Below are 56,710 nucleotides of genomic sequence, written 5' to 3'. Positions count from 1 at the left end.
CCACTGCGAGATGTTGATGTTCACCATGGCCCGCCGCACATAGCCGTCGAGCGCCCCCCGGTCCTCGATGCGGTCCCAGGCCAGGTACGTCTTGGTCAGCGCGTTCTGCAGCAGATCCTCCGCGTCCAGCGGGTGTCCGGTGAGCTGGTGGGCCGCGCGCAGCAGAGCAGGACCGCGCGCCCTCACGTACTCGCGGAACTCGTCTTCCCAACCGGTGGTCTGCATCGTGGCCAGAATCGCAGCCTGATGCTCTATTGGGCCTGAACCAGAATTCAGGTTTCGGTCCGCCGACGATAAAGGTAGGTCAAGGTCGGTGGCGGTTTGTTCGACGCCGGGTGTCTTCTCACTTCCCCGGGGATGCGTATTTTGATCCCGTCTGCGCCGCTACGGTGTGAGCTACGCCCAAGTCGTGTGAATCTAGTACCGACGAGGGAGGGGCGATGGGGTATCCGAGCGTTGAGCGCCGCCGGGTGCTCGCCGCGGCCGCGCTCGGTCGCGAATCCGGCGTTCCCGGTTCTGACCCGGACAATGGGGAGCCTTTACGCGCCGTCGCCGGCGAGATCAGGGACGTCAGCCCGCATCTGATCATCATCGAGACCCCCGCCGGGGCCGAAGAGCGGCTGGTGATCGCCCCTTGGGCCACCGCTTGGCACGGGAAGGACGCCGCGCCCGCCGACCTCCCCGCGGGTTCCATGGTCATCATGCGTACACGCGACGGCCGCGTGGTGGAGCGCATCTGGGCGGACACCACCCGCATCACCGGGACGATCCTGTCGATCAGCGGGCGCCGGGACCTGACGGTCGAGCTCGACTGCGGGCCGCACCGGGGCCACCGTACGGTGGTCATCCCCTACCGGGCCTCGGGGCGGCTGCAGGTGCGGCATCCCAAGTTCGAGCCGGGTTACCTGTTCGACGCGATCGGGATCAGGCAAGCGGGGACGAGCCTGGCCATGTTGCCCGCCACCTCGCAGCCCCCTTATCCGGCCCGCGCGGTGCCGACCCCGCCGCCCGCGTACGCCGGGCTGCAGTCCCGCATCTCGGGCCCCGCCACCTGGTCGGACACGTTCGACGAGGAAGAGCGCGGCGCCGCGTACCCGATGCTCGAGCGCTCCGACACCGGCTGCCCCGACGCCGGGGTGTCGTGCACCGGGCTGCCGTACCTCGCCGTCGGGTCGCTGCTCCAGGTCAGGAACCTGTGCTCGCAGCGGAACGCCAACGTGCCCGTGGTGGCATGCGGATGCGTGGCGGGGCGCTTCTGCGACCGCTGCGTCGAATGCGACACCTCGCCGCGCGGGCGGGTCGTGGAGCTGTCGCCGTTCTCCTATGTGGAGCTCGGCGGCGACCTGGTCAAAGGCTGTTTCAACGCTCAGATCGGATTGGGGTGACGGGCACGTGCTCGAATCGCAGCTGCCGCTTCTGATCGGGCTGCTCCTCTTGGGCATGGTGGCCAAGTTGATCACCGTACGCACCGGAGGCGAACCCGGCTCGCTGTCCAGGCTGGGGCCCGCGGTCCTGGTTCCGGGGCGGATGCAGGCCATCGCGCTGCTGGTCTGCGCGGCGGGTGAGCTGTTCCTGGCCACGGGGCTGCTGGTCACGACGCATCCGTTCTTCCGGTGGGGTACGGTCGCCTTCTTCGCCCTGTCCACGTACGTGCTGCTGGAGCTGCGCAGACGCCGGCCGGACGCGGGCTGCGGCTGCTTCGGCGAGGTGAGCTCGGCGCCGGTCGGACTGCGTTCGGTCGGCCGGACGGTCGCGCTGACCGGGATGGCCGGATTGTCGGTGTGGGCACCGGTGCCGGGGTGGATGGCCGTGATCCACCCGTCGTGGCTGACGGTCGCGGGCGTGGCCGTGCTCGCGCTCCTCTCCCCGGAGATCGAGGAGCTGATCGACCGCGTACGGTTCCGCGCCCCCTGCGAGCAGCGCCGCGGCCCCGCCGAGTCGGTCACGCTGGCCAGGCTCAGGTCGAGCGGCACCTGGCGGGCCCACGCGGGCGAGCTGACCTCGTCCGAGCCGTACGACAGCTGGCGCGAGCTGTGCTGGCGCTTCTACGCCTTCCACAACCACGACGCGGACGACGTCGTCTTCGCCGTCTACCTCAGCGGCCGGCGCCCGGCGGTGCGGATGGCCGTGGTCAGCACGGCGGACAGCGGATCTCTCCCGGAATATACGCCAGTATCGGCCTGACGCTAGAAAGCGTTAGATTCCGCTCGACAGGCATGGCGATACAGCTCTATTGGGCTGTCTAGCTTCCCCACTAGACAGCCCAATAGAGGTCTAGGGGCGTCGCTCAGATGGGCTGAGCGCGCAGGAACTTCCCGAAGTGCGGCACCGTGAACGCGATCAGGCCGCGCTCGGCGCTGTAGATGAGCCCTTTCTTGATGAGACTGTCGCGGGCGGGTGAGAGGCTGGACGGCTTTCGCCCGAGGGCGTCGGCCACCTCCGCGGTGGCGACCGGCTCGTCGCCGATCTGCGCCATGGCGTGCATGTAGTCGCGCTCGGCCGGGGTGGCCCGCTCGTAGCGGCTGCCGAAGAACCCGACCGCGAGCTCCTCCTCGGCCTCCGGCGCGGAGACCTTGACGTCTTCGATGGTGATCGGGCTGCGCGGCGCCAGGTCCCAGGCGACCTTGCCGTACGCCTGCACGAAGTAGGGGTAGCCGTCGGCCGCCTCGTAAAGGGCGTCGAGGGCCTCCTGGGTGAACTCCACCTCTTCCTCCCGCGCCGGCAGGATCAGCGCGAGATCGGCCGCCTCGCGGTCGAGCTTGTCGATGCGCGCGTAGCGGAAGAGCCGCTCGGAGTAGCTCTTGCTGGCCGACAGCACGCTCGGCAGGTGCGGCAGCCCGGCCCCCACCACGATCAGCGGCCCGCCCGTCTGGGAGAGCTCGTGGCAGGCGGCGCAGAGCGCGGAGACGTCGGCGGCCGGGACGTCCTGCATCTCGTCGATGAAGAGCGCGATGCCCACGGCCAGGTCGGTGGCCACGCTCGCGGCGTCGACGAACAGCTCGGTGAGGTCGATCTCCAGGTCGCCGGAGTCGGCGCGCCCGCGGCTGGCAGGCACCTCGATGCCGGGCGACCAGTGGGAGGTGCCTTTGGCCGCCGCCGGATCGCGCATGGCGAACGCCTTGAGCACGCCGAGGAACTCCTCGATGCGCTCCGGGGCGCGGTGACGCGGCGCCAACTCCCGGATGGCCATGTGCAGCGCGGCCGCCACGGGGCGCCGGATCGACTGGTCGGGCCGGGCCTCGATCTTGCCCGTGCCCCACAGCCGCTGCATGGCCATGGACTTGAACGTGTTGAGCAGAACGGTCTTACCGACCCCACGCAGGCCGGTGACGACCATGCTGCGCTCGGGACGGCCGCGGGCCACCCGCTCCAGCACGACCTCGAACTGCTGCAGCTCTCGGTCGCGCCCGGCGAGCTCCGGGGGACGCTGGCCGGCACCGGGGGCGTAGGGGTTTCGCACAGGGTCCACGCTCTCGGACTTTATTGCCGGATATAGCGGCCGTCTTAGATTTGGGAAGAAAGTGCTACGGCGTGTCCGAGCAGGGGCGGTTGCGAGCACCGTCATCGGACACACCCCTTCTCACCAGGCCGAACCCTTGTTCGATTGCGGTACACAGAACTGTAGCGCGGACTCGAACACCTATGCGATGGTTTCGAGTAAAGATCTTCGTAACCCGTGGTGGGCCCGGCGAGTCCTGAACTTGGCAGGTGTCCCGCCCGCGCAATAGCGTTCGGATCCATGCGGACCTTCGCGAATGTTCAGGAGCTCAAGGCGGCCGTCGGCGAGAAGTTCGGCCCGACCGAGTGGCGCACCGTCACCCAGGACCAGGTCAACCTCTTCGCCGACGCCACCGACGACCACCAGTGGATCCACGTCGACGTGGAGCGGGCCAAGGAGGGGCCGTTCGGGGGCACGATCGCCCACGGCTACCTGAGCCTGTCGCTGCTGCCGTCGTTCATGTTCTCGATGGTCAAGGTCGAGGGCATCGCCATGGGCGTCAACTACGGCCTCAACAAGGTCCGTTTCCCCCGGCCGATCATGGTCGGCGCCCGGATCAGGGCCGTGGGCGAGCTGACGGACGTCAAGGGCACCCCGGCCGGCTACCTGTCCAACCTGAAGATGACGATCGAGATCGAGGGCGAGAAGCGGCCCGCCTGCATCGCCGAGACACTGAGCCTGTACGTTCCCGCCGAGTAGGTTTGCAACAGAAGCGCCTCCCGTGTGATCCCTGGGTTCGTGGAGGATTTCGACGAGTTCGTCCGAGCCCGGGGCGACGCGCTGCTCCGGTACGGCTTCGTGCTGGCCGGAAATTCCGAGGACGCGGCCGATCTCGTACAGGAGGCCCTGGCCCGGCTGGGTGACGCCTGGCCCCGCGTGCGCAAGAAGCACGACCCCGAGGGGTACGTCCGCACGACCATGGTCAGGCTCCACATCAGGTCGTGGCGCCGGCGGCGCCGGGAGGACCTGGTTGCCGTCGTCCCCGAGCGTGGCGAACTCGATCGGTACGGCGACGCCGACCTCTGGGCCGAGCTCCAGGAACTCCCCCGCAAGCAGCGAGCCGTACTCGTGCTCCGGTACTACGAGGACCTCTCGGACAAAGAGATCGCCGAGATTCTCGGTGTCTCCCGCGGCACCGTACGCAGCCAGGCGGCCCGCGCCCTGGACAAGCTCCGGATCAAGCGAGTGCTGCAGGAGGCGCGATGAGCGGGGCTTCGGGAAGGCGTGGTGACGCGGTGAGGGACGAGCGCGATCTGGTCCGGACCCTGCGTGCGGCGGCCGTCCAGGTCGAACACCGCGATCTCGCGGACGGCGTGGCCCACCGGCGCCGCGCCCGGCGTACCAAGCAGCGCGTGCGGGTGCTGCTCGCCGCCGCGGCGGTGGTGGCGGTCGTGGCGGGTACGGCCGCGGTCGTCTCACGCTCGGACGACCACCGCCGGGCCGAGCCCGCGACGGTCCTGCACGGCTGGGACTCGATCAAGTCGGCCGCCGAGTTGTGGCCGCAGGCCGTGGTCAAAGTGCCCGCCTACGACTCCGAGGGCTGGCGAACGCAGGTGGCGACCAGCATGGGCGCGACCGAGGTGCTGCTGCTGGCGAAGTCCAAGAAGGCCCGGCGGCTGGAGGTGTACGACTCGGCGCGCGGCACGATCCGGATCCTGGGCTCCGTCCCCGAGGCCCAGGACCTGCGGTACGTGGCGGTGGGAACGCAGTACATCGCCTGGTACACGGGGCCGGTCCTCGGCGGGCCGATAGCGTTCTGGATCATGCCCCGAGCGGGTGGCGCGGCCAGACGCGTCGGCGAGGCCGCGCACGACATCGAGTCGTTCGGGATCACGGAAGACGTCCTCGTGTGGTCGGTCAGAGAAGGAGGCGGCGTCTACCGCATGCCCGTGACCGGCGGGACCCCTCAGCTCCTGCCCGGCACCGCCGGGCTCCGGCTGACCTACTGGCCCTGGGCGGCGGGCATGAGCAGCCGCGGCGTCCAGAACCGGGTGGTCAACCTGGAGACCGGCGAGTCGATCGAGGTCTCCGTGCCCGACGGAGTAGGGGTGATGCAGTGCCATCCGGAGTGGTGCGCCGGAGGGCGGGGAGAGCGCGTGATCGTGCAGCGGGTGGACGGGTCCGAGCGGCACACCCTGCCTCAGGAACTGGGGCACATGGGATCCTCCAGGATGGGGCTGCTGGGTGACCGTTATGCGATCTTCCGCGCGTTGGATGAGCCGATGAAGCGGGGGGTGCCGCTGGCCATCGTGTACGACTTCGAGACCGGGGTAATTGCCAAGCTCGGGGAGAGGCCGTACGCCGCAGGGGACGGCATGGTGGGATACGGATACTCGACCTCGCCTTCGACCACGCGCTTCTGGTGGACCGGGGACAAGGTGGAGGATGCCAAGGAGTACATAGTCCTGAACGTGGCGGCCATGCCCCGGTGACTCCCCTCCAGAGCCGCCTCGGACGGGGACTCGGCCGCGAGATCCGGGTCCAGGCCCGCCTCGAACGGAGGTGCCCTCTACCTCCCTTCCCCCGAGTAGTAGATCGCGGCCTGCACCCGGCTCTTCAACCCCAGCTTGTTCAGCACCCGGCTGACATGCGTCTTCGTCGTGGCCTCCGCCATGTCCAGCTCTCTGGCGATTTCGGCGTTCGACAACCCTCGCCCGATGCAGGCCAGCACCTCCCGCTCCCGAGGCGTCAAACTCCCCGGACCGGTCACCGGCTCCCTCCGCGGCGCCTGCCCGGCGAACGCCGCGATCAGCTTCCGCGTGACCCCGGGCGAGATCAGCCCATCCCCGCGCGCCACCAGCCGAACGGCCTCGACCAGCGATTCGGCATCGGTGTTCTTCAGCAGGAACCCGGCGGCCCCCGCCCGCAGGGCCCCGAAGACGTACTCGTCAAGATCGAACGTCGTCAGGATCAGCACATCGCTGACCCCCGCCAGCTCCCGGGTAGCCGAAATGCCGTCGAGCCGCGGCATCCGCACATCCATCAACACGACGTCCGGACGCACCTCCCGGGCCATGGCCACGGCCTGCTCCCCGTCCGCCGCCTCACCCACGACCTCGATGTCCTCGACCCCGTCCAGAATCAGCACGATCCCCGCCCGGACCGCCGCATGATCGTCGGCCACAAGCACCTTGATCGTCACCGCGCCCCCTCCGGCCGCGCCTCGACCCCGAACTCCCTTTCCCGGGAACCGAAGCCCAGGACGGCCGCGTACGGCACCGTCTGCTCATCACCGGTGGGCAACTCAGCCGACACCCGCCACAGCTCACCGTCCCCCGAAGCCCCGGCCTCGAAAGAACCACCCACCAACAAGACCCGCTCCCGCATCCCGATCAGCCCCGCCCCAGCCCCAGGCAGCCGCGCCCCCCGCCCGCCGACCGCGTTCTCGACACTCATCAGAACCCGCCCCGCCTCGTACGTGATGACGACCCGGAGGGGCGGCTCCCCATGTTTGAGCGCGTTGGTGAGCGCCTCCTGCAGGATCCGGTATCCGGCGAGATCAACGGGCGCGGGCAGCTCCCGCGGCTCCCCCTCGACCCGCAGCTCGGCGGCCGACCCGGCCCGCGTGACCCGCTCCACCAACGTCTCCGCATCGGCCAGCCGAGGCCGCATGGCCTCAGCGGGATCGTCGCCCTCCTGCCGCAGCAGCCCGATCATCGTCCGCATCTCGGCCAGCCCTTTCACGCTGTTCTCCCGTACGGACTCCATGACCTTCCGAACGGTCGCCCGGTCGAGATCCTTTCGCGAAAGCGCGGCGGTGGACTGGATCGCGATGGCGCTGAAATGGTTCGCGATCATGTCGTGCAGCTCACGAGCCATCCGCGTACGCTCCGCCGCGACGGCCGCCTGCCGGTCGAGCTCGGCCAGATGGGCCACCTGCTCGGCCCGCTCCCGCTCCGCCGCCGCCCGATCCCGATGCTCCCGCAACACCAGCGCAGTGGTGACAGGCGTCACCAGCACCAGCCCCGCCTGCACCCCCATGACAGCGAGCAGCCTCCAGTCCTCGGCCAGGAACCCGGCCACGGCCCCGGCCGCGACCGCCAGCACGGCGGTGATCCCCAGCAGCCACCGAGCAAACCGAGCCGGCCCATAAAGCGCCGCGGCATAGAGGTTGTCAGTAAAAATCAGCACCGTCGCCAGCGAAGGCCCCACGAACGCGTCGATCGTGATCGCGACGACCCCCAGCCCCAGCGAGGCGAGGGGCGCCCGCTGCCGCACCAGCACCCCGGCACAGGTGATCGCCAACGGCACGCACAGCAGCCAGACGGGCACGCCACGCTGGAGCGCGGCCCCACCAGCGATGAGAACCACCCCCATCGCAAAGGCCACCCCGGCCCCCAACGCCACCCGTTTCATGCCCCCATCTCACCACCCCGCACGCCCAGTTCCCTCCTGCGCGGGACCCGCCTGTGGATACACCCTTCGATGTACCGCCACCCCCGGCCAACCAGCGAGATCACCCCGCCGGCCGGGGCCTGCGTGGCCGTGACAGCCGGGGAAGATGGAGGAGGTGGGCCGATGATTGCGATATCTGGTTCGAGGTACTCCTCAGAACCCGCTATGCTTGCTTACGCAGCGAGCGGCCGTAGCTCAATGGATAGAGCATCTGACTACGGATCAGAAGGTTACGGGTTCGACTCCTGTCGGCCGCGCACAGTAGAAAGGCCCGCCACCAGGGACAACCTGGAGCGGGCCTTCGTGTTTGTCGGGACGATCTCGGGATCTTGCTGCTGTTCGGTGTCTCTCCAGGCGGAGCGCCTGGCCCAGCATTCGCTCCGGGTCGCGAGAGCCGCGGTGCGGCACCGATCATGGACCGTCGGGTGGCGCCTCGGGAACAAGCGCTGAGCGGGCGGGGAGTGAGCATCTTCGGCACCTCGTCCGGTCCTACAGCATGGGCGAGTGATGCATGTCCGCGTGGATGGAGGATCTGGAGGTGTGGGGGGCCGCCCGGCGCCTGGGGGGTACCGGTGGCGGATGTGGATGACGCGATCCCGTGCACCTGGGCGGGTGCGGGGTTCGATTGCGACCGGGTTCTGCGGGATCTCTCGTACGGCGGGCGCTGCGGGTGGGTTGGGACCTGAACGGGCCGCGTGACCTGGAATACGCGGTCAACGGTGAGTACGTCACGGGCTTCAGCGTCACCGTCCCCGGAAAGCGCTGGGGTTGCAGTTCCAACTGGGAGAGCGATCCCGATTTGCCGCCGGGCTGGCTGGAGTACTGCGCGCGGGAGGAGGACATCCCCGAGGACTGGCAGGACTTCATCAGCCCTGTCTCACAGCGGATACAGCGCGACGCGAACGCGCCGGCCAGGCACGAGGCCCGGCCGGCGCGTCGCGAACAACGAGGCGCGGCCTTGATTGAGGTGCTGTGTGAAGAACCGTAGAGAGCTGCCGGTCTCCGCCTCACTCGCCCCCCGAAGTTCGACTTTCAGTCTGTCGCGGTGGCCGTGCGGACCGTTTTGCTCAGTGTCGCTGCGAGGGCGAGGAACGTGAGCCATCCGGCCAGGACGAAGGTCAGTGTCGGCGCCCCGAACAAGGCGATCAAGGCACCGCCGGCCATGGTCCCGATCGCGGCGGCTCCGCTGGTGAGGGTGTCGATCGCGCTGGTGACCCGGCCGCGGAGAGCATCGGGGGTGACGCTCAGCCGGTAGGTGTCCAGGGCGACGTTGTAGATCGGCGAGACCACCGACTCGGCGAACGCCACGATCAGAAGCAGCCACCACGTCGGTGCCAGCGCGTAGAAGGGGAAGGCCAGGGCCTCGGCCCACAACATGGTGATGGACAGCGCCCCGAGTGGAAATCGGCGGGTGAGCGCAGGCGCCAGTAGGCTCCCGAGAAGGGCGCCGATGGCGGCGCCGGTGAAGACGATGCCTACCTGCGTGGGGTTGGCGTGCAGGTGCTGGGCCAGCATGATGATCAGGAGGTAGCCGGCGCCGTAACGCAGGTTGTCTCCCGCATCGAGCAGGGCCAGCGTTCGAATCACAGGTTTGCGCCACAGCCAGGACAGGCCATGGCCGATGCCGGCCAGGAGGTCGCGCGGCGTTGCTGTGGCCGTGGTTCGTTCCTGCTGGAAGCCGGTGCGGATGGCGCGCAGGGCCGCGGCCGAGGCCAGGAACGAAACGGCGTTGAACGCGAACGGGACCATCCGGCCCAGGGCGTAGGCGAGGCCGGCCAGGGAGGCGCCGACGATCCGCAGGGTGCTGGACATCGCCCCGATCGCTGCGAGTGCGCTGGAGAGGTCGGTCCTGGTGACGATGTTCGGGAGCGCCGAGCTGTTCGCTGCCCCGAACAGGGTGCTGAGCACGCCGTTCAGGACCGCGATGGCGTACAACTGCGGCATGCCCAGCACCCCGAAGGCCGCGGCGATGGGGACGGTGGCGGTCAGGGTTCCGCGGCCGATCTCGCACCAGATCATCGTGGTCTTGCGGTCCCAGCGGTCGGCCAGGGCGCCAGCCACGAGTCCGAAGACGAGGTAGGCGATGGTCTGGAGGCCGAGCACGATGCCGGCCTGTGTTGAGGACCCGGTCAGGGCCACGATGAGGAGAGGCAGAGCGAGGGACTGAAGCTGGTCACCCAGCTGTGAGACCAGCCGCCCGCCGAGCAGCAGCCGGAAGTCGTGCTGCCGCCACAGGCTGCGAGGCGGCGTCGAGGTGAGGTCGTCCATGGTGAAGTCCTGTCGATGAATGCGCCGACACGGCGCGCCGTCACGGGCTCGACAGGCACGCGGGTACCACACGATGCGCAACATCGTGATTGACAGGGGAAGTGACCACCAGGAGCCGCCAGGAAAAGGGCAGACTCCACCCGCGTGCCGGAGCTGGACAGCTAGGACTTACGCGGTGAGGACATGGCCGCCACCGTATCGGGAGGCCGCGACGACCGCAAACACGCGCGCACTCTTCCGCAGCTCAACGAGCATGCGTAAGGCCATGGAACGCCTCAGAACCGCCGGCCATCACCGTCACCATGTCCAGACCGCCGCAGCAGCGCCTCGTCGACCTCGGGCAGCCAGGAGTGCGGCGGCCGGCGCAGCCAGCGCTCCACGCTTCGGATCTCCGTCACGGCCTGGACCAGCGCGTCCAGACCCGGATGCCGCAGGCCCTCGGGGAAGACGAGGTTCTCCAGGGTGAGCGGCACGGGATCGACCAGGGGCCGCACCACGGCGCCGGGGATCCCGCCGATCTTCGCCGTGGCCAGCACGGGCTCTCGGTGCCGTTGCAGGTAGAGGCCCATCTCGTGGGATCCGACCGGCGGCGCGTGTGGCGTGGCCAGGGTGAGCCCGAACTCCTCTGCCAGTCGCTCACCCAGGTCGGCCCACTCGGTGGTGGCGGGATTGCCTGCCATCGCGTCCAGCGGGAAGCCGGCCAGCACGCCGAGCGGCACCTCCTCCAGCGCGGCCAGCGGATGGTCCTCGGGCACCAGTACGGCGAGCGGATCCAGCCGCACGGGCACCTGGGCCAGCCCCTTGCGCATGTGAGCGGGCAGTCCGGCGAACCGGCCGAACGACACGTCGAGACGCCCCTCCCGCATGGCGGCGGCCCCCGAGGCCAGCCCGCCGTGGAAGCGGGCGAGTATCTCCACTCCGGGCGCCAGCTCCCTGGCCCTGACCAGCGGCTGCGGCGGCTCGTGCCCCTGCATGTTGACGTCGACGAGCAGCGGCCCCCGAGCGCCGGAGACCTCCGCGACCAGCTCGTCATGCAGCGCGAGCAGCCGCCTGGCCCCGGACAGCAGCCGCGCTCCCGCCGGAGTCAGCTCCACCCGCCGGGTGGACCTGATGAACAGCGCCTCTCCGAGCTGCTCCTCCAGCCGCCGCACGTCGCGGCTGAGCGCCTGCTGGGCCACGTACAGCCGGGTGGCGGCGCGGCCGAAGTGCAACTCCTCGGCAACGGTCACGAACACCCTGAGCAGCCGGGGATGCAGGTCCACGCGGCAACATTAACAACAGATCCGCGTTGATCCCGGCCTTTCCGGTGTTGGACCCCGCGTCGCGATCTCCATCAGGCTGAACCCATGATCCCCATGAAAGAGCTGCTCAGCAGCATGCCGCTATCGCCCACCCAGATCGGCGTCCTCCTGAGCCTGGTCCACCCGCCGGGGCTGACAGCTCAGAACGTCACAAGCGGGACGCCCACGGAGTGGACGAAGAAGAAGCCGAGGCACAGAAAGTGAACGACCAGACGATTCACGGCCGGGCATGGGCATCTGCGGCAGGCCACCGCTCACGTAGGCGATCGGGCCACCGGACGTGAATTGAGCGCCGCGTTCGGACTTCGAAGTCGAGCAGGTGGATGTGCGAGTTACCCAAAGGGGACAGATCCCGTTAGTCCGGGCGCGGGCCGACGAGGACCGCTCCAGGACGTGCCCGTCGGACCGGAGGTGAAATAGCACGCCGCCTTCGCCGGCCATCACGAACCCCTCGCGGCTTCGCCCCACCCCGTCGGCGAATGGCTGCCCGACATCCAACGTCCACAATGCCGATCCGTCTTCGGGGCGACGGCGATATAACCGCCCCGCCGCTCGCGGAACCACACCACGCCGCCGACGAACGCCGCAGCCGAGGCCACAAGAGTGGAGCTGCCGCTCCCACAGTGCCGTCCCGATCATCCACCCAGTGCACCAGGCAAGGGTTGGCTCCACCGACCGCATCGAGGGCCGAAATCCAGCCGATGCTCCGCACACTCCTCGACCTGGCCGCCGGCGCTGACCGGCTCCCGGCGGACCGCGTGTTCACGTCCCTGGTCAGCGACATTCTCGCGGCCGGGGACCGGTACGCCGCGCGGGAAGACCGGGCCCACGGGCGAGGCAGCGCGCGCGGATTGCCAGGAGTGGCCGGAGTCGTCGCCACAGTTCGGCACAATTACTGATGTGCGAGTCGAATTGCTCGGACCGTTCGAGGTCCGCAACCGTGATGGGGCCGTGGTGGAGGTTCCCGGAGTTCGGCTGCGCGCGCTGCTGGCCGCGCTCGCCCTCGAGCCCGGCCGGATCGTCACGCGTACGAGGCTGGTGGACTGGATCTGGGGGGAACAGCCGCCCGCGGACGAAGTGAACGCCTTGCAGGCGTTGGTGTCCAGGCTGCGCAGGGTGTTGCCGGACGGTGTGATCGAGGCGGATTCCGGCGGATACCGGCTGGCCGTGGCTCCTGATGCCGTGGACGTGTGCCGGTTCGAGCAACTGGTCGGTCAGGCCCGTGCCGCCGAGCCTGCGGCGCGGGCGGATCTGCTGCGCTCCGCCTTGGCGTTGTGGCGCGGTACGGCCATGGCGGACATCGCGCTGCAGGGCAGCGACGCGTTCGATGCCGTGGTCGCGCGTCTGAACGAACTCTACGTCGCCGCGCTCGGGGATCGGGTGGATGCGGACATCCGCCTCGGCCATGGCTCGGAGTTGCTCTCCGAGCTGACCGAGCTGGTTGCCACGTACCCGCTGCGGGAGGGGTTCGTGGCGGCCTTGATGCGGGCGCTCGCCGAGGCGGGGCGCGGGAACGAGGCGTTGACCCTGTACCAGCGGACGCGCGAGCGGCTCGCTGAGGAGTTGGGTGCCGATCCGTCGGCCGAGCTCTCCGCGCTGCACACCGCGTTGCTCCGTGGCGAGCTGGGCGAGCGGGCGGAGAACCGCAGGACGAACCTGCGGGCCGAGCTGACGAGTTTCGTCGGCAAGGACAATGACATCTCCGCGGTCGCCGTCTTGGCCATCGGGCACCGGCTGGTCACCTTGACGGGGGCGGGTGGCTCCGGCAAGACCAGGCTGGCCACGGAGACCGCGCGCACGATGCTCACCGAGCTGCCGGATGGGGCGTGGCTGGTCGAACTGGCCTCGGTGGGGGCAGGCGGTGAGCTGGCGCAGGCCGTCCTCACCGCGATCGGCCTGCGTGACCAGGCACTGCTCGGCGGTACGCGGGGCGGGGAACCGATGGATCGGCTCATCGCCGCGCTCCGGGAGCGCACGATGCTGCTGATCCTGGACAACTGCGAGCACGTGATCGAGGCGGCCGCGGCTTTCGCGGATCGGCTTCTGGGGGAGTGCCGGAGGCTGCGGATCCTGGCCACGAGCAGGGAACCGCTCGGTATCTTCGGGGAAGTGCTGTGGGGGGTCGAGCCACTCGCGCTGCCCGCGGAGGGAGCAGACCCCTCCGAGGTCGGGTCCTCGTCCGCGGTGCAGTTGCTGCGGGATCGCGCGGTTTTGGTGCGCAAGGACATCGGCTCCGACGCGCACACCTTGTCGACCATGGCGTGGATCTGCCGGGCGCTGGACGGGATGCCGCTGGCGATCGAACTGGCCGCGGCACGGCTGCGCACCATGTCCGTCGATCAGCTGGCACGCGGGCTCGATGACCGTTTTCGGCTGTTGACCGGCGGCAGCCGTACGGCGCTTCCCCGGCACAAGACGCTGCGCGCGGTCGTGGACTACAGCTGGGACCTGTTGACCGAGGCCGAACGTGGCGTGCTGCGGCGGCTCTCGGTGTTCTCCGGCGGGGCGAGCCTGGAAGCGGCCGAACGGGTGTGCGGGAGCGAGGCGTCCGCCGGGGAGCAGGTCTTCGACGTGCTCACCGCGTTGATTGACAAGTCGCTGCTGCTCGCCGACGGCGACGACACGCCGCGCTACCGGATGCTCAACACCATCAGGGAGTACGCGGCGCACCGGCTCGCCGAAGCCGGGGAAACCGAGTCGGCGCGCCGGGCGCACCTCGCGTACTTCACCGAGCTGGCCGAGACGGCCGATCAGAACCTGCGTCGGGCCGAGCAGCTGGAATGGTTGTCCAGGCTCGAGGCGGAGTACGACAACATCAGCGCGGCTCTGCGCGGGGCGATCGCCGAGGGATGGGCCGAGGAGGCGATGCGGCTGGTCGGGGCCGCGGGCTGGTACTACTTCAGCCGGCACAGGGCCGAGGGCACCGAGTTGAGCATCGCGGCAGCCTCGCTGCCCGGTGAGGTGTCCGATGAGGCGCGGGCGTTGGCGTCGTTCATCGTGGCGATCTTCTTGAGCTCCGGGGTCGGCGGCGATCAGTATCACGCGCGGGAGTGGATCGAGGAGGCGCACCGGTTGTCCCAGCGCAGTGGGTATCGTCACCCGCTGCTCGGGTTCGTCGCGCTGCTGGAGCGGATGCTGCAGGGCCCGATGGAGTTCCTGCCCGCGATCGAGCCGCTCATCGCCGACGACGATCCATGGGTACGCGCGCAGGCCAGGCTCACTCGTGGCCGATTCCGGCTCATGCTCGGCGGCGACGAGACCGACGTGGACATCGACGCCGAGAGCGCCCTTGCCGAGTTCCGCACGCTGGGTGACCGGTGGGGGATCTCGTTGGCGCTGACCTTCCTGGCCGATCGGCTCGCGATGCGCGGCGAGCTCGCACGCGCGTGTGAGCACTACGAAGAGGCGGCTGTGGCGCTGACCGAGATAGGCGCGACCGAGGACGTGATCGGCCTGCGGGCGCGGCAGTCTCGGCTGTACTGGCTGCTCGGCGATGAGCAGTCCAGCACGTCCGCCATGGCAGAAGCGCAGCGGTGCGCGGGCGGGATCGCGTGGCCGGACGCGCTGGCCGAGCTGGCGCTTTCGAGGGCGGAGCTGGCGCGCTGGCGCGGCGAGCCGGACCAGGTACACGAGCACCTGGCCACGGTGCGGGAGGTGCTGGGCGACGCGGAACGGGTCGGCTCCATCCGCGCCAAGACCTTGGACCTGTACGGCTACCTCACCGAGGATCTCGAGCAGGCCCGCGCGTATCGGACCGAAGCGTTCCACGTGGCCGTGGAGCACGCGTTTCCACCGGCGACCGCCGAGGTGTTGATCGGGATCGCGGATCTCGCGCTGCGCCAGGGGCAGTACGAGCAGGCCGTACGATTGCTCGCGGCAAGCGACGGCGTACGCGGCACGCCGGATCGTTCGCAGCCGGATGCTTCCAGGATCGCCGCGGAGACGCGGAATCGCCTCGGCGAAAGTGCCTTCACCGAGGCGACCCGCGACGGGCAGCGGCGGGATTGGCGGGAACTGGCCGAGATCACGCTCGCTTCGTGAACGACGCGCGCGCCCAAAAGTAGCCGATCAACATGGGACACCAGGCGATCGCCGTGATGGCCGAGCCCGTCGACGGCGCGCTGCCTTACGGGCCGAAAAGGCGTTGCGGGAGAAGGCGGAGACGCGGAACGCTTCCAGCGTGGATATGCACGCCAACCAGCTGACGGTGTCACCGGAGACGGTGCGCACGTTGGTGGACGAACAGTTCCCCGAGTGGCGGAGCCTGCCGGTCACGGGCATCGCGGCTCATGGGACGGTCAACGCCATCTTTCGCATCGGCGACCGCCTCGCAGCTCGGTTCCCTCTGCAGGCCGGGCACGTCGACTCGATTCGCGGCTGGCTGGAGTCCGAAGCGGAAGCTGCCCGCGAGCTGGCAGGTCGCACGCGGTTCCGCACGCCCGAGCCCGTCGCGCTCGGCGAGCCCGGCGCGGGATACCCGCTTCCGTGGTCGGTGCAGACCTGGCTGCCCGGCACCGTGGCCATGGACGAGGACCCGGGCGAATCGGTCGCGTTTGCCCACGACCTGGCCGATCTCATCAATGACCTGCGCGCGATCGACACGCGTGGCCGCACGTTTGCCGGCAACGGCCGGGGAGGCGACCTTCAATCCCATGACGCGTGGATGGAGACCTGTTTCGAGCACAGCGAACAGCTCCTCGACGTTCGCCGGCTTCGCCGGATGTGGGAAGACCTTCGAAGTCTGCCGCGCAAAGCCGCCGACGTGATGACCCACAGTGATCTCATTCCGGGCAACGTGCTCGTGTCCGCGGGTCGGCTGGCCGGGATTCTCGACGTCGGCGGCTTCGGGCCGGCCGACCCTGCGCTGGATCTCGTGAGTGCGTGGCACCTGCTTGAGGCTGGGCCGCGGCAGGCGCTCCGTACGGACCTCGGGTGCGACGACCTTGAGTGGGAGCGAGGCAAAGCGTGGGCCTTCCAACAGGCGATGGGCCTCGTCTGGTACTACCTCGAAACCAACCCGGCCATGAGCCGGATGGGCCGACGCACTCTGGACCGCATCCTGGCAGACCGATCGCCCGTCTGAGTTTGAATGTGGGCTGCTCTCGTCATACCTGCGGGGCTGTCGAATCGTGGGTGATCCGCGTGCCCACGTCCTCGCCCTGGCAGATCGCCTTCATGACGCCCGTGGCCGCCACGTTGAACACGTGCATGAGGAGCTTCTGCTCGTTGGCGAGCACGAAGGCGCTCTCATCCATGACCCTCACTCCGGCGTCCAGCGCTTCTCGGTAGGTGAGGTTGGTGTACCGCTTCGCGTCCGGGTTGACGTTGGGGTCGCTGTCGTACACGCCGTCGACACCGCGCTTGGCCACCAGCAGCGCCTCCGCATCGAGCTCCAGAGCCCGCTGGACCGCAGGATAGTCCGTCGTGACGTACGGCTGGCCGATGCCGCCGGCGAGCAGCACGATCAGCCCACGACGAAGGTGCCGGTCAGCGCGAAGCCGGATGAACGGCTCTGCCACGCTCTGCATGGGCACCGCGGTCATCACCCGCACGTCCGTCCTGGAGCGTGCGGTGAGCACTCCACGCAGCATCAGCGCGTTCATGACCGTGCCGAGCATGCCGATGTTGTCAGCCTCTGCGCGGCCGATGCCCCATCCCTCGGCCATCCTGCCCCGGAAGTAATTGCCACCGCCGATGACCACCGCGACCTGGACGCCGAGCTCGTGGACCGACAGGATCTCATCCGCCAACTGGGCGAGGCTGGCGGGATCCGTACCCCAACCGGCGTCTCCCGCGAGCGCCTCGCCGCTCAGTTTGACTACGACACGCGAATAACGGGGCACATCCGTTCCCTTCACGGCCGCGCGGTCGGCGACCCGGTCAAGGATACGAGGCGCGCACCTCTCCGTAGGAGGACGGTGAGCACCAGGCTCGACGGCCGGGCGCATGCGCGTCGAGGAATGGGCGGAGGGCCGCGGCCTCGGTGAAGCTGCTCCCCGGTGAAATGAAACGAAATTTAGGAGTGCCTCTTTCATACCTGGCCACGCGCCCGTTTCTGAGGGGTGACCGAAAAGGTCAGAAAATTCCACTGATACGCAACGGCCCGGCCGACGAATATCGCATTGCGCGTTTCAGGGAGACATGAACGACGGCGACGTCACGGGGAGAATTCGACATGGGGAACCTCTTCGGCATGCTCAAACGCCGGGCCGACGACAATGCGAGGAGGGTGGTGGACGCCTGCGTCGGCGAGATCGCCAGTTTCCAGGCGATCGAGTCCAGATCGCGGGCGTCGATGATGGAGTTCGCGGTCGTCGTACGGCACCGGACGGCCGAGCTGGCCGCGGCCGGCGAGCCGCTGCTGGAAAGCGACCTGGCCTTCATCGAGTCGGTCGGTGAGCAGCGCGGCGCGCAGGGCGTGGCACCGGGCTGCCAGCGCGGCGCGCTCGCGCTGCACGCCGCCTTCACGCTGCGGGAGATCTCCGAGGCGGCCGGACCCGGCGATCTGACCGACATGATGCATATGATCGACTGGCTGGCCGGGCAGGGCACGACGGCGCAGGCGGTCTACACCCGCGGCTACCTCCGAGGGTACGAGCGATTTCTGCCGACGGCCTCGCGCGTCCACCTGCTGGCCACGATGGTGCTGCACGACGACCCGATGGCCGGCGAGCTGGCCGGCAGCCTCGGGGTGCCGGTGACCGAGCACTATCTGGTCACGGTGGTACGGGTGGCCACGGAGCCGTCGAAGAAGTGCCGGGAGGAGGTCGTGGGCACCCTGTTGCAGCGGCACCGCATGCCGTTCGGGTGGCAGGAACCGGACGAGTTCGTGGCGCTGGTGCCGTATCACGGGACGCGCCCGGAGCACCGGGAGGCGGCCGAGGGGTCCGGGCTGGCGCTGGCGCGGGCGGTCGCCGAGGTCGTGGGGCGGCCGTGCTCGGTCGGCACCGCCCACGGGCGCCGCCGCGCGCTGGTCCAGGCGGCCGCGCTGGCGCGGAAGGTCAGCCGGGTGGCGCCGATCGAGCGGGTGCCGCGCCGGCCGTACGGGGTGGCCGACGTGTTCGCGGAGCTGGGCGCGGTGGAGACGCCGCAGGTGGACCAGTGGTTGCGGGAGACGGCGCGGCGGCTCGGCGACGGACCCGACCTGGTGCCCACGCTGGACGCCTACTACCGCAATGACATGAACCGGCTGCGTACGGCAGAGTCCCTGCACATCCATCCGCGCACGCTCGACTATCGGCTGCGGCGGGTGCGGGAGCTGGTGGGGATCGAGCCGGGCTCCACGCACGGCGTCCGGGTGCTGAGCACCACCGTCACCCGGCTGCTGGCGGGCGCCTGGAACGAGCACGGCTTTGTCGTGGAAACGGATGCCATTCCCCCATGGGGGGACCTACCTTGAACAACAAGGTATGGCGCGTCCGTTGGTGGGTGCGTGTCCTGTCCGTCGTGGTGCTCGCGTTCCCGGTGGTTGAATTCCTCGCGCCGACCAGTGGCCGGCGCTGACGGGCATTGTCCTCGTATTGCTCGTGGTGATGTGGGCCGCATTCTATGCGCGTGTCGAGTCGTGGGGGACATATATCTTTTCCCTTCAGGCGATCGCCGATATAGGGCCAAGAAGGTTGCCGCCTACGCCATCCAGTGCACGCTTGCGTTCATCGGGGAAGAACCCCGCCGGGTCGGCGTGGCGCGGACCGTGGAGGCCGCACGTGACGCGGTCCGGAAGGACGAACCGTTCTAAGTGCGTCGCCAGGCGAGAAGGCCCTCCGGGGCGTCGGTCTGGGTGAAGCCCGCACCCACGAGCTCCCCTTGGAGGGTTTCCCACGTGGGGCGGTAGGCGTGGCCCACGATCTCTTCTTCGCTGATCACCTTGTCGTCCTGGGTGATGCGGTAGAGGTAGCGGCCCTTGAATGCCTCTTCGTTCGACTCGAGGATCTCGGACAAGACCGTGTAGGTGTGGCGGCCCACCTGGCGCGAGTGCAGCTCCTGTAGCGGGCGCGGCGCCGGGGGGCCTCTGCGTCGCAGGGGAGGACGGTGACTCGCTCGAGGAGGTCCGGGCGTGTGCTCAGGCGGGAGAGGAGCACCCCTCGCATGCCGGCTGACGGTTCCAGGGTGAAGATCTCGGCCGGGGTCCAGTCGGCCAGCGAAGTGGTGATCAGGCCGGTGCCGGCGCCGATCTCGAGGATGCTCCGCTCTACCCCTGCCAGGACCGGGGGCAGCGTCTTGCGGATGCGCGGCACGTGGCTGTCTTCGGCGAGAAGGTCGTAGAAGGGGACGGAGAGGAAGTCGGTCATGGGCGGCCACGCTAGTGGAGCTGACGGGGTGCCGTAGGGGGCCGGACATCTGGGCCGGGAGCCGCTCCAGCGGGCCGATTGTGGCGGGTGCGGGGAGTCCCGCCTGATCCCGATTGCTGCGCCCGGCAGGCGTCAGGGCATGCCGGGCGCGCGCGAATCGCGGCGGATCAGGCCACCAGGTGCTGCTCGGCCAGTTCGGTGAGCGTCACGGTGCACAGGCCGCCGCGTTCCGCCTTGACGTCGGTCACCTTGAGCTGGGTGCCCGGGGCGAGGATGAACTCCTCCTCGCCGGTGAACGCGGAGAAGCTGCGGATGCCCACGGCCCGGGCGGGGTGCACCTCGAAGAGGGTGCGCTTGCCGCGGCGGCCGAGGAACGCCTGGGCCACGCCGAGTTCCGACGTGCACGAGGACACGCCCCACCACGTCACGGTCCGGCCGAGCGGGTACTGCGCCCGCAGGTCCAGCGACACCCCGCGCCACAGCGGTTCCTTGCGGACCGGGAGGCGCGACACGGCCGAGAACAGGAGTCGCAGGTACGGGAGGTACGGAACGATGCGGGTCCGGTCGGGATTGCGCAGGGTGGCGTTGATCTGGCGGTAGAACGCCGACTCGCAGGTGTAGAGGTAGAGGGCCGCGATCTCGTCGGCGGACAGGCCGTCGGTCGCGCCCGCCGACTGCTTCTCGCCGAACCGGTACGACTGCTCCGTGTGCCAGTCGAGCCCCGACAGCAGCTTGGCCACCGGGGAGACGGCCTCGCGGAAGTCCATGAGCGGGGTGTCGAACACGCCGGTGATCGCCGGAAGCTCCAGGCCCTCGTCCTTGACGCTGGCGAGCCGTTCCAGGTAGAGCTTGTGCAGCTCCATCGTGGAGGCGATGAACGCCCCCATGCGGTCGGCGGTGTCGGCGTCCGCCCCGCCGCCCTGAGCCGCGAGCTTGTTCCACCCCTTGCTGGGCAGCCAGTCGATCTCGTCGGCGCCGAGCGCCGCGAGTGCCGCGTTCACGTCGGCGAAGTGGTTGCCGTCGCAGAAGATGTCGCCCTGTGCCGCGGGGTTGGCGTGGTCGATGTGCCGGACCTCCACCTCGGGGTACTTCTTCTGGAGCCGGAGTACGACCTCCTTCAGGCTGCGCGCGTGAGCCCCCCACCACGCGAACACCACGCCCCGATCCGCCTCGTCGGCGTTCTGCTTGGCCCTGAGGATCTCCTCGACGAGCTTCTCGACGACCGGTCGCCAGAACGCGGTGTGCTGGTCGGTGCCCATGGCCCCGTCGCCGCTGGCGGTGAGTGCCGCGTTCAGCAGCAGCACGCCCTGCGTGAGCATCGCCTGGAACCACTCGGGCGGCTGAACGGTGTCGTGCTGCTTCAGGAGCGCGCGGATGTTGGCGATCGGCGTCTTCTTGGGGATCCCGTGCTTCCACATCGCCGCCGCCTTGATGATGCAGCGGATGGTGATGACCTTGCCGAACTGGCTGTCGGCCCAGTCGTGGAAGGTGTTGTCGAACATCGCGATGCCGGTGGCGCTCTCGGCCCGCGGGTACGGGTTCTGGCCGAAGACGACGACCTTCCACTTGTGCGGCGGGTTGGGCTTGAGCGCCTGGAAGGTCAGTTCGCGGACGGGTACGACCTGGGGGCTGCGGCTCGGACCGATGAAGGTGGCGGCGGCCGGTTGCGCCTCGATGATCGGCTTCAGGAGCGGTAGCCATGGCTCGCCGCCGCCCTTGAAGAGTTCGGCGAGGGCCAGCGGATCATTCGACTCGTTCGGGCCAGGCGAGGTGGGGCCGTCTTCGGGCGGGGTGGGGGTGGTGGCGTCGCGCGTCACATGGGCTCCCGGGGAGGCGAAGCGTGCCGGTGGCGGCACGGGGACTGAGGTGGGGGAATTGTGCCGCGTGAAGATCCCGGATGTGATGCGTTCGCATACGCGGAGATCATTCCCACATCCCAGGCAAGATCCGTTTTGTCGTTGCGGAGCTGTATGTTCGTGTCCGCTGAAAACGTCCCTCCCCCTCGCCTGGAGTGAGCCATGACCGTCAAGCCCGTGAAGCCGCCGCTCAAGGTGGTCCTGGTGGACGTCAACGCGAAGGTGGTGCAGGAGTGGCTGGCCGCGTTCGCCGACACCCCTGAGGTCGAGATCCACAAGGGCTCGGTCCTGTCGGAGCAGGTCGACGCCTGGGTCAGCCCGACCAACTCCCGCGGGCGGATGGACGGCGGGGTCGACGCCGTCATCAAGCGGCACCTCGGAGCCGGGATCCAGCTGCGCGTCCAGCGGGCGATCCGCGACCAGTTCGACGGGGCGCTGCCGGTGGGCAGTGCCGTGTGCGTGCCGTCCGGGGCGACCAACCCGAAATTCCTGATCTCGACACCGACGATGGAGCAGTCGGCGCAGGATGTGAGCGAGACGCTGAACGTGGCCCTGGCGTGCGCCGCCGCGTTCCAGGCCATCCACATGCAGAACGAGAAGGAGCCGGACAGCATCAAGTCGGTCGCGCTGGTCGGCATGGGCGCGGCGACGGGCCAGGTGCCGCCGCGGGTGTGCGCCAACCTGATGTGGACCGGCTACACGCTGTTCAACGACTACTACTTCCGCGACTACGACGACCTGCGCAAGACGATCCGTGAGCAGCTCGACGACATCGACAGCCGCCCTGAGGAGCGGGTCCGGATCAAGCCGCCCTCCGACGGGCCCCGCGGCTGACGCCGCGGCGCGGTCACTCCCACACCGCGGACTCCGGGTCGACGCCGTGCGCCTTCGCGTTCGCGAAGATCACGTCGCGCAGCCAGGCGGTCAGGCCCGGTGCGATCGCCTCGAAGTGCTTGGCGAACCGGGGATCGTCGGCATACATCCGTCCCATGCACGCCTGCATCGAGTGCGTGCAGTCGAAGTACGTCGAGATCAGCGCGCGGTGACGCTCGGCGAGGGCGTTGGCGTCGTCGGAGCCGGGCACGACGCCGGCGCGCATCGCGGCGACGAGGTCGGCGTTGAGAGCCTCGGTCGTGGCCATGACGCCCTTCCAGTCCTCCGGAGTCATCCTGGCGGCCCGCTCGGCGTACTGTGCCCACTGCGCGCTGTCACCCCAGCGGTCCTCGGCCTCCTCGACCCAGGCGGGCTGCCAGTCGTCGCCGAAGATCTCGACCTGCTGCTCCGGGGTCAACCGCATCCCGGCCTTCGACGCCTCCAGCATGCGATCGACCGCGCTGACCATCTTCTGCAGCCGCGAGATGCGCTCCACGAGCTCTGACCGCTGCCGGCGCAGGTGGTCGCGCGCGTCGGTGTCCGGGTCGTCGAGGACCCGGCCGATCTCGGCGAGCGGGAACCCCAGCTCCCGGTAGACGAGGACCCTGTGGATCCGGGCGACGTCGTCGTCCGAGTAAACCCGGTATCCGGCCCAGGTGCGCCCGCTCGGACGTACGAGGCCGATCGTGTCCCAGTGGTGCAGCGTCTTCACGCTGACCCCGACGAGCGCGGCCGCCCGGCCAACGGTGAGGATGGCCATCAGCTCAGTATCGCTCACGCCGCCCGGGCCTCGATGCGCCGGCGCGTGCCGGATCAGGGCCGGCGCCGCGCCGCAGGCAGGAGTGCCGGGCTGACCCAGCCGTTGTCGGCGGGGTTGATGGTCACCCCGGGCGCCCGGCAGCTGGGACTCGAGGTGTTCCATGGTCCGGGGGCCGATGATCGCCGAAGTGATGGCGGGGTGGCGCGCCGCCGCCGGTGCGTCCCAGACGTCGGTACTCCATGAATGGCTCCTTTCCGGTCGTCGACACTCACTGTGCCGTCGCCGGACCCCGCGTGGCAGGACCCCTCAGCCCGGGTTGACCTGCAGGTAGGTGAGGACCGCCAGCACCCGGCGGTTGTGGTCGTCGCACGGCGGGAGGCCCAGCTTGGCGAAGATGTTGTTCGTGTGCTTGCCGATCGCCTTGTCCGTGACCTGGAAACGGGCGGCGATCGCGAGGTTGGACAGGCCCTCCGCCATCAGCGCCAGCACCTCCCGCTCGCGCGGCGTGAGCTCGGCCAGCGGCTCGTCGCGGCTGCGGCGGGTCAGCAGCTGCGAGACCACCTCGGGGTCCATGACGGTGCCGCCCGCGGCGACCTGGCGTACCGCGTCCACGAACCGGTCGACGTCGCCGACCCGGTCCTTGAGCAGGTAGCCCACGCCGCCGGACCGGTCGGAGAGCAGCTCGCGGGCGTACAGCTGCTCCACGTACTGGGAGAGGATCAGCACCGGCAGCCCCGGCACCAGGCGGCGGGCCTCCAGCGCGGTGCGCAGCCCCTCGTCGGAGTAGCCGGGCGGCAGCCGTACGTCGACCACGGCCACGTCCGGGCGGCCGCGGGTGAGCGCGTCCAGCAGCATCGAGCCGTTGTCGACCGCCGCGGCCACCTCGAAGCCGCTCGCCGTCAGCAGGCGGATCAGGCCGTCGCGGAGGAGGGCGAGGTCTTCGGCTATGACAACGCGCACGGGAGCTCCATGGTGAGTTCGGTCGGGCCGCCGGACGGGCTCCGCAGGACGAGCCGGCCGTCGAAGGCGGACAGGCGCCTGTCGATGCCGCGCAGGCCGGTGCCGGCAGCCCGGTCGGCCCCGCCGCACCCGTCGTCGCGTACCGCCACCCGGAGCAGGCCGCCCGCGTGGGACACCCGCAGCCACGCGCGGGACGCGCCGCTGTGCTTGGCCACGTTGGTCAGCGCCTCGGCGGTGGCGAAGTAGACCGCGGACTCGACCGGCGCCTCCAGGCGGCCGGGCAGGTCGATCTCGACCTCGACCGGCACCGGGCACAGCAGCGCGGCGGCCTCGACCGCGCCGGCCAGACCGCGGTCGGCCAGCACCGGAGGATGGACGCCGCGCACCAGGTCCCGCAGGTCGGTCAGGGCCTGGCCGGCGACCTCCCTGGCCTCGTCGATCATCATCCGGACCTGGGCCGGATCGCGGAGGTCGCGGGCCAGCCCCAGGTTCATCCGGATCGCGATCAGCTTGGCCTGCGCGCCGTCGTGCAGGTCACGTTCGATCCGGCGCAACTCGGCCGCCTGCGCGTCGACCACCACGGCCCGCGACTCGGTCAGCTGCCTGATCCGCGCGGCCGCGGTCGCCTCCGGGAGGAGCAGCAGCGCCGAAAGCCGCGCCTGTCCGGTCCTGAGCAGGGGCAGCGCCACCAGGATGATCGCCGCGATGGCCGTGGCGGAGACGCTGAGGGAGAACGTGTTCAGAGGGGTGGCCTCGACCACGTTCACCCGGAAGAAGATGTAGTCGAAGGCGGCCACCAGCCCCCACATGACGAGCGCGGGGACCGGCCACGTGACGGCGTGCACGGCCAGCCAGCCCAGCTCCCGCCACCGGGGTCCATCCTCGTGCGGAGCGGGCCGCGGATCCGGGTCGAGCACGCGTCCCGCCCAGGCCCGCTGCACCCCGGCCAGGGAACGGACGAGCGCGAGCACGCGGACCAGCAGCGGCACGCCGAGCCCGGCCACCGGGACCAGCACGGCGCTCACCAGCAGCATGGCGATCAGCACCAGCGCGGCCACACCCGTGGCGGCGTTCAGCAGCAGCCCGCCACCGGCGGCGAACGCTCGGCGGATCCCGGTCACGTGTGCAGTCTGCCCGACGCGCGGCGCGCAGGCGGTAGGTCCAGACCTACCTCCATGGTGGGCGCACCCCCATCGAGATCCGCCTGCCGGGCCGGAAGGCTGGCGGCCGTCAGCCGGACGATTGGGGGGAGACCATGATCGAAGTGAGCGGACTGACCATGAGATACGGCGCCAAGGTCGCCGTCGACGACCTGACTTTTACCGTGAAACCGGGGCTGGTGACCGGTTTCCTCGGCCCGAACGGCGCCGGCAAGTCCACCACCATGCGCGCTGTCCTCGGCCTGGAGGTCCCCACCTCCGGCAAGGCGCTGGTGAACGGCCACGCGTACGCGTCGCTGCCCCGGCCCATGCGCTCGATGGGGGCGCTGCTCGACGCCGGGGCGGTCCACGGGGGCCGCAGCGCGTACGCGCACCTCGCCTGCCTGGCCCGCAGCAACGGCATCGGCCCCGCTCGGGTGACCGCCGTCCTCGATCAGGTCGGCCTGAACGGCGTCGCCGGCAAGCGGATCAGCGGCTTCTCGCTCGGCATGCGGCAGCGCCTGGGGATCGGCGCGGCGCTCCTCGGGGACCCGGGGGTGCTGATGCTCGACGAGCCGCTGAACGGGCTGGACCCGGAGGGCATCCGCTGGCTCCGCGACCTGCTGCGCTCCCTGGCGGCCGAGGGCCGTACCGTGCTGCTGTCGAGCCACCTGATGAACGAGATGGCGCTCACCGCCGACCACGTCGTCGTGATCGGGCGGGGCCGGCTGATCGCCGACACCGCCATGGACGCCCTGGCCGGGCACTTCCAGCGCGACGTGCTGGTGCGTACCCCTCACCCGGAACGGCTCGCCGGCGTCCTGCGCGCGCAAGGGGCGGCGGTGACCCCCGAGGACGACGGCGCCCTGTCGGTGCGGGACCTGGACGCGGCCCGGATCGGCGTCCTCGCGCTCTCCGCGGGGATCGCGCTCGCGGAGCTGTCCCCGCGTGCCGCGTCCCTGGAAGAGGCGTTCGTACGGCTCACCGAGGACAGCGCCGAGTACAAGGCGGGCGCCCGATGATCGACGTGATCGCTTCGGAGTGGCAGAAACTCCGCTCGCTCCGCTCGAACCTCTACCTGCTGGCCTGCTCGGTGGCGGCCGTCCTGGCCTGCGCCGGGGTGGCGTTCATGATCGGGCGCGGGTTCGACAACCAGTCGCTCCAGGAGCGGATGGCCTTCACCAGTAATGGGGACGGCCTGGGCAACGGGATCGCGGTCGCCTACTTCGTGTTCGCCGCGCTGGGCGCCCTCGCGATCACCTCGGAGTACAGCACCGGGATGATCCAGACGAGCCTGGTGGCCGTGCCGCGCCGGCAGGTGCTGCTGCTGGCCAAGGTCCCGGGGCTGGCCGCGGTCGCGCTGGTGGCGGGCCAGATCCTGGCGTTCGGCATGCACGCGGCGGCCATGGCGGTGCTCGGCGACCGGGCCGGGCAGTTGCTCCGCGACGGGCAGACGCTGGGCACGGCGCTGTCGGAGCCGGGCGTGCTCGCCTCGGTGGTGCTCGCCGGGCTGTCGATGGCGGCGGTCGCCCTGATCGGGCTCGGCGTCGGGGCCGCGATCCGCTCCACCCCCGGCGCCCTGGTCGCGCTGATCGTGATCATCGTGGTGCTGCCGGTGGTGGCGAAGACGCTGCCCAGGCCGCTGCGCGCCCAGGCCGGCTCGTTCATGATCGAGAACCTGCCGCTCCAGATCGCGGGGGTCGGCGGCGGGATCCTGCCGCCTGCCGCGGCGGCAGGACTGCTGGTCGCGTACGTGGTCGCAGCGCTGACGGCGGGCGCGGTGACGATCGCGCTCAAGGGACGCCGGATCAAGGCGCTGGCGGTGGGAACGGCCGCCGCCGTCCTGGTGTCGGCGGTGCCCGCCGCCGCGGCCGGTTCGCCGGGCTCCGGCCCGTCGTCGCTGGACTGGGCGGCCTGTACGGACGGCGCCAAGGACATGCGGTGCGCCTCGATCGAGGTGCCGGTGGACTGGGCCAGGCCGGCCGGGCGGAAGATCCGGCTGACCGTCGGCCTGCTGCCCGCGACCGGCGCCGAACGCCGGATCGGCACGGTGTTCGCGGTCCCCGGCGGGCCGGGCGCCTCGGGCGTGGCGGACCTGGGCACGCATGCGGGCAGCTTCGCCGAGCTGCGGGATCGTTTCGACGTGGTCAGCGTCGAGCCCCGCAACACCATCGACAAGGGTGTGCTGCCGTACGACTGCCTCGTCTCGGGCCCGTGGATCACCTTGCCCGACACCCGCGCCGAGTACGCCGAGCTGGGCAGGCGCAACCGGGCGGCGGCTGAGCGGTGCCGCGCCGCCGATCCCGAGTTCTTCGACCACCTCGACTCGGCCTCCGTGGCGCGGGACATGGAGGCGATCCGCGTCGCGCTGGGAGAGGAGAAGCTGAGCTTCATCGCCACCTCCTACGGCGGCATGCCCGCGATCGCCTACTCCCGGCTGTTCCCCGGCCGGGTGCGCGCGATGGTGTTCGACGGCACGCTCAACCCGTATGCGGACCGCGTGCAGGGCAGGCTCCCCCATGAGGAGTCCTTCACCCGCTTCGCGGCCTGGTGCGCGGCGACCACCACCTGCGCGCTGCACGGTCAGGACGTCGGCGAGGTCTGGCGGGCGCTGGTGGCGCGGGCCGACCGCTCCCCTGTGCCGGTCAGGGGAGAGCGGGCAACCTACAGCGGGTTCGACATCAAGGAGGCCGCCGCTCCCAGCGTCATCTCACCGGGTCCGGAGCCCGAGTTCCCCCGGTGGAAGGAACTCGCCGAAGCGATCAAGCGGGCCGCCGCCGGTGACGCCTCCGGGTTCGCCGACTATGTCAGGCAGAGCACGAAAAGCCTGAAGGTCCCCTCGTTCACCGGGATGAACATGACCCACTGCCCCGACGGCCTGGGATTCCGCGACTACGAGGAGTATCGGGAGAAGCGCCGCGAGGGTGAGCGCCTGCTGCCGAACCTCGCCGGGATCGAGCTGTGGCACCCGCTCGCCTGCGTCGGCTGGCCGTCCCCGGTCACCAACCCCCCCGCGCCGCTGCCCGCCAAGGGGCTGCCGCCCTACCTGGGCGTCGGCTCCTGGACGGACTTCGACGGGGCCGCGGACATCGTACGGCGCGTGCCCGGCTCGGCGGCGATCCAATACCAGTGGTACGGCCACGGGCTCTACAACAGCGGCGTCCCGTGCGTCATCGGCCACGTCAACCGCTACCTGACCAGCCTGCGCCTGCCCGCGCAGGGGACCGTCTGCCGCCCTCCGGCGTGAGCCTCAGAGCAGGCCCAGCTCGCCGAGGGGTTTGCGCCAGTAGTCCTCGTCGAGGGACCTGCTCTGGAGGAGGGCCTCGGTGTCGTCATGGGTGCGGCCGAGGTCGGCGGTGACGTGCAGGATCCGGTTGAAGGTCCTGAACGCCTCGTCGTCACCCGGCTGCATCCGGCAGCGGTGGATGCGCTCGTACCAGTACTTCTGCTCCGCCTCGATCCGCGGCAGGAGCTCGGCGCGGGTGAGAGTGCGTGCTTCCTCGATGGTCAGCCTCTCGAAGCCTGGCATGGCCTCATTGTGCCCAGGCTTCGGCTCTCGGCTGACAATCCCGCGAAAGATTAACGGTCTGCATTAGTCTTGCCACCGTGAGTAACAGAGTGCTCCGGCGGATCGGGCGGCGCGGCGCCTCCCTGGCGTTCGTCGGCCTGTTATCTCTGGCCATCGCCGCCTCGCTGGCCTTCGCGCCGGCGAGCCAGCGTGCCACCCCCTCCTACGCCGTGCTGGCCTCCATCGCGCCGCTGGACGTCTGGGCCGTGCTCTGGTTCGCCACCGGCCTGCTGTGCCTGGTGCAGATGTTCCTGCGCTCCGACCGGATGGCCTTCGCCGCCGCCACCGCGCTGGTCCTCCTGTACGGCCTGGTGTTCCTGGTCTCGACGTTCACCGGAGACAATCCGCGCGGCTGGGTCGGGGGTGCGGTGTGGCTGGCGTTCGGCGGCTGGATCACGCTGATCGCGACCTGGCCCGAGGCCGTCACGCTCGACCGGCTCCCGGGCTCCGGCTCGGCGGTGATCGTCGCCAACGCCGCCGGGATCATCCAGTCGTGGAATCCGCAGGCCGCCACCATGTTCGGCTGGAGCACCGACGAGGCGGTCGGGCGGCCGTTGACGATGCTCATGCCATCGCGCTTCCGCGACAAGCACGACATGGGGCTGACCAAGGTGCGCGTCAACGGACACTCCGAGCTGGCCGGTCGGATCATTCCGCTGGTCGGCCTGCGTCGCGACGGCACGGAGTTCGCCATCGCGCTGACCGTCAACGCCTGGCACAGCGACGACGGGATCACGTACACCGGCGTGATACGCCCAGTGGAAGGAGGCCACGCTGACTGACATCCTCATCCAGGTCGCCCTCGGGATCGTCCCGCTCGGCGTGGCATACCTGGCCTTCCGCTCCGCCACCGACGCCAACAAGAAGACCCAGCAGACCGCCATCCTCCAGGCCGAGCGCCAAGCCGAGTTAGAACGCTCCAAGGTGGACGCCGAGGCCTTCCTCAGGGCGAAGACGATCTACGAGGACGCGCTCAGCCAGATGGAGAAGCAGCTGACCAGGGTGCAGAATCAAGCCTCCCAGCTCGGCACCGACCTGGTCAGCGAGCAGAGCACGGCCACGGCGATGCGCGACCAGATCGGCCAGCTCCAGGCCCAGATCCGGGCGCTCGAACGCACCGTCGTCGCCCTGCGCGCCCAGCTCATCGCCGCGGGGATGGCTCCCGTGCCCCCGTCCGAGGCCACCGGCCCCTACTTGCGCAGGCGCCTGCTCGGCGAAGGATAGAAGACCTCACCTCAGGGCCGAATGATCGGGCTCCCCCCGCCCCTCCTGGCCGATCAGAGCCCGTGTGCCTCGGCCAGCAGCTCGGCCGAGCGCAGCCAGATCTTCCTGTCGGTGGCCGAGAAGGCCACGATCAGCTCATCGGCGTCGGCGAGCTTGGCGAACCGGTCGACATACTCCTTGACCTCCGCCGCGTCCCCGACCGCCGAATACTTGGCCATCTGCACGATCTGCTGCCCGGCCGGCGACTCGAGGATCATGTCCGCCTCCTCGGTCGTGAACGTGCGCCCCCGCCCCAGGAATCTGCTCACCCTCAGCCGCTTCGAGGCCAGGAACTGCTCCTGCGCCTCCTCCGACGTGTCCGCCGCGATCACGTTGAGCGCGGCGATGACATGGGGCCGGTCGAGCTGCGCCGACGGCTGGAAGTCGCGCCGGTAGAGCGCCACGGCCTCCTCCAGGGCGGCCGGGGCGAAGTGCGAGGCGAACGCGTACGGGAGCCCCAGCGCGGCGGCGAGCTGGGCGCCGAACAGCGAGGAGCCGAGGATGTAGAGGGGGACGTTCGTGCCCTTGCCCGGCGTGGCCTCCACGCCCGGGATCCGGGACTCGTCCGAGAGGTAGCCCTGCAGCTCCAGGACGTCCTGCGGGAACGCGTCGGCTACCGACGGGTTACGGCGCAGGGCGCGCAGGGTCTGCTGGTCGCTGCCGGGCGCCCGGCCGAGGCCCAGGTCGATGCGCCCCGGATGCAGGGTCTCGAGGGTGCCGAACTGTTCGGCGATGGTGAGCGGGGCGTGGTTCGGGAGCATGACGCCGCCCGCCCCGAGGCGGATCGTCCGGGTGTGGGCGGCGACGTGGGCGATGAGCACGCTGGTCGCCGATGAGGCGATGCTGGCCATGTTGTGGTGCTCGGCGTACCAGATCCGCCGGTAGCCCAGTTCCTCGGCCCGCTGGGCCAGGGCCACGCTGGCGGCGAAGCTTTCCGCCGCCGTCTCGCCCTCTCCGATGATCGCCAGATCGAGGATGGACAGCGGCAGAGCCATGAGTACGCGCCTTTCGCAGAGCGGTTCGACCTGGCTGTGGACAACAGCCGCGAAGGCGCCGTTATTTCACCGATGGGCCCCTGGGCGGGCGCAGGGGCCCATCGAGTCTCATGAGGCCGAACAGGTCACCGGTGACGGGACGCCGTTCTGGCCGCTCCAGTTGGCGACGAAGCCGAACGTGGTGCTCGCCCCGGCTCCGAGGGCGCCGTTCCAGTTGAGGTTGGTCACGGTGACGGTGCCGCTGCCCGAGAGGTTGCCGTTCCAGAGCTGCGTGATCGTCTGCCCGTTCGGGAACGTCCAGCCGACCCTCCAGCCGGCGATGGCGGACGAGCCCGTGTTCTTCACGGTGACCTCACCCTGGAAGCTGCCCTGCCACTGGCTGGTCACCTTGTACGTCGCCGTGCAGCCCGCCGGGCCGGTGGTCGGGGTGACGGTCGGCGTCACGGTCGGGGTGACGGTCGGGCCGACGGTGGGCGGCGGGGCGGCGATGGCCAGGTCGTAGGCCCGCTGCGGCACGAACTGTCCCGCGCTCGCGATGCACCCGTCCGCCTCGCCGGGCGGCTTGACCCAGAGGTAGGCGTCGACGGCCGAGTCGCCCGTGTTCGTGGTGCTCCAGGTGCCGGTGGCGCGGCCCGCCGGGTCGCACCACTCGCTGCCCTGCGGCCCGTTGCCGTTGCGGCTGGTGTCGATGACCGCCTTCAGCCTGGACACGCCGGTCGCCGCGATGACGCTCTTGGCGTACGACACCAGGCCGGAGCTGTAGCGGTAGTTGGAGGTGTTGACGGCGAGGCCGTCGGCGCTGTTGGCCACGTCCGCGCCGTTCAGCCTGGACGCGGCCTCCGAGGCGGACAGCCAGGCGTCGTGCCCGATGTCAAAATAGACCTTGACCTGCGACGACGTCCCCTTGAGCTTCTTCCCGGCGTACGCCATGGAGGCCTTGACCTCGGCCTGCTGCGAGGCGTTCATGCAGTTCGACATGATCGCCAGCGCGTCCGGCTCCAGCACGACCGTGGCGGGCCGGCCGCCGAGACCGGCCGCGATCTGGTCGATCCAGGCCCGGTACGACGCATGGTCCGGCGCGCCGCCCGCGCTCGCGCCGCCGCAGTCGCGGTTCGGCATGTCGTACACGACCATGATCGGGATCTTGCCCGCCGACGCGGCGGCGCCGACGTACGCGTCGACCTGGCTGCGCACGGTGGCAGGGTTGTACGTGGCGAACCACCGGCCCTGGGGGACGGCGGCGATCCGGTCCCTGATCACCGGGGTGCGGCTGTCGTTGGGGTTCGCGGCGACCCATTTGGCCGCGTTCGTCTGCGGATCCACGTAGAAAGCGGAGTCGGCGGCCTCGGCGGTGGATGAGGACAGGACGATCGCCCCCGCCGCGGCCATCGCGGCCGCCGAGAGGAGCACCGCCAGGACGGGCCTTCTGCGAGACATGAATTTCACTCCGTCCGTCATGTGGGAGCGCTCCCACCGGCACCTCGGATCGTAGGTAACCGTCAGTGCCCGCTCAAAGACATCCGATCGCTGCCGTCCACGTCTTCCCAGGCCAGACCCTTGACAGGGGGTGAAACTTTCAGCGCAGGCAGGCCTCGAAGACCGCGGTCAGGCGGTCGACGTCGGCCGGGGTGGCCGGCTCGGGGCCGAGACGGCGGCGCATGGCGCCGATGCCGAGGAAGACCGCCGTCGCCATACGCGCTCTGGCGTGGGCGTCCGGGCCGCCCAGTTGCTCCTCAAGGGGGTCGAGCACCGCCGTGATCAGGCGCTCGCGAGCCACGGCCTGGATCTCCGGATCGCCGGCGGAGCGTTCGAGGGTGCGCAGGATCGGGCTCTCCGGCGGGTGCTCCATGCGCTCGGCCGCGTATTCCGCCAGACGCCGCGGCAGGCTCTCGCGGTCGCCGCCGAACAGGTCTCTTATGGTCGGCTCCCCGTCCAGGACCGCGCCGAAGAGGCCGGCCTTGGAGCCGAAGTAGCGGCCGACCAGGGCGATGTTGGCGTCCGCGGCAGCGGCGATCATGCGCACGGTCACCCGTTCGTATCCCTGCTCACCGAAGAGCGTGCGGGCCGCACGAAGGATCCGCTCGCGGGTGGCCTCGCGGTCACGCGGCCTGGCCTCAGACACCTGAGCTTCCACACCCCGCACTCTACTGAACACACCCCCACTTGCCGCGCGGCTAGTAAACAGGCGTATACTCAAGTTCGCAAAACTGTAGTAAGGGGATGTGGTGTCTTGGTAGCGCACGCTCAGGCCGCAGCCCCCGCGAGGCGGCAGTACACCCACCGCGAAATCCTCGAGGTCATGTCCGGGCTCATGCTCGCCATGCTCACGTCGATGATCTCGACCTCTGTGGTGGGCACGGCGCTGCCGACGATCGTGGGTGAGCTGGGCGGTCAGGATCAGTACTCATGGGTCGCCTCCGCGACCATGCTGACCATGACGGTGTCCACGCCGTTGTGGGGCAAGCTGTCCGACCTGTTCGGGCGGAAGCTGCTCTTCCAGACCGCGCTCGGACTGTTCGTCGCGGCCTCGCTGGTGGCCGGTCTGTCGCAGAACATGGGACAGCTCATCGCGGCGCGGGCCGTACAGGGTCTTGGCGTGGGTGGTCTGTCGGCACTCGCGCAGGTGATCCTGGGAGACATCGTGTCCCCTCGCGAGCGTGGGCGCTACTCCGGCTACATGGGCGCGGTCTTCGGGATCTCCACGGTCGCGGGTCCGCTGCTCGGCGGGTTCCTGGTGGACACCGACTGGCTCGGCTGGCGCTGGTGCTTCTACGTCGTGGTGCCGTTCGCCTTGGTGTCCTTCGTGGTGATCCAGAAGGTGCTGAAGCTGCCGAAGATCAAGCGGAGCACCTCGATCGACATCTGGGGCGCGACGACGATCACGGCCAGCGCGAGCGCGCTCATGCTGCTGCTGACGCTGGGCGGCGTCGAGTTCGAGTGGAACTCGGTCTGGACGTACTTCCTGGCGGCGCTCTGCCTGCTGATGCTGGCCCTGGCGGTGCTGTCGGAGCGGACCGCGCGCAACCCGATCCTGCCGCCGCGGCTGTTCCGCAACCGTACGTTCGTGCTCACCGGCCTCGCCTCGCTGTTCGTCGGCATGGCGATGTTCGGCGCGATGATCTACCTGCCGCAGTACCTGCAGATCGTCAAGGGCCTCAGCCCCACCGAGTCCGGCCTGATGACGCTGCCCATGGTGGTGGCGCTGTTCCTGGCCAGCGTGATCTCCGGGAAGATCGTCACCCAGACCGGCCGGTGGAAGATCTTCCCGGTCGTGGGCCTGCTGGTCGTGGCGGTCGGGCTGTTCCTGCTGTCCCGGCTGCACGTGGACTCCAGCGATTGGCTCATCGGCTTCGACGTGGCGGTGCTGGGCACCGGGCTCGGCCTGTCCATGCAGATGCTCATCCTGGCCGCCCAGAACGGCTCCGAACCCCGTGACATGGCCTCCACCACGTCCGGCGTGTCGTTCTTCCGCTCGCTGGGCGGCGCCGTCGGTGTGGCGGCGTTCGGCGCGATCCTGACGAACCGCCTCAAGGACGAGATAGCCGACATGCTCAGGGCCGCGCACATCACGCTGCCCGGCGGCCCGAACGTCAAGCTCGGCAGCCCGAGCGCCATCCAGCAGCTGCCCACGCCGATCAAGAACATCGTGCTGGAGGCGTTCACCAGGGGCCTGGAGACCGTGTTCATGGTGGGCGTGCCCATCGCGCTGCTCGGGTTCGTGGCGACGATCTTCCTCAAGGAGCTGCCGCTGCGCGGCTCCGCGACGCCGGCCCCGGCGCCGCAGCCGCTGACCAAGGACGACCTGGTCCTGGCCGGGCTGCTGCTCGAGCTGATCGCCCAGCGCATCGAGCGGACCAACGGCCAGCCGTCCGCCCTGCTCACCGCGGTCGCCAAGATGGCGCCACCGGACGACCGCCCCGAACGCGAGCGGGCCCGGTCCGTCGCCAAGAACGTGCTGCGGCCGACCTCGCGAGCCCTCATCGCGCAGGCCGCGCCCCCGCAGAAAGACCTCGTCTCAGGAGGAATCTCACAGTGATTCGCAAGTTCGTGGGCGCCGTCACGGCCGCCCTGGCCGTCCTGGCCGGGCTGTGGCTGATGATCGCCCCCTTCGCCCTGGGGACCCAGCCGGAGGACGCCGACTGGACGAACGCCACCCAGTCGGAGTTCTTCACCGGCCTCGGCGTGGCCGTCGTGGGGCTCATCGGCGCGATCTGCTTCGTGCTGGCCATCCACGAGGAGCTCGTGGTGCGGGGCCTCGTGGCCGTCCGGCAGCGGCAGCCCGAACCGGAGCCGGAGCCCGTGCCGGCGGCGCCCCAGGCGTCGTCCGCCGAGCTGGCGAGCCTGCTGGCCCCTCTCGTCGAGGCGCTGCGCGAGGACATGAACAACTCGGGTGAGCACCGCCGTAACGGCAAGGCTTCCCTGGTCGGAGTGGAGGACAACCGATGAAGGCCAAGCTGGGCGTCTCCGCCCTCGTCCTGCTGTTCCTCGGGGGCCTGTGGCTGGTCGCCGCGCCGTTCGCGGTCGGTTACCAGGCGAGGGGCGCGGCCTACGTCGACGCGACGGTCAACGACCTGTGGCTCGGCGGCTCGATCGCCGCGGTCTCGTTCGTGTCCCTCGTGATCTACGCGGCCGACGCCCTGCGCGAGCTGGCGCACCGCGATGTGCTGATTGCCGAGCACCGCTCGGGAAGCCGTGATGGACGTCCTCGCTCCGCTGCGGTTCCATCACGGCACTCCGACAGCTGACGCGAGACGTGCCGTGTTCGGCGGTGAAACAGACCCCGGACGGGAGCCACTGACCGGCAGGCTCCCGGCCGGGCAGTTCGAGATCGGCAAGGACGGTGCCGGCCTGCTCGTGGTGGGCTTCGACGGATCGGGCCCGAGCCGCAACGCGCTCGCGTACGCGGCCGGGCTCGCCCGGCGGGACAACGCGGCGCTGCTCATCGCCTTCGTGGAATCGCTCAACAGCGCCGCCCTGTGGTTCTTCGCCGGGTCGCCGATCATCCCCGACGCGGCGGCCGACCTGACCGAGGATCTGCGGGACGAGCTGAGGGGCGCGGGCGTTCCTTGGCAGTTCGTCAGCATGCGCGGGGACGCGGTGCGCGAGCTGGAGACGCTGGCCAGCACATACATGGCCGACGCCATCGTGGTGGGCCGCTCGCGCTCGTCCTGGCACGGCTCGGTGGCGGTCGGGCTGGCGAAACGGGCTCGCCGTACTGTGCTGATAGTGCCCTGAGCTGGTCGGACGTCGCATATGGTGGCGAGATGAAACGTGCTGCCGCCATGGCGTTCGTGGTGCTCGCTTCCGTTTCGTGCGGGACGGGCAAGCCTGCCGCCACGGGTTCCGTCCCCAAGGAGAGCGCTCCCGCCTTCGAGAGCCTCGACTCACCCACGCCGTCGCCCACCACGGGCGCGCCCGGCTCGACCGCCCCGCCGGCCTTCAGCGCCAAGATCTCGCGGCTCTCCCGTCAGCAGCTGCCGTACTCGTGGCGGCCCGGCTGCCCGGTCCACTACCGCGACCTGCGGCTGATCACGATGACGTACTGGGGCTTCGACGACAAGCCGCACACCGGGCAGCTGGTGGTGAACAAGGCGGTCACCGACGACATCGTGACGGTCTTCAAGAAGTTGTACGGCTGGCGCTGGCCCATCGAGCGGATGAAGCTGGTGGACGCGTACAAGGGTGACGACTTCGACTCGATCGAGGCCAACAACACCTCGGCCTTCAATTGCCGTCAAGCGACCGGGTCCACTCATTGGTCCAAGCACGCGTACGGGCAAGCGATAGACGTCAATCCCATCCAGAACCCATATGTCACCGCAAGTGGTACCACAGCGCACCAAGCATCCAAAAAGTTCACCAAACGCCCCATGAAGGGAAAGGGAGTAATAAATCCCGGTGACAAGGTAGTTAAGGCCTTTGACCAGGTTGGTTGGGAGTGGGGCGGCTACTGGTCAGGTGCCAGGGACCTGCAGCATTTCAGCAAGGGCGGAGGCTGAGAGAATCCCCCCATGGCGGCTAAGGACGGCGACGGCTGGATCGAGTGCTCCCAAGGCCACAGGCACTGGGGGCTGCACGGCGCCTCCGGGCTGCTCGTCGTGCACCACGACGAGTCCGGCACGCCGTACGTGCTCATGCAGAAGCGCTCCTGGTGGAGCCACCACGGCGGCACCTGGGGGCTGCCGGGCGGGGCGCGCGACAGCCACGAGGACGCCGTCGCCTCCGCGCTGCGGGAGGCCCGCGAGGAGGCGGCGCTAGCCGGCGAGGGGCTACGGGTGCAGGGCGTCTACCGTGACGATCACGGCGGGTGGGTGTTCGAGACGGTGATCGCCGCTTCGCCCGAGCTGCTGGCCGCCGCCCCCGCCAACCGGGAGAGCAGCGAGATGCGCTGGCTCCCGCTGCCGCAAGTGACCGACCGGAAGCTGCATCCCGGCTTCGCCGCCACCTGGGACGAGGTCCAGGGGGAGATCAGGCCGGAGACCCTCGTGCTCGACGTGGCCAACATCGTGGGCGCGCGGGCCGAGCACGGCTGGTGGCGCGACCGGCTCGGCGCGGCGACCCGGCTGCTGGAGGCCGTGTCGAGGCTCAGGCTCACGCATCCGGTGCTGGCGCAGTGGTATCCGCGCGTCGTGGCGGTCGTGGAGGGCGCCGCCAGGAGCGCACCGGAGCTGCCGGGGGTCCAGGTGGTCGCGGCCACCGGGAGCGGCGACGACGCGATCGTCGACGTGGTGCGCGGGGCCAAGGCGTGGGAACGGGTGCTCGTCGTCACCGCGGACCGGGCGCTGAGAGAACGCGTGCACGAGCTGGGCGCCGAGACCGTGGGCCCGAAGTGGCTGCTCTCGCAGCTGGCCGAGTGAGCTCACGGGTGGGCTCACGGCAGCTCGCCGGCTGACCTGTCTTCAGCGTTCCGCGGCGAGCACGGCGTCGAAGGCGGCCTTCAGGCCCGTCACGTCGAGCACGCGTTGGAGCACGCCGTGCACCCCGACCAGGCGTAACGTACCGGCCTGGGCGGAAACCCGGCGCTGGTGCTCCACGAGCACCCACAGGCCGCTGGAGTCGCAGAACTCCAGCGCCTTGGCGTCGATGTCGACCCGCACGAGACCCTCGGCAAGCAGCTTGCCCAGACACTCCTTGAGCTGCGGCGCGGTGAGCTTGTCGAGGTCACCGTCGAGGCGGACGAGCGCTGCCGACCGGCCGCGCTCCACCTCAACGTTGAGATCCGCCACCTCCTGAACGTACACCCCTGTCACTGCAGCCGCTATCGTGGTTTCCGCACAGGAGGGTTCGCATAGTGGACGAGTGCAGCCGCCTTGAAAGCGGCCAGGTCAGCGATGGCCTCGTGGGTTCGAATCCCACACCCTCCGCTCAACAGCCCCTGCTCGTTGGACTGCCGCCCTTCCGCCGGGCCTGGTCAAGGCCCGTAGCGGCAGTCCACGTGGCAGAGTTCTCACTGTCCCGCGAAACCGTCGCCCACGCAGGCGGCGAGCTGTAGATAGGCGTCCCTGGTCGGCTCCTGCAGCCGATCGAGGTCGATCTCCGCGCCCTCCTCCAGATGCGGGTCGTACGGCACCCGGACCACCGCGCGGCACCTGGCGGCGAAGTGGGCCTCCAGTTTCTTGATGTCCACCGCCGACTTCGAGCGCGGTCGCACGCTGCACAGCACCACGGTCGCGTTCTTCACCAGGTCGCCGTAGTGGTGCGCCTCCAGCCAGTCGAGCGTCGCGGAGGCCGCCCTGGCGCCGTCCACGGACGGGGAGCTGACCAGCACGATCTGGTCGGCCAGCCCGAGCACGCCGCCCATCGCGGAGTGCAGCAGGCCGGTGCCGCAGTCGGTGATGCAGATCGAGTAGAAGTTCTCCAGCACCTGGGAGACGGCCTGGTAGTCGGCGCCGCTGAACGCCTCGGACACCGACGGGTCCCGGTCGGAGGCGAGCACCTCCAGCCGTGAGGGCGCCTGCGACGTGAACGCCCTGATGTCCACGTAGCGCTTGACCTGGTCACGCTCGTTGAGCAGGTCGCGCACGGTGGCCGAGGTCTCCAGGACCAGCTTGTCGGACAGGGTGCCGCGGTCGGGGTTGGCGTCCACGGCGATGACCCGGTCGCCGCGGATCTGGGCCAGGGTGGCGCCGAGGCCGACCGTGGTCGTGGTCTTGCCCACGCCGCCCTTCAGGCTCAGCACGGCCACGCGGTGGTGGCCGGCGGTGACCGGGGTGCGGGCCCTGCTCACCAGCTCGCGGCGGCGGCGGACCTCCGGGGGTTCGCCCGGCTTGATCCAGCCTCCAGACGCCTTGTAGATCAGGCGGCGCCAGCCCTTGGAGGGGGCGTTACGCCGTCCGCGTAGCAGGGACTCCGGGTCGAGGCTGTCGGCGGTCGGGCGGCCGGTGACCGGCGGCCTGGGCGGGGCGGTGAACACGGGGATCGGGGCAGGGCGGCGCCGCCGCTCCGCGGGCGGCGGGATCTCCCGCTCCGCGGGGCGCCATTCGGGCTGCTCGGCCCACTGCTGGGGCTCCTCCTGCTGGACCGGCTCTGACCACGAAGGCCGTTCCTGCTGGGCCGGCTCCGACCACGAAGGCCGTTCCTCACGCCGCTCCTCAGGCTCCGCGGGCTCGGGCTTCGGCCACTCCACGTCCTTCGACCACGACGGCTCCGCGTCCTTCAGCCAGGCCGGGTCCGTGTGCTCGTCCTTCGACCGCGAGGGCTCGGGGTGCTCGGGCTCCTGCGCGGTGGCCGGCTCCGACCACTTGGGAGGCTGGATCGTCGGCAGGGTGTCCGACGGCTCCGGCCACTGCGGGCGCTCGTTCTTCGGAGAGGTGTCCGCCGAGGCGGACTCGCCGTCCTTCTTCTCCTCGGCAGGCTCGGCTTCGGCCGCTTCCGCTCGGGCGGTCTCCTTCTCCGGCTCCTCGCGGGGCGGCTCGGGCGCCCGTGCCCACTCGGGCACGGACGTCCAGGACGTGTCCTGCGTCTCCTGCTCCGACGTCTCAGGCGGGGTGAACGACAGCGCGTACGTGTCGGTGTCGTCGGGCCGCGGCAGCGGCTTCAACGGAGCGTGGAACGGGTCGTCTTCGCGCACGGAGCTCGGTGGAGTGGCCGGGGGCTCCTTCGTGGCCGCGCTGGCTGTGCCGAGCCACTCTGCGGCCTCCATCTCACCGTCGGGCAGGTCCTCGGCCGCCGCGGCGCCGTACACGGAGTCGACGGCCGCGCGGAACAGCGGCGGCGTCGGCGTGTCAGGCTGCGTGGGGACCATCCGCCACGGGTCCTGGGGGTACGGCGAGGCGACCGGCTCGTCGGCAGCCGCGGTCGAGGCGCTGACAGAGACGGGGGCCTCTTCCGTCTCCTTGATCGCGTCGAGCCACGCCAGCTGCTCCTCGAGCGATTCCTCTCGATCGTGTCTTGCCACCGTGTTCCCCCTCGGGTGGGTCTAAAGGGGCAGCAAATACCTTGCAGATTAACGCCACGGGCAACCACACAGCTCGGCAACCCACAACTTCTTTGCCCGGCTACCGTAGTTCGCATGCGAGCCATTGAGATCGCCGAGCCGGGCGGACCAGAGGTGCTTCAGTGGCGTGAGGTGCCTGACCCCCGGGTCGAGCGGGGAGAGGTCCTCATCGACGTGGCCGCCTCGGCGGTCAACAGGGCCGATGTCCTGCAACGGCAGGGGTTCTACGAACCTCCGCCCGGCGCGTCGCCGTACCCGGGGCTGGAGGTCTCCGGCGTGGTGGCCGAGGTCGGCGCGGACGTCGAGCAGTTCAAGCCTGGTGACCAGGTGTGCGCGCTGCTCGCGGGCGGGGGTTACGCTGAGCGCGTAGCCGTTCCGTGGGAGCAGGTCATGCCGGTGCCGGACGGTGTGCCGCTGGTGGAGACCGCCGGGCTGCCGGAGGTGGCGTGCACGGTGTGGTCCAACGTGTTCATGATCGGGCGGCTGCGCAGGGGCGAGACGCTGCTGGTGCACGGTGGGGCCAGCGGGATCGGCACGTTCGCCGTGCAGCTCGCCAAGGCGCTCGGCTCGCAGGTCGCCGCGACGGTCGGTTCGGCCGACAAGGGCGAGCGGGTCAGGGAGCTGGGCGCGGACGAGGTCATCAACTACCGCGAGGAAGACTTCGCCGACAAAGTACGCGCGGATGTCATCCTCGACATCATGGGCGCCAAATACCTGGCCGGAAACGTCCGGGCGCTCCGCACCGGCGGCCGACTGGTGATCATCGGGCTGCAGGGCGGCCGCAAGGGCGAGATCGACCTGGGGGCCCTGCTCGCCAAGCGCGCCTCCGTGCACGCGACCGCGCTCCGCTCACGTCCGGTGGACGAGAAGGGGGCAATCGTCCGTAGTGTTGTGGACAACGTCTGGCCCCTGGTCAGCGCCGGGGCCGTGCGTCCTGTGGTGCACGCGAAACTACCGATGTCCGAGGCCGCCGAAGCCCACCGAATGTTGGATTCGGGGGAGCACGTCGGCAAGATCCTGCTAGTACGGTGAGTGTTATGAATGCTGAGGACAACAACACCCCTCACATCGTGGTGGTGGGCCCTGACTTCCAAGGTCAGGGCGATAGCGGCGAAGAGGATCGATCGGTCACCAACCTGGTCGAGCAGCCCGCCAAGGTGATGCGCATCGGCAGCATGATCCGGCAGCTCCTCGACGAGGTCAGGGCCGCGCCCCTCGACGAGGCCAGCCGCAAGCGGCTGAAGGACATCCACGCGTCCTCCATCAAGGAGCTCGAGGACGGCCTGGCTCCTGAGCTGGTCGACGAGCTGGAGCGGCTGTCCCTGCCGTTCACCGAGGAGAACGGCGCGCCGCCGAGCGAGGCGGAGCTGCGCATCGCGCACGCCCAGTTGGTCGGCTGGCTCGAAGGGTTGTTCCACGGCATCCAGACCACGCTGTTCGCGCAGCAGATGGCCGCGCGTGCCCAGCTGGAGCAGATGCGCCGGGCGCTGCCCGGCGTGCCGCAGGGAGACGACCAGCACCGCCCGCCCGGCGGTTCCGGCCCCTACCTGTAGCGGCGCCGGCGCCTGCTCCGGATAGCCGCCCGCGGCGGCTATCCGTAGAGCCGTTCGATCACCTGAGCGACGCCGTCGTCGTCGTTGGCCGCGGTCACGTGGTCGACGGCCGCGAGCACGTCCGGATGTGCGTTCGCGACCGCGTACGACGTGCCTGCCCAGCTCAGCATGGGCAGGTCGTTCGGCATGTCACCGAACGCGACCACCTCCGAGGGCTTGATCTCGTGCTGCCCGGCGAGCGCCGCCAGCGCCGTGGCCTTCGTCACACCCTGCGCGCTCATCTCGATCAGGCCCCTGCGGCTGGAGTGGGTCGCGGTCACCAGATGCCCCACCAACCCCTCCACGGTGGCCTGCAGCTCGTCCGCGTTCATCCTGTGGTGCAGGGCCAGCAGCTTGGCGCATGGACGGGCCGTCACGGAGTCGACGCATGCCGTTAGGGCCCCCCTGTCCAGGCCACCCAGGAGGAATTGTGACTCATGCGCAAAACCGGCTTCATACTCGACCGAAAATACGAGATCGGACACGTTCGCTCTTAGCTGATCCACGACTTCCTCGAGCACGTCGACCGTGATGAGGTGAGATTCCACTATCTGTTCGGTATGGAGATCGTAGATCAGTGCTCCGTTCGCACAGATTGCGAGCCCACGGTGACGTACGGCACCCGCGACCCCGCCCATCCACCGGGGCGGCCGCCCCGTCACGAACACGAGCACAGCGCCGGATTCCTCGACTCTGCCGAAGGCCGCCACTGTGCGGGGAGACACGGTTCCGTCGGTACGCAACGCGGTGCCGTCGAGGTCGGTGGCCACAAGACGGGGCGCGGGAAGGCTCTGCATAACAGGTTCCAGTTTGCCCGGTGATGCCGCCTGACAGAAATCTTCGTTGGTACGGGAACACCAACGCGCCAGAATGGTGTTAGATGTGATGGCGTTGTATTAGCTGATCCCGTAGTGAAAACCAGCATGACTTTGTCTGAGCCACCCCGGGTGCTTGCTGTACGACACACCGGGACCCACGAGGTGTGGGTCCCATAGATTCACATCCTGAGGGAGAGCTTTTATGGCTCAGGGAACCGTCAAGTGGTTCAACGCCGAGAAGGGCTTCGGCTTCATCGCCCCGGACGGCGGTGCGCCGGACGTGTTCGTGCACTTCTCCGAGATTCAAGGCAGTGGCTACCGCAGCCTTGAAGACGGTCAGCGGGTCGAGTTCGAGATCACGCAGGGCCAGAAGGGGCCGCAGGCCTCCCAGGTCCGCGCCATCTGACCTTGTAGCAGCGAGACAGGCCGGGGTTCGCTTCCAGCGGGCCTCGGTCTTTTGCTTGTTCCGGGTTGGTCACGGCCGCGAACCTTCTGGGCTTCGCGGCCATCCACCCCTACATGAGGTACGCCTGGTTATGTCACCCCGTGACCGTTGCCGGGGTGTTCGTGCTCTTCATCAACGACCACCTGCTCAAGCAGGCCTGGCCCGGGCCGCTCACGGGCAAGCTCAGCGACGTCGCGGGGCTGGTCGTCGCCCCCGCACTGGTGGCCCTGATCTTCTGGCGACGGGCCGATCTGGCGGCCACCGTGCTGACCGGGGTGCTCTTCACGCTCGTGAAAACCACGGAGACGGGCGCTGAGCTCGCTTCCCATGCCTGGACCCTCGTGGCGGGCCCATCGCGCGTCCTGGCCGATCCCACGGACCTCCTCGCCCTGCCCGCGCTCGCCCTGGCCTGGTGGGTACGCCGCCGCAGCCTGGAGTCGTACTCCGCGCGCTGGCGGGTGATGGTCACGATGCCGCTGGCCGTACTGGCGGTGACGGCCACGTCGGCCGCCCCCATGCCCACGGCCAGCTCCGTCAACGTGGATGGTGACTCGATCGTCGTCCACGTGCGGGACGGCCTCACCCAGATCTCCGACGACGGCGGGGTCACCTGGGAGGAGGACGGCGGCGCGTGGGAGAGCAGGCCGCTGCAGAGCGCCGCCTGCGTCCCCATGCAGGCGACGCGGTGCTATCGGGTGGTACCCGCAAGGGTGGCCGTCGAGCAGTCCGACGACGGCGGCAAGACCTGGGGCCCGTCATGGGCGCTCACCGCGGACGACCGCGAGCGGCTCACCCGGCGCTATCCGTCCTGGACCGGCCGGCACTCGATGGCGCTGGCCGTGCAGGCCCGTCCGGGCGGGCACGTCGTGGTCGTCGCGAACGGCCTGGACGGCATCCTGGTCCGCGACGTGTCCGGCAAGTGGCGGCGCGTCGGCCTGCCCGGCTCGTCGGAGATCAGCGCCGTGGACCTGTCGCCGGAGCGCAACGTGGCGATCTTCCTGGCCGCGTGCATGCTGTTCGGCGGAGCCGCAGCGGGGTTGCACCGCTACCAGCGCGTGTACATCGGGTTCGCCGCGGCCGCCGGCCTCGGCCTCTTCACCGCGCTCAGCACCCCCGATCCGATCTCCAGCGAGTACGCGGTGGTCCTGAGCCTGCTCGGCGTGCTCGCGACCCTGGCGGGCACGGTGGTGTGCCTCGTGCTGGCGGTGGCCGGCCGGGCCCGGCCCACTCCCGCGGCCATCGGGGTGCTGGCGGCCCCGCTCGTGTACGTGACCGTCTACACGCCCTTCTACGGCTGGTCGGTGGGCACCCCGGGCCCCTACTGGGTCGCCGTCGCCCTGGCCGTGCTGCTGACCGGCCTGGTCGTGCTCGCGGGCGCCGTCCTCGTCAGGTACGACGCCCGCCGCGCCTACTTGGACGGCTCCAGCACGTCGAGGCCCACGTAGGGCCGCAGCGCCTTGGGAACCACCACGGAGCCGTCGGCCTGCTGGTGGTTCTCCAGGATCGCCACGATCCACCGGGTGGTGGCCAGCGTGCCGTTGAGCGTGGCCAGGTGCTGCGGCTTGCCGTCCTTGTCGCGGTAGCGGACGGCGAGCCGGCGGGCCTGGAACTCCGTGCAGTTGGAGGTCGAGGTCAGCTCGCGGTAGCGGCCCTGGGTCGGGATCCACGCCTCGCAGTCGAACTTGCGGGCCGCCGACATGCCGAGGTCTCCGGCCGCCGTGTCGATGATCCGGTAGGGCACCTCGATCTTGGCCATCATCTCCTTCTCCCAGGCGAGCAGGCGCAGGTGCTCCTCGTGGGCGTCCTCAGGACGCACGTACGAGAACATCTCGACCTTGTCGAACTGGTGGACGCGGATGATGCCCCTGGTGTCCTTGCCGTACGAGCCGGCCTCGCGGCGGAAGCACGACGACCAGCCCGCGTAGCGCAGCGGCAGGTCGCCGCCGTCGAGGATCTCCTGGGCGTGGTAGCCGGCCAGCGAGACCTCCGAGGTGCCGACGAGGTAGAGGTCGTCCTCGGGGAGGCGGTAGATCTCCTTGTCGTGGGCCACGTGGAAGCCGGTGCCCTGCATGGTCTCCGGCTTGACGAGCACCGGCGTGATCATCGGGGTGAACCCGGCCTCGATGGCCTGCTGCATGGCCATGTTGAGCAGGCCGAGCTGCAGGCGGGCGCCGACGCCCTTGAGGAAGAAGAACCGCGAGCCGGACACCTTGGCGCCCCGCTCCATGTCGATGGCGCCGAGGGCCTCGCCGAGCTCCAGATGGTCCTTGGGCTCGAAGTCGAACTGGCGCGGCTCGCCGTGGGTCTCGAGGACCACGTAGTCGTCCTCGCCGCCCTCCGGCGCGCCCTCCTCGACGATGTTGGGCACCGCCTGGACGAGCTCGTCGAGCTCGCCCGTCAACTTCTCCGCCTCGGCCTCGGCGGCCTTGACCTGGCCGGCGAGGTCCTTGGCCCGCTGGAGCAGCGCGGCCTTCTCCTCGCCCTGCGCCTTGGAGACCGACTTGCCCATGCTCTTCTGCTCGGCGCGCAGAGACTCGAACGAGGTCAGCGCGGATCGGCGGCGCTCGTCCAGGTCGAGCAGCGTGTCGACGACGGAGTCGTCCTCACCGCGGGCACGCTGCGACGCCCGTAGCCGGTCGGGATCCTCACGAAGGGTACGCAGGTCAATCACAAGCCAAAGGCTACCGGCGCTGGGCAGCAGCCCGCCCCCGTATTACCGCGTACACGCTGACTCGGTCCGTCGCCGCCTCGAACATGGACGGTCGGTGCCTCAGACCTGGCCTGCGCGGACGCGCGCGAACCAGCCGCCCGCCTCGGCGAACACGGACGGTCGGCGCCTCAGACCTGACCCGCGCGGACCCGGGCGAGCCAGCCGCCCGCCTCGGCGAACTCGGGATCCGACGTGCCCCGCTTGATCTGCGGCGCGATGCCGTCGGCGCGCGGGTAGCTGCCGAGGAAGCGCACGTCGCCGCAGATGCGGTGGAGCCCGGCGAGGGCCTCCCCGACCCGGGCGTCGGCCACGTGACCCTCGAAGTCGAAGTGGAAGAAGTAGCGCCCGATGCCGTCACCGGTCGGCCGCGACTCGATGCGCGTCAGGTTGACCCCGCGTACGGAGAACTCCGTCAGCATCTCCAGCAGCGCGCCCGGGTGGTCGTCGGCGAGGAAGACGACCAGCGTCGTGCGATCGGAGCCGGTCGGCTCGGGCAGCGGCCCGGGCCGGCCCACCCGCACGAACCTCGTCACGGTGTCGGACCTGTCACCGATGTCCGTGGCCAGCTCCACCAGCCCGTAGTGCTCGCCGGCGATGCGGGCGGCGATGGCGGCGTCGTACGGCGAGCCGGGCAGCGAGACCTCCTGGGCCGCCGCCGCGGTCGAGGGCGCGGCCACCACGACGGCGTCGGGCAGCTCGCGCGCGATGAAGGCGCGGCACTGGGTGATGGCCGCGGGATGCGTGTAGACCCGCTTGATGTGGGGGATCTCGGTGCCGGGCCGGGCCAGCAGCGAGAACTGCACCGGCAGCAGCAGCTCGGCCGTGATCAGCAACGGCTCGCCCCACGCGAACTCGTCGAGCGTCGTGGTGATCGCGCCCTCGATGGAGTTCTCCAGCGGCACGACGGCGCCGTCGGCTTCGCCGCTGCGGGCGGCGTTGAGCGCGGCGGGCACGTTGGCGCAGGGCAGACGCTCGGCCGTGGGGTCGAGGAGCCGCAGGGCCTCTTCGGTGAAGGTGCCTTCCGGTCCGAGATAGGCGAGTCTGGGCATGCATCCAGAGTATCCGCAGGTGGACGCCCCCGCCCCCCTTTCGCCCAGGGACGCGTCGATGGAGAGCCCTGCCTCCCGCCACCACGGACCCGTGGCCCCTTCCGCCCAGGGACGTGCCCGCCTACAGCGGTCCCGACGCCCGGGACAGGATCATCGGCCCCAGCCCCAGCCTGGCCGCCCGCACCGCCTCCTCCTCCTCGGGCGACAGCGGCTCCCGCCCTTTCCCGCCCACCACGGGCCGCACGTACGTACGGGTCTCGCTGCGCCCGTTGATCGAGGTGAGCACGATGCCGTCACCCAGCCCGTTGATCATCGCCACCGAGAACGACAGCCGCCCGGTCATCTCGGAGAGCGCGTCGTACCGGCAGACGGCCACGTCCCTGATGGCCTTGAGATCGCCCATGCCCTCGCTGGTCTGCCGGGCGAGCATCCGCTGGCACTCCTCCACCGCCGCTCTGGCCTGCCGGAGCGACAGATACCCGATGAATACGCCGCTGACCCCGGCGACGACGCCCACGATGACCCATGTGGTAACGAGCACGGCACAGAGGGTAATGGGTCGGTCATGCGATCTGACGCCGTTTCGGCAACCAGGACACCAACAACCACACCAGGGCCAGCGCCCCGAGCCCGAACCCGTTCTGGACGATCTTCCCCAGCACCAGGCTGACCCCCGGGATGTCGGCCGCCTTCAACGAGACGCCCCACCAGGGGATAGGCAGCACGTAATAGAGCCACACGCCCGCCGCCACCCGCAGCCTGACCGGATCGCGCCCGTCGCCCACGATCGCGCCGAGCACCACGACCACCCAGGCGAGGTGGTGGATCCAGGCGACGGGCGAGAGCAGCACGGCCATGAGCCCGACGAGGGCGACCGCGGTGAGATGGTCATTCGCCCGGTACGCGTCCCGCGCGCCGCGGAACCCGTACCACCCGACCACGGCCACGATCACCAGCCAGATCGCGGACGTCGCCGTCTCGGGGAGGTAGAGCCGGATCAGCATGCCGCGGATCGACTGGTTGGTGGTGCCCGCGTTCGAGCCGAGGCGGTTGGGATCGAGCAGCGCCGAGAACCAGAACTGCGACGCGTCCCGCGGGATCACCGCGAACGGCAGCAGCGTGAGCACCGCCGTCGTGAACGCCGCCATGAAGAACGTCCGCCACTGCCGCGTGACCAGCAGATAGATCAGGAAGACGCCCGGCGTGAGCTTCACGGCCGTGGCCAGCCCGATCAGGAACCCCCGCGGCCACCAGGGCCGCTTGACCACGCAGTCGGCCAGGCACAACGCGACCAGCAGGATGTCCACCTGCCCGAACCGCACCTGGTCCCTGATCGGCATCAGGTACGTGCAGGCCACCATGAGCAGCGCGAACACCCAGGGCACGTACTTCCTGAGCGCCTGCCTGAACGACAACCACACGGTCACGGCCAGCGCCGCGAATATCCCGGCCGTCCAGACCCACTGGGCGGTCCCCCACGACATCTCGGCCAGCGCCACGGCCAGCATCGCCGCGACGGGCGGATACGTGAACGGCAGCAGCTGGGGGGCGGGTGTGACATAGTCGTACACCGGCCGGCCCTCGAGCAGCATCTGGCCCCCGGTACGGTAAACGTCCAGGTCAACCAGCCGCTGATCGTCCGAATTGGTGAGCCACGTGACCACCAGGGGCGCCACGGCCGCGGCGACCACGAGCACCACGACCGCCCACGCCCACCACTGCCGCCGTACCACCCGCACCTCGCCACTTGTCACGATGTGGCACGTTACCGTGGCTGTTGTTGATCGAGGGCAAACAATGGGGGTCCGTACATGCCACACGCCACGCCCACCTGGGACGGCGCCCACCCCGTACACCCCACCCCCACCACCGATTACGCCGCCTCCAGGCTCACGCCGGCGCACATCTCCGCCAGATCTGTGCTCCAGCCCACCTCCGAGGCACAAGCACCCAAGCGCGCCCCCGCCACCGGAGCGAGCAGGCGCATTCTCAGCACCCTCGCCCTCAGCCTGGCCACCGCAACCGCCCTTTGCCTGACCCCATCCCCTGCCTCCGCCACCGCGACATCCCCCAGCACGCTGGCCGGAGCAGCAGCCAAAAGCCCATCCACCACCGCTGCACGGCAACACCAGCCCACCCGAGGGTTCGATCAAGCCCACGTAGCCCTCATCGGCGTGCCGGGCCTCGAATGGAGCGACCTCAACCCATCCCGAACCCCCAACCTGTGGGCCCTCATCAGCCAGGGCGCCTCCGCCTCCCTCTCCACGCGAGCCGTACCACCCCCGGACCGCGGCATCACCTGCCCCACAGCGGGCTGGCTGACCGTCTCAGCAGGCCAGCGAGCCGGTACGGCAGGCAAGGGCTGCCTCCAACCCCCCACCCCCGAGCTCACCGGGGATACGGCCAAGATCCCGAACTGGCCCACGCTGACCGCGTACCAGTCCGAAACCGGATTCGACGCCCAACTCGGCACGCTGGGCCAGCTGGTGACGGACAACGGAGGCAAGGTCGCCGCGATAGGCCCAGGCGCCGCACTCGCCGGTGCCGACAAGTCCGGAAATATCGCCAAATACACCCCCACTCTTGACGCCGCCGGCGACCTGGCCCCGTACAACCTGATCATCATGGAGGCCGCCGACCTGGCAACCGCCTGGACCGCGCAGCCGCTGGACGAGTTCGGCGTCCCCACCCCGCTGCCGGCCGCAGCCCGCCAGGCGGCCGCGAGCAAGGCGGACCAGCAGATCGGCGCCCTGATCGCCAAACTGCCCTCCAACACCACCACCCTCGTGGCGGGCCTCTCGGACGTGTCCCCGACCGCCCACCTCCACGTGGCGATCGCCCAGGGCCCGTCGCCGAGCGGCCGGCCGTACGACCACGGCTACCTCACGGCCACCTCCACCCGCCAGGACGCCCTGGTCACCATCACCGACCTCACCGCCACCGCCATCCAACTCCTGGGCCTCCCCGCCCCCCGCCAAGTGGTCGGCCGCCCCTGGCAACCCAACGGCCCAGCCGCCGCCACACCGGCCGAAACGGTGGCGGAACTTGCGGACGGCGACCTGGCCAGCCAGGTGCTCCGGGAAGTACGCGGCCCGTTCTTCGCCGTACTCGTGACGGTCCAGCTCCTCTTCTACGCCTTCGCCGCCCTGGCCCTCCGCCGCCGCCGAGACACCGCTTCCCCCACTCCTCCCAGCCCTCAGCCCCCCTCCACCAACCTCCCGTCCACGGGGCCCCCCTCCACCAACCTCTCATCCACCGACCCCTCGCCCAGCGCCCCCTCGTCCCCCGAACCCCCATCCACCGGACACCCGTCCACCAACCCCTCGCTCAGCGACTTCTCGATCACTGAACCCCCATCCACCACCGAAAGCACGTCCAGCGAGCCCCAGCCCATCGAGTCCTCGTCCACCACGCACGAAGGCACCTCAATCCTCGGTGCCCCAGGCGGCGATTTCGCGAGCACCTCCAAGCTCCTCAGATCCGTCCAGATCGTCGCGGTGATCAGCGGAGCCATCCCCATCTCCACGTTCCTGGCCCAACTGGTGCCCTGGTCGACCCTGCCCGTACCGATGCTGTCGGTGATCGTGACGATCGTGGCCATCGCCGGTCTGATCACCGCCCTGGCCTTCGCCGGTCCGTGGCGGACGCACGTGCTGGGCCCGCTCACCGTGGTCGCCGCCGTCACCTCCCTCGCGCTCCTCATCGACGTCATGACCGGCTCCAAGCTCCAGGTGAACGCGGTAACCGGCTACGAGCCCGTGACCGGGGGCCGTTTCTACGGCTTCAGCAACATCGCCTTCGCCGTCTACGCCACAGGCACCATCCTCGGACTCGCAGGCGTGGCCCAGTGGTTGCTCGGCAGAGGTGTGTCCAGGGTCGTGGTCGTCGCGGCGTGCGCCTTGTACGGGGGACTCGCGGTCTTCGCGGACGGATGGCCTTCGTGGGGGGCTGACTTCGGCGGCGTACCGGCGTTCGTGATCGGCTTGGCGGTCTTCCTCATCCTGCTTTCCGGCAAGCGCGTATCGCTGTTGAGACTCCTGCTCGTCGGCCTCGTGGGGGCCGCACTCGTGGGCGCCCTCTCGGTATTCGACTGGCTGCGCCCCGACGCCCAGCGCACCCACCTGGGCAACTTCGTCCAGCAGATCATCGACGGCCAGGCGTGGACCGTCGTCGGGCGCAAGTTCAGCGCCATGATCGGCGTAACCGTCGGGAACTGGTCACTGACCCTCCTCTCCCTGGTCGCACTGGCCTTCTTGTTCCTGGTGCTCGACCGCCCTTCGCGATGGGGCGCCTCCGCCCTCGGCCAGGCCTACCGCCTGGCCCCCACCCTCCGAGCCGGCCTGTTCGGCGCACTCACCTGCGCCTTCGTCGGCTTCCTCATGAACGACTCCGGCATCGCCATCCCCGCCATGGCCCTCACGGTGGCCATTCCGCTGACCCTGGCCGCCTGCGTCCGCGCCCTCCAACTCACCACCCTTCCTACGGACTGAGCATGAGTGGCGCATCCTCAGCCGAACGCTCCAAAGGCTGTGGAGCGTTCAGGTCACCCGCGTACGCGCCGCGCCCGAGCAGCACGGATCGCATCCGTGGACCACTGATGGGGGCAGGGTCCCTCACGCCCACGAACTTCCACCGCGCCCCGCACCGTCCAACGCCCCTGCCCATCACCCCAGCAAGCAGGAGACAGTGCCGTCCGACACCGAATCGGGTGCCCTTGGGCGCGTCTGCCGATCGCCACGGCGGCTGGCTCGTGGCGGGTGGTCGGGCGGGTTTTGCTGGTCAGTGGGGCCTGCAGTGCTGGGCGCCCCACCGGAAGGTGTAGGCCGGGCCGACAGCAATGATCGCGATCCTGCTCTGGCGGATGAAGAAGCTGGCGGATGAAGGAGTAGGGAGGCTCGCTCGACGTGGCCATCGAGGCCAGCCGGGGTGCGCAGCCTGCCGGTGGGCCTGCCCGAGATGAGCCAACCACCAGCGTCCAGGTCCCCACCCGGCCAACCGCAACCACCAGCGCCCAAGCCCTCATTTGGCTGACGCCAACGATCAACGCTCACCCTGCGCCGCGCCGCGCCCGAGCCGACGCCGATGGGAGGCGTTCGCGTCTGGCAGTTCGCCACGCCCATAGGACCAATGCCACCGTCAGGGCCAGCAGCACCCACGCGAGTTGAGGCCGGACCACCTCCCTGAGCCAATCGAGATCCTCTGGCTGCCCGTTCACTCTGGCCGGGAGGTACGCCAGCGAGAGGACCAGCAGGTGGGCGACCACGAACCCGTCCACTGCGGAGGCCGTCACCAGCGCCAGCAATCCGAGGGCCAGTCCGTCGTACCAAGGCAGGATGTAGGGCGTGGCGAACACGTAGGCGACCATCAGTCCGACCGCCACAACCGGTGCCTCAAGCCCGCCGTTGCCGTGCGGCGCCGCCCAGCGGCTCGCCCAGAGTCCTCCGCTGTTACTCGTCCCACTCCCCGGATCGGTGGTCGTCCCACTCCCCGGATCGGTGGTCGTCCCACTCCCCGGATCGGTGGTCGTTCCGCTCCCCGGGTCGGTGGTCGTGGGGCGGCCAGGCCCGTTCGGTGGGAAGGGGGGTGGCTCGTGGCTCGGTGTGGGCGATGAAAGGAGGTCGGGTTGGCGGGAGTGGGAGGCCAGGCGGAGTAGGGACCAGGCGATGAGTGCGAGCACCAGGAGTGAGCCGATCTGGATCTCTCCTCGGTAGGCGCTGCCTGTGCCCACGATGGACTGGAGCCAGCCCTGGACGAGCTTCCAGAACGAGGCGTGGGAGATCGACTTGCTGGTGCGCGTCATCGGGGCGATCGCTTCCGGGCCGACGATCGCGTACCCGATGACCACTACGGCGAGGGCGCAGGCCGCCATGAGGGCCAGGCGGGCGGGGCGGCGGCGTAGCTCCCAGGCGGGGCCGAGGGCCACGAGGCCGGCATTGACCTTGATCGCCACTCCCAGCCCGAGCAGGATGCCGGAGCCTGCGGGGCGGCTTCTGGCCAGGAGGGCGGCGACCATGCAGGCGATGGCGAGGGTGTCGACGTGCATTCCTGCCACCAGTTGGTAGAGCAGGAGGGGGTTGGCCGTCCACAGGAGTGCGGCGCGAAGGCGTCTGGTCGGGTCGTCTCTGGTGAAACGGTCGATGAGGAGGCCCGTCGCTATGAACGCGGCGGCGTTGAACAGGGCCAGCACGAATATCGTCAGGCGGAGGGAGTCGCCGCCGATCCAGCTCGCCAGCGCTTGTACGGCCGTGGCCACCGGGCCGTACACGCTCGGCTCCTCGCGCCACGGCTCCTCGACAGCGTCCGCGATGGGGTCGCCCGGCAGGTCCACCGCGCCATGGGTGTACGGGCTGAGGCCCAGTGTCACCATCCGGCCGTAGGCGGCGTAGTTGAGGTGGTCGCCGGAGCCGGACGGCGGTAGGAAGGCCAGGATTGCGGCGGCTGTGCAGCCGATCAGGACGAGGAGGCGGGCGTTCGGCAGTCCCCAACGCTTGCTCGGCATCGGCCCACGCTTGCTCGGCACCGGCCCACGCTTGCTCGACAGTGACCAACGCTTGCTCGGCGCGACTGTGGGCGGCGCATCTGACCCCGTTGTGTCGGTCTGAGGTCGGTCTGCGCCTGCCGCGGGTGGCTGCGGCCCATCTGGCTGCATCGGAGTTGGCTGCGTGGGGGTGGTGGGCTGCGGGCTGGTGGGGGGTGGGGTGTCGGGGGTGGGGCTGGGGGGGTGTTGGAGTTTTGGGGAGCGGGTCAGGGTGAGGGCGGTCAGGAGGCCGAGGCCGCCCAGGGTGATCGCGGCGGCGGCGAGGGCGATCACCAGGTAAGGGTTGGGGTGGACGTCGAGAGAGTACGGCGGGTGCCAGCTGGGGCCGGTCAGGGCGGGCACCATCGGGGATGGGCCGAGGAGGCCTATGGTGATCGTCAGCAGGATCGAGGCGCCGATCGCCGCCGTGGCCAGCCCGGCTAGCCGGCCCCGTGCCTGCCCGGCTAGCCGGCCCTGTGCCTGCCCGGCTAGCCGGCCCTGTGCCTGCCCGGCGAGCTGGCCCCGTGCCTTTTCGTGCCGCTTCTCCGAAGTCACCGGCAAATTCCAGCACACTCGCGAGGGGGTTTCGGCCGGACGGGAGCTGCCTGTGGATAACCGGGTCGGGCTGGGGGTCCTGGGGATGAGGAAGGCCGCTGCCCTGGTCCGAGGAGGGAAGCGGCCTTGTGGTCGTTGCCAGGTGTGGAGATGGTCAGTGGTTGGGGCGGATTTTGTTGAGGTTTTGGGCGATAAGCGGCTCTCGAGTGGCGAGGGCGAGGGCCACGTCCCGGAGTTGGATCGCTCGGTGGAGCTGGGCTCGCCAGTCCGTCCCCGTGGCACGATGGGCCATGTCGACCTCGACCTCCACGATCCGGTAGCCCTTGTGGAGCAGGTCGATCGTCAGCGCCGTCTCCACCCCGAACCCGTGCGCCAGCGGACGGGCCGCCTCGAAAGCGGCTCTGGTGAGGCAGCGCTGGCCGTTGAGCGGTTGGGCGGGATCGAAGCCGGTGGCCCGGCGGATGCCTTCCTTCGACAGGCGTACGACCAGGCCGTGGCCACCCAGCTTCACCCTGGTCGTGAAGACCGCGATGGTCATGTCGGCCTTGGCCGCGCGTACGGGCTCGATGAGGGGTGCGGCGGCGTGAGCCGTCTCGCCCAGGTCGGCGTCGAGGAAGAGCAGGTGGCGGGGGATGGCGTCCTCGTCGAGTAGACGGACGGCCTCCGCGCCGGTCTCCATCGCGGCGGCCTTGCCCCTGTTGCGGCTGTGGCGCACCACCCTGGCGCCGGCCGCGCGGGCCACCCTGCCGGTCTGGTCCCTCGAACCGTCGTCCACGACCACGACCAGGTCGACGCCGGGCAGCGCCGCGGCAGCCTTGACGGTGGCCGCGATGCGGTCGGCTTCGTTGGCGGCCGGGATGATGACCGCTGTGTCGCCGCTGCTGCTCACCGAGCGTCACCTCCGCACACGACGCTTCCGTTTCTCCTCAGCCGAGCGCCGGGGCCGGGACCGGGGACGACCTCCGGGCCGTGGCCGGCGACTCGACCCGGGCCGTGGCCCGCGACCCGACTCGGGCCGTTATTGCCACCGTAGCCGACGTTCCAGGCATGGTCGGTACGGGAGCGGCAGCACCGCACGTCGTCAGGTGGGTGCAATGTGCCGCGCATGATGGCATTCACCACCTCGTGCAGCAAGCGGGGTCGCGTTCACGGCCTCATGCGGGGTCTGGTGCCGGGGCGCGTGCAGGGACGAGTGCGGCGCCGTGGTCAGGGGCGGGAGCGCTGCCGCGCTTGACGTCCCATGCGCAGGCCGGGGCACTGCTGTCCTGCATGTCCCATGTGCGGGCCGGAGCACTGCTGTCAGGCAGGGCGTCTCGGCAGGCCGCGGCGCCGGCGTCCTGCGCGACGGTGACGCATCCGCAGGAGGCGGTGCCGCCGTCCTGCGCGGCATGTCCTCAGGTCGCGCTGCCGGGGTCCTGCGGGACCCGTCCTTAGAGCGCGGGGTCCTGCGCGGCGTGTCCCCAGGGCGCGCTGCCGGGATCCTCCGCGACACGTCCTCAGAGCGCCGTGCACGCGTCCGGTGTGGTGCATGCGCGAGTAGCGGCACCGCCGGCCAGCGGGCCGCCCCTGCGGACAGGGTCGAGGCGACCCCGCTCTGTACGTCGTCGGATCCGAGCACGGATCCCGTCATGAGCCCTCGGTTATGAGGAACTCCTGCGGCACCTCGTCGTACACGGTGAACACCGAGTCGAGCCCGGTGACCTGCAGAATCTTGCGGACCGCAGGGCGTGGGGCGGCCACGTCGAGCGCCCCTCCCTGCTCCTTCATCCGCTTGAGCGCAGACAGCAGAACGTTCATCCCCGTGGAGTCGCAGAAATCCACGGCGGACATGTCGATGACCACTCGGCTGGGCCCTTCCTGCAGCAGCCGAGTGAACTCGGCCTGCAGGTGAGGCGCCGTATAGAGGTCGATTTCCCCGGTGATGGCAACGAGTGCGCACCCGGCATGTGATCGAGTCGAGACCTTGAGCTCCACATGGGCAGGCTAGCGGCGCGGAGGCTTCCGGTCACGTTGTCACGCCGATAGGGCAACCACAGGTTTTTGTCCTCCGTTTGGGCTCCATGGAAACGGAGAGTACGCGAAGCTTGACAGCGTGACACCGGACACAGCACGGCTTCATGGCGAAGGAGGGGCTGGGGCACGACAGACGGGTCCCGCGACGATGAAAGCAGAAAAACCTGAAGACCCTCAGCGTCAAGGGCTCCGAGAGCGCCTGGAGAACATCCTCATCCGCACGGAGAAGGCCACGTCATGGCATGACGAAGCAGAACGCCTCCGCAGCCTGGTCAACCGCGAAGGCTACGTCCCCATCCGCACCCGGCTCGCGATCGAGGACCTTGACTTCCTGGGCGGTGCCCGGGCGGACCTGCTCAGGTTCCTGGAGCTCGGGCTGAGGTTGCTCGATCTTCATCAGCCCAGGG

General features: G+C 69.9%; 54 protein-coding genes and 2 tRNA genes (2 of these 56 only partly in view). 30 read left to right on the top strand and 26 right to left on the bottom strand.

Features of this window, described 5'->3' with window-relative positions:
* Positions 1-225 carry the 5' end (the start) of a SigE family RNA polymerase sigma factor gene (locus ACIBI9_RS51965; protein ID WP_394494861.1) on the bottom strand. The gene continues 288 nt to the left of window position 1, outside the view, so 225 of the gene's 513 nt are visible here — the first part of the coding sequence; it begins with the start codon at positions 223-225; the stop codon falls past the left edge of the window.
* Between the two features lie 476 nt (positions 226-701).
* Between ACIBI9_RS51965 and ACIBI9_RS51960 the strand changes: the two genes are divergently transcribed.
* Both ACIBI9_RS51960 and ACIBI9_RS51955 read left to right on the top strand, forming a co-directional pair.
* The gene (locus ACIBI9_RS51960; protein WP_397234721.1) at positions 702-1,385 is read left to right on the top strand and encodes a hypothetical protein; all 684 of its coding nucleotides are present in this window, start codon (positions 702-704) and stop codon (positions 1,383-1,385) included.
* A gap of 7 nt (positions 1,386-1,392) precedes the next feature.
* On the top strand, positions 1,393-2,184 hold the full coding sequence (locus ACIBI9_RS51955) for a MauE/DoxX family redox-associated membrane protein (RefSeq protein ID WP_397234719.1): 792 nt from the start codon (positions 1,393-1,395) through the stop codon (positions 2,182-2,184).
* Positions 2,185-2,287: 103 nt separating this feature from the next.
* Here the strand turns inward: ACIBI9_RS51955 and ACIBI9_RS51950 are convergent, their stop codons facing one another.
* The gene (locus tag ACIBI9_RS51950) at positions 2,288-3,469 is read right to left on the bottom strand and encodes an ATP-binding protein (protein WP_185069755.1); all 1,182 of its coding nucleotides are present in this window, start codon (positions 3,467-3,469) and stop codon (positions 2,288-2,290) included.
* A gap of 270 nt (positions 3,470-3,739) precedes the next feature.
* On the opposite strand from ACIBI9_RS51950, the gene ACIBI9_RS51945 reads away from it, so the two are divergent.
* The 3 genes from ACIBI9_RS51945 to ACIBI9_RS51935 are packed head-to-tail and all read left to right on the top strand — an operon-like array spanning position 3,740 to position 5,931.
* Complete coding sequence (locus ACIBI9_RS51945; RefSeq protein ID WP_185069754.1) at positions 3,740-4,198, top strand: MaoC family dehydratase; 459 nt, start codon at positions 3,740-3,742, stop codon at positions 4,196-4,198.
* Positions 4,199-4,237: 39 nt separating this feature from the next.
* Complete coding sequence (locus ACIBI9_RS51940) at positions 4,238-4,705, top strand: SigE family RNA polymerase sigma factor (RefSeq protein ID WP_397234717.1); 468 nt, start codon at positions 4,238-4,240, stop codon at positions 4,703-4,705.
* 29 nt (positions 4,706-4,734) lie between these two features.
* Entirely contained in the window at positions 4,735-5,931 is a 1,197-nt protein-coding gene (locus tag ACIBI9_RS51935) for a hypothetical protein (RefSeq protein WP_397234715.1), read from the top strand.
* A gap of 77 nt (positions 5,932-6,008) precedes the next feature.
* Here the strand turns inward: ACIBI9_RS51935 and ACIBI9_RS51930 are convergent, their stop codons facing one another.
* A complete protein-coding gene (locus ACIBI9_RS51930; RefSeq protein ID WP_397234713.1) occupies positions 6,009-6,641 on the bottom strand; it encodes a response regulator in 633 nt (210 codons plus the stop codon).
* The gene (locus ACIBI9_RS51925; RefSeq protein ID WP_397234711.1) at positions 6,638-7,855 is read right to left on the bottom strand and encodes a sensor histidine kinase; all 1,218 of its coding nucleotides are present in this window, start codon (positions 7,853-7,855) and stop codon (positions 6,638-6,640) included. The genes ACIBI9_RS51930 and ACIBI9_RS51925 overlap by 4 nt, the downstream gene beginning before the upstream one ends.
* A gap of 223 nt (positions 7,856-8,078) precedes the next feature.
* On the opposite strand from ACIBI9_RS51925, the gene ACIBI9_RS51920 reads away from it, so the two are divergent.
* Both ACIBI9_RS51920 and ACIBI9_RS51915 read left to right on the top strand, forming a co-directional pair.
* Positions 8,079-8,151, top strand: a tRNA-Arg gene (locus ACIBI9_RS51920).
* A 413-nt stretch (positions 8,152-8,564) separates the two neighbouring features.
* Positions 8,565-8,882, top strand: coding sequence for a hypothetical protein (locus ACIBI9_RS51915; protein ID WP_397234709.1), 318 nt, complete (start codon positions 8,565-8,567; stop codon positions 8,880-8,882).
* Positions 8,883-8,926: 44 nt separating this feature from the next.
* Here ACIBI9_RS51915 and ACIBI9_RS51910 read toward each other — a convergent pair whose 3' ends face one another.
* On the bottom strand, positions 8,927-10,162 hold the full coding sequence (locus tag ACIBI9_RS51910; RefSeq protein WP_397234707.1) for an MFS transporter: 1,236 nt from the start codon (positions 10,160-10,162) through the stop codon (positions 8,927-8,929).
* 275 nt (positions 10,163-10,437) lie between these two features.
* The gene (locus tag ACIBI9_RS51905) at positions 10,438-11,424 is read right to left on the bottom strand and encodes a LysR family transcriptional regulator (protein WP_397234705.1); all 987 of its coding nucleotides are present in this window, start codon (positions 11,422-11,424) and stop codon (positions 10,438-10,440) included.
* A gap of 84 nt (positions 11,425-11,508) precedes the next feature.
* Between ACIBI9_RS51905 and ACIBI9_RS51900 the strand changes: the two genes are divergently transcribed.
* The 4 genes from ACIBI9_RS51900 to ACIBI9_RS51885 all read left to right on the top strand — a co-directional run bounded on the left by ACIBI9_RS51900 (position 11,509) and on the right by ACIBI9_RS51885 (position 16,546).
* Entirely contained in the window at positions 11,509-11,667 is a 159-nt protein-coding gene (locus ACIBI9_RS51900; RefSeq protein ID WP_397234703.1) for a hypothetical protein, read from the top strand.
* A gap of 497 nt (positions 11,668-12,164) precedes the next feature.
* The gene (locus ACIBI9_RS51895) at positions 12,165-12,362 is read left to right on the top strand and encodes a hypothetical protein (RefSeq protein ID WP_397234701.1); all 198 of its coding nucleotides are present in this window, start codon (positions 12,165-12,167) and stop codon (positions 12,360-12,362) included.
* Between the two features lies 1 nt (position 12,363).
* On the top strand, positions 12,364-15,504 hold the full coding sequence (locus tag ACIBI9_RS51890; RefSeq protein ID WP_397234699.1) for a BTAD domain-containing putative transcriptional regulator: 3,141 nt from the start codon (positions 12,364-12,366) through the stop codon (positions 15,502-15,504).
* A 145-nt stretch (positions 15,505-15,649) separates the two neighbouring features.
* A complete protein-coding gene (locus tag ACIBI9_RS51885) occupies positions 15,650-16,546 on the top strand; it encodes an aminoglycoside phosphotransferase family protein (protein ID WP_397234764.1) in 897 nt (298 codons plus the stop codon).
* A 22-nt stretch (positions 16,547-16,568) separates the two neighbouring features.
* On the opposite strand, the gene pyrH is transcribed toward ACIBI9_RS51885, so the two are convergent.
* On the bottom strand, positions 16,569-17,306 hold the full coding sequence (pyrH, locus tag ACIBI9_RS51880; protein WP_397234697.1) for a UMP kinase: 738 nt from the start codon (positions 17,304-17,306) through the stop codon (positions 16,569-16,571).
* A gap of 332 nt (positions 17,307-17,638) precedes the next feature.
* Between pyrH and ACIBI9_RS51875 the strand changes: the two genes are divergently transcribed.
* Entirely contained in the window at positions 17,639-18,862 is a 1,224-nt protein-coding gene (locus ACIBI9_RS51875) for a PucR family transcriptional regulator (RefSeq protein WP_397234695.1), read from the top strand.
* A gap of 335 nt (positions 18,863-19,197) precedes the next feature.
* On the opposite strand, the gene ACIBI9_RS51870 is transcribed toward ACIBI9_RS51875, so the two are convergent.
* Both ACIBI9_RS51870 and ACIBI9_RS51865 read right to left on the bottom strand, forming a co-directional pair.
* Positions 19,198-19,404: a hypothetical protein gene (locus tag ACIBI9_RS51870; RefSeq protein ID WP_397234693.1), complete on the bottom strand. Its 207-nt coding sequence runs from the start codon at positions 19,402-19,404 to the stop codon at positions 19,198-19,200.
* A 517-nt stretch (positions 19,405-19,921) separates the two neighbouring features.
* Positions 19,922-21,571, bottom strand: a complete 1,650-nt coding sequence (locus ACIBI9_RS51865; protein ID WP_397234691.1) for an ADP-ribosyltransferase domain-containing protein — start codon at positions 21,569-21,571, stop codon at positions 19,922-19,924.
* 201 nt (positions 21,572-21,772) lie between these two features.
* Between ACIBI9_RS51865 and ACIBI9_RS51860 the strand changes: the two genes are divergently transcribed.
* Positions 21,773-22,444 carry a macro domain-containing protein gene (locus ACIBI9_RS51860; protein ID WP_397234689.1) on the top strand — a complete coding sequence of 224 codons (672 nt, stop codon included), beginning with the start codon at positions 21,773-21,775 and terminating at the stop codon, positions 22,442-22,444.
* A gap of 13 nt (positions 22,445-22,457) precedes the next feature.
* Here the strand turns inward: ACIBI9_RS51860 and ACIBI9_RS51855 are convergent, their stop codons facing one another.
* The 3 genes from ACIBI9_RS51855 to ACIBI9_RS51845 form a co-directional block, all read right to left on the bottom strand.
* Entirely contained in the window at positions 22,458-23,243 is a 786-nt protein-coding gene (locus tag ACIBI9_RS51855; protein ID WP_397234687.1) for a MerR family transcriptional regulator, read from the bottom strand.
* 306 nt (positions 23,244-23,549) lie between these two features.
* A complete protein-coding gene (locus ACIBI9_RS51850; RefSeq protein ID WP_397234685.1) occupies positions 23,550-24,203 on the bottom strand; it encodes a response regulator in 654 nt (217 codons plus the stop codon).
* On the bottom strand, positions 24,188-25,324 hold the full coding sequence (locus ACIBI9_RS51845; protein WP_397234683.1) for a histidine kinase: 1,137 nt from the start codon (positions 25,322-25,324) through the stop codon (positions 24,188-24,190). The genes ACIBI9_RS51850 and ACIBI9_RS51845 overlap by 16 nt, the downstream gene beginning before the upstream one ends.
* A gap of 134 nt (positions 25,325-25,458) precedes the next feature.
* Here ACIBI9_RS51845 and ACIBI9_RS51840 point away from each other — a divergent pair, with 134 nt between their 5' ends.
* Positions 25,459-26,364: an ABC transporter ATP-binding protein gene (locus ACIBI9_RS51840; protein WP_397234681.1), complete on the top strand. Its 906-nt coding sequence runs from the start codon at positions 25,459-25,461 to the stop codon at positions 26,362-26,364.
* A complete protein-coding gene (locus tag ACIBI9_RS51835; RefSeq protein WP_397234679.1) occupies positions 26,361-28,589 on the top strand; it encodes an alpha/beta fold hydrolase in 2,229 nt (742 codons plus the stop codon). Before ACIBI9_RS51840 ends, ACIBI9_RS51835 begins: the two co-directional genes overlap by 4 nt.
* A 3-nt stretch (positions 28,590-28,592) precedes the next feature.
* Here the strand turns inward: ACIBI9_RS51835 and ACIBI9_RS51830 are convergent, their stop codons facing one another.
* Entirely contained in the window at positions 28,593-28,871 is a 279-nt protein-coding gene (locus ACIBI9_RS51830) for a hypothetical protein (protein WP_397234677.1), read from the bottom strand.
* 77 nt (positions 28,872-28,948) lie between these two features.
* Between ACIBI9_RS51830 and ACIBI9_RS51825 the strand changes: the two genes are divergently transcribed.
* Complete coding sequence (locus ACIBI9_RS51825) at positions 28,949-29,692, top strand: PAS domain-containing protein (RefSeq protein WP_397234675.1); 744 nt, start codon at positions 28,949-28,951, stop codon at positions 29,690-29,692.
* Between the two features lie 40 nt (positions 29,693-29,732).
* Positions 29,733-30,134, top strand: coding sequence for a hypothetical protein (locus tag ACIBI9_RS51820; RefSeq protein ID WP_397234673.1), 402 nt, complete (start codon positions 29,733-29,735; stop codon positions 30,132-30,134).
* A 53-nt stretch (positions 30,135-30,187) separates the two neighbouring features.
* Here the strand turns inward: ACIBI9_RS51820 and ACIBI9_RS51815 are convergent, their stop codons facing one another.
* From ACIBI9_RS51815 to ACIBI9_RS51805, 3 genes are all read right to left on the bottom strand, one after another.
* Entirely contained in the window at positions 30,188-31,168 is a 981-nt protein-coding gene (locus ACIBI9_RS51815; protein ID WP_397234671.1) for an LLM class flavin-dependent oxidoreductase, read from the bottom strand.
* Between the two features lie 108 nt (positions 31,169-31,276).
* Positions 31,277-32,605, bottom strand: a complete 1,329-nt coding sequence (locus ACIBI9_RS51810; protein ID WP_397234668.1) for a glycoside hydrolase family 6 protein — start codon at positions 32,603-32,605, stop codon at positions 31,277-31,279.
* 139 nt (positions 32,606-32,744) lie between these two features.
* Positions 32,745-33,302 (bottom strand): TetR family transcriptional regulator, encoded by a 558-nt coding sequence (locus ACIBI9_RS51805; protein ID WP_397234666.1) that lies wholly within the window; start codon positions 33,300-33,302, stop codon positions 32,745-32,747.
* Between the two features lie 165 nt (positions 33,303-33,467).
* Here ACIBI9_RS51805 and ACIBI9_RS51800 point away from each other — a divergent pair, with 165 nt between their 5' ends.
* The 6 genes from ACIBI9_RS51800 to ACIBI9_RS51775 are packed head-to-tail and all read left to right on the top strand — an operon-like array spanning position 33,468 to position 38,025.
* Entirely contained in the window at positions 33,468-35,204 is a 1,737-nt protein-coding gene (locus ACIBI9_RS51800; RefSeq protein WP_397234664.1) for an MDR family MFS transporter, read from the top strand.
* Positions 35,201-35,614: a hypothetical protein gene (locus ACIBI9_RS51795; RefSeq protein ID WP_397234662.1), complete on the top strand. Its 414-nt coding sequence runs from the start codon at positions 35,201-35,203 to the stop codon at positions 35,612-35,614. Before ACIBI9_RS51800 ends, ACIBI9_RS51795 begins: the two co-directional genes overlap by 4 nt.
* Complete coding sequence (locus ACIBI9_RS51790) at positions 35,611-35,913, top strand: hypothetical protein (protein WP_397234660.1); 303 nt, start codon at positions 35,611-35,613, stop codon at positions 35,911-35,913. The genes ACIBI9_RS51795 and ACIBI9_RS51790 overlap by 4 nt, the downstream gene beginning before the upstream one ends.
* A gap of 13 nt (positions 35,914-35,926) precedes the next feature.
* Positions 35,927-36,403: a universal stress protein gene (locus tag ACIBI9_RS51785; protein ID WP_397234658.1), complete on the top strand. Its 477-nt coding sequence runs from the start codon at positions 35,927-35,929 to the stop codon at positions 36,401-36,403.
* Between the two features lie 29 nt (positions 36,404-36,432).
* Positions 36,433-37,167, top strand: a complete 735-nt coding sequence (locus ACIBI9_RS51780; RefSeq protein WP_397234656.1) for a M15 family metallopeptidase — start codon at positions 36,433-36,435, stop codon at positions 37,165-37,167.
* Between the two features lie 12 nt (positions 37,168-37,179).
* Positions 37,180-38,025 (top strand): NUDIX domain-containing protein, encoded by an 846-nt coding sequence (locus ACIBI9_RS51775; protein ID WP_397234654.1) that lies wholly within the window; start codon positions 37,180-37,182, stop codon positions 38,023-38,025.
* A 42-nt stretch (positions 38,026-38,067) separates the two neighbouring features.
* On the opposite strand, the gene ACIBI9_RS51770 is transcribed toward ACIBI9_RS51775, so the two are convergent.
* Positions 38,068-38,394 carry an STAS domain-containing protein gene (locus ACIBI9_RS51770; RefSeq protein WP_397234652.1) on the bottom strand — a complete coding sequence of 109 codons (327 nt, stop codon included), beginning with the start codon at positions 38,392-38,394 and terminating at the stop codon, positions 38,068-38,070.
* A gap of 51 nt (positions 38,395-38,445) precedes the next feature.
* On the opposite strand from ACIBI9_RS51770, the gene ACIBI9_RS51765 reads away from it, so the two are divergent.
* Positions 38,446-38,532, top strand: a tRNA-Ser gene (locus ACIBI9_RS51765).
* Between the two features lie 83 nt (positions 38,533-38,615).
* On the opposite strand, the gene ACIBI9_RS51760 is transcribed toward ACIBI9_RS51765, so the two are convergent.
* On the bottom strand, positions 38,616-40,565 hold the full coding sequence (locus tag ACIBI9_RS51760; RefSeq protein ID WP_397234650.1) for an AAA family ATPase: 1,950 nt from the start codon (positions 40,563-40,565) through the stop codon (positions 38,616-38,618).
* A 114-nt stretch (positions 40,566-40,679) separates the two neighbouring features.
* On the opposite strand from ACIBI9_RS51760, the gene ACIBI9_RS51755 reads away from it, so the two are divergent.
* On the top strand, positions 40,680-41,636 hold the full coding sequence (locus tag ACIBI9_RS51755; protein ID WP_397234648.1) for an NAD(P)H-quinone oxidoreductase: 957 nt from the start codon (positions 40,680-40,682) through the stop codon (positions 41,634-41,636).
* A gap of 5 nt (positions 41,637-41,641) precedes the next feature.
* A complete protein-coding gene (locus ACIBI9_RS51750; RefSeq protein WP_192789222.1) occupies positions 41,642-42,157 on the top strand; it encodes a bacterial proteasome activator family protein in 516 nt (171 codons plus the stop codon).
* 38 nt (positions 42,158-42,195) lie between these two features.
* Here the strand turns inward: ACIBI9_RS51750 and ACIBI9_RS51745 are convergent, their stop codons facing one another.
* Entirely contained in the window at positions 42,196-42,993 is a 798-nt protein-coding gene (locus tag ACIBI9_RS51745; RefSeq protein WP_397234646.1) for an HAD family hydrolase, read from the bottom strand.
* A gap of 223 nt (positions 42,994-43,216) precedes the next feature.
* On the opposite strand from ACIBI9_RS51745, the gene ACIBI9_RS51740 reads away from it, so the two are divergent.
* Together ACIBI9_RS51740 and ACIBI9_RS51735 are read left to right on the top strand one after the other, a co-directional pair.
* A complete protein-coding gene (locus ACIBI9_RS51740; RefSeq protein WP_093173019.1) occupies positions 43,217-43,420 on the top strand; it encodes a cold-shock protein in 204 nt (67 codons plus the stop codon).
* A gap of 140 nt (positions 43,421-43,560) precedes the next feature.
* The gene (locus tag ACIBI9_RS51735) at positions 43,561-44,904 is read left to right on the top strand and encodes a hypothetical protein (RefSeq protein WP_397234643.1); all 1,344 of its coding nucleotides are present in this window, start codon (positions 43,561-43,563) and stop codon (positions 44,902-44,904) included.
* Here ACIBI9_RS51735 and serS read toward each other — a convergent pair.
* The 4 genes from serS to ACIBI9_RS51715 form a co-directional block, all read right to left on the bottom strand.
* A complete protein-coding gene (gene serS / locus ACIBI9_RS51730; RefSeq protein WP_397234641.1) occupies positions 44,868-46,130 on the bottom strand; it encodes a serine--tRNA ligase in 1,263 nt (420 codons plus the stop codon). The genes ACIBI9_RS51735 and serS overlap by 37 nt on opposite strands.
* Positions 46,131-46,297: 167 nt before the next feature.
* Positions 46,298-47,218, bottom strand: coding sequence for a prephenate dehydratase (pheA, locus tag ACIBI9_RS51725; protein WP_397234639.1), 921 nt, complete (start codon positions 47,216-47,218; stop codon positions 46,298-46,300).
* 121 nt (positions 47,219-47,339) lie between these two features.
* Positions 47,340-47,759 (bottom strand): DUF4446 family protein, encoded by a 420-nt coding sequence (locus tag ACIBI9_RS51720; RefSeq protein ID WP_394494753.1) that lies wholly within the window; start codon positions 47,757-47,759, stop codon positions 47,340-47,342.
* A gap of 22 nt (positions 47,760-47,781) precedes the next feature.
* Positions 47,782-48,972, bottom strand: a complete 1,191-nt coding sequence (locus ACIBI9_RS51715; protein WP_397234637.1) for a glycosyltransferase 87 family protein — start codon at positions 48,970-48,972, stop codon at positions 47,782-47,784.
* 57 nt (positions 48,973-49,029) lie between these two features.
* Here ACIBI9_RS51715 and ACIBI9_RS51710 point away from each other — a divergent pair, with 57 nt between their 5' ends.
* The gene (locus tag ACIBI9_RS51710; RefSeq protein WP_397234635.1) at positions 49,030-51,708 is read left to right on the top strand and encodes a hypothetical protein; all 2,679 of its coding nucleotides are present in this window, start codon (positions 49,030-49,032) and stop codon (positions 51,706-51,708) included.
* Positions 51,709-52,265: 557 nt separating this feature from the next.
* Here ACIBI9_RS51710 and mptB read toward each other — a convergent pair.
* The 3 genes from mptB to ACIBI9_RS51695 all read right to left on the bottom strand — a co-directional run bounded on the left by mptB (position 52,266) and on the right by ACIBI9_RS51695 (position 56,264).
* Positions 52,266-53,717, bottom strand: a complete 1,452-nt coding sequence (gene mptB / locus ACIBI9_RS51705) for a polyprenol phosphomannose-dependent alpha 1,6 mannosyltransferase MptB (protein WP_397234633.1) — start codon at positions 53,715-53,717, stop codon at positions 52,266-52,268.
* A gap of 727 nt (positions 53,718-54,444) precedes the next feature.
* Complete coding sequence (locus ACIBI9_RS51700) at positions 54,445-55,179, bottom strand: glycosyltransferase family 2 protein (RefSeq protein WP_397234631.1); 735 nt, start codon at positions 55,177-55,179, stop codon at positions 54,445-54,447.
* A gap of 737 nt (positions 55,180-55,916) precedes the next feature.
* Positions 55,917-56,264, bottom strand: a complete 348-nt coding sequence (locus ACIBI9_RS51695; protein ID WP_397234629.1) for an STAS domain-containing protein — start codon at positions 56,262-56,264, stop codon at positions 55,917-55,919.
* Between the two features lie 187 nt (positions 56,265-56,451).
* Between ACIBI9_RS51695 and ACIBI9_RS51690 the strand changes: the two genes are divergently transcribed.
* A protein-coding gene (locus tag ACIBI9_RS51690; RefSeq protein ID WP_397234627.1) for a hypothetical protein crosses the window boundary here: on the top strand, positions 56,452-56,710 show its 5' portion. The gene runs 152 nt beyond the window's last position; 259 of the gene's 411 nt are visible here — the first part of the coding sequence; its start codon is at positions 56,452-56,454; its stop codon lies off the right edge, out of view.

It is taken from the genome of Nonomuraea sp. NPDC050451 (assembly GCF_044458585.1).
This window is presented reverse-complemented; position numbering and strand designations above follow the sequence as displayed.

Excerpts from the sequence above, each read along its gene's own strand:
- ACIBI9_RS51740 (WP_093173019.1), top strand. The coding sequence starts at position 43,217 with ATGGCTCAGGGAACCGTCAAGTGGTTCAACGCCGAGAAGGGCTTCGGC.
- ACIBI9_RS51830 (WP_397234677.1), bottom strand. The coding sequence starts at position 28,871 with ATGCCAGGCTTCGAGAGGCTGACCATCGAGGAAGCACGCACTCTCACC.
- ACIBI9_RS51835 (WP_397234679.1), top strand. The coding sequence starts at position 26,361 with ATGATCGACGTGATCGCTTCGGAGTGGCAGAAACTCCGCTCGCTCCGC.
- ACIBI9_RS51875 (WP_397234695.1), top strand. The coding sequence starts at position 17,639 with ATGGGGAACCTCTTCGGCATGCTCAAACGCCGGGCCGACGACAATGCG.
- ACIBI9_RS51945 (WP_185069754.1), top strand. The coding sequence starts at position 3,740 with ATGCGGACCTTCGCGAATGTTCAGGAGCTCAAGGCGGCCGTCGGCGAG.
- pheA (WP_397234639.1), bottom strand. The coding sequence starts at position 47,218 with ATGCCCAGACTCGCCTATCTCGGACCGGAAGGCACCTTCACCGAAGAG.
- ACIBI9_RS51750 (WP_192789222.1), top strand. The coding sequence starts at position 41,642 with ATGAATGCTGAGGACAACAACACCCCTCACATCGTGGTGGTGGGCCCT.
- ACIBI9_RS51775 (WP_397234654.1), top strand. The coding sequence starts at position 37,180 with ATGGCGGCTAAGGACGGCGACGGCTGGATCGAGTGCTCCCAAGGCCAC.
- ACIBI9_RS51855 (WP_397234687.1), bottom strand. The coding sequence starts at position 23,243 with ATGGCCATCCTCACCGTTGGCCGGGCGGCCGCGCTCGTCGGGGTCAGC.
- ACIBI9_RS51910 (WP_397234707.1), bottom strand. The coding sequence starts at position 10,162 with ATGGACGACCTCACCTCGACGCCGCCTCGCAGCCTGTGGCGGCAGCAC.
- ACIBI9_RS51860 (WP_397234689.1), top strand. The coding sequence starts at position 21,773 with ATGACCGTCAAGCCCGTGAAGCCGCCGCTCAAGGTGGTCCTGGTGGAC.
- ACIBI9_RS51960 (WP_397234721.1), top strand. The coding sequence starts at position 702 with ATGCGTACACGCGACGGCCGCGTGGTGGAGCGCATCTGGGCGGACACC.
- ACIBI9_RS51755 (WP_397234648.1), top strand. The coding sequence starts at position 40,680 with ATGCGAGCCATTGAGATCGCCGAGCCGGGCGGACCAGAGGTGCTTCAG.
- mptB (WP_397234633.1), bottom strand. The coding sequence starts at position 53,717 with ATGCCGAGCAAGCGTTGGGGACTGCCGAACGCCCGCCTCCTCGTCCTG.
- ACIBI9_RS51885 (WP_397234764.1), top strand. The coding sequence starts at position 15,650 with ATGCACGCCAACCAGCTGACGGTGTCACCGGAGACGGTGCGCACGTTG.
- ACIBI9_RS51710 (WP_397234635.1), top strand. The coding sequence starts at position 49,030 with ATGCCACACGCCACGCCCACCTGGGACGGCGCCCACCCCGTACACCCC.
- ACIBI9_RS51810 (WP_397234668.1), bottom strand. The coding sequence starts at position 32,605 with ATGTCTCGCAGAAGGCCCGTCCTGGCGGTGCTCCTCTCGGCGGCCGCG.
- ACIBI9_RS51900 (WP_397234703.1), top strand. The coding sequence starts at position 11,509 with ATGATCCCCATGAAAGAGCTGCTCAGCAGCATGCCGCTATCGCCCACC.
- ACIBI9_RS51840 (WP_397234681.1), top strand. The coding sequence starts at position 25,459 with ATGATCGAAGTGAGCGGACTGACCATGAGATACGGCGCCAAGGTCGCC.
- ACIBI9_RS51800 (WP_397234664.1), top strand. The coding sequence starts at position 33,468 with ATGTCCGGGCTCATGCTCGCCATGCTCACGTCGATGATCTCGACCTCT.
- ACIBI9_RS51745 (WP_397234646.1), bottom strand. The coding sequence starts at position 42,993 with ATGCAGAGCCTTCCCGCGCCCCGTCTTGTGGCCACCGACCTCGACGGC.
- ACIBI9_RS51895 (WP_397234701.1), top strand. The coding sequence starts at position 12,165 with ATGCTCCGCACACTCCTCGACCTGGCCGCCGGCGCTGACCGGCTCCCG.
- ACIBI9_RS51815 (WP_397234671.1), bottom strand. The coding sequence starts at position 31,168 with ATGGCTCTGCCGCTGTCCATCCTCGATCTGGCGATCATCGGAGAGGGC.
- ACIBI9_RS51925 (WP_397234711.1), bottom strand. The coding sequence starts at position 7,855 with ATGAAACGGGTGGCGTTGGGGGCCGGGGTGGCCTTTGCGATGGGGGTG.
- ACIBI9_RS51780 (WP_397234656.1), top strand. The coding sequence starts at position 36,433 with ATGAAACGTGCTGCCGCCATGGCGTTCGTGGTGCTCGCTTCCGTTTCG.
- ACIBI9_RS51790 (WP_397234660.1), top strand. The coding sequence starts at position 35,611 with ATGAAGGCCAAGCTGGGCGTCTCCGCCCTCGTCCTGCTGTTCCTCGGG.